This window comes from Steroidobacter agaridevorans, assembly GCF_009932555.1.
Lineage (GTDB): Bacteria > Pseudomonadota > Gammaproteobacteria > Steroidobacterales > Steroidobacteraceae > Steroidobacter > Steroidobacter agaridevorans.
In genome coordinates this window covers 57,672-115,342 of record NZ_BLJO01000001.1, presented here as the reverse complement: position 1 = coordinate 115,342, position 57,671 = coordinate 57,672, and the positions used below count along the sequence as shown (strand labels likewise).

49 protein-coding genes and 1 other RNA gene (2 of these 50 cut by a window edge) are annotated in these 57,671 nt (G+C 63.5%); 28 read left to right on the top strand and 22 right to left on the bottom strand.

Annotated features, from left to right (window positions below; genetic code table 11):
- The 6 genes from GYH35_RS00500 to recR all read left to right on the top strand — a co-directional run.
- Positions 1-355 carry the end of a PhoH family protein gene (locus GYH35_RS00500; protein ID WP_407700185.1) on the top strand. It extends 1,004 nt beyond the left edge of the window, so 355 of the gene's 1,359 nt are visible here — the last part of the coding sequence; its start codon lies off the left edge, out of view; the stop codon is at positions 353-355.
- Between the two features lie 11 nt (positions 356-366).
- The gene (queF, locus tag GYH35_RS00495; RefSeq protein WP_161827358.1) at positions 367-852 is read left to right on the top strand and encodes a preQ(1) synthase; all 486 of its coding nucleotides are present in this window, start codon (positions 367-369) and stop codon (positions 850-852) included.
- 135 nt (positions 853-987) lie between these two features.
- Positions 988-1,084, top strand: an RNA gene (ffs, locus tag GYH35_RS00490) — signal recognition particle sRNA small type.
- A gap of 23 nt (positions 1,085-1,107) precedes the next feature.
- Positions 1,108-2,775, top strand: a complete 1,668-nt coding sequence (gene dnaX / locus GYH35_RS00485) for a DNA polymerase III subunit gamma/tau (RefSeq protein WP_161814175.1) — start codon at positions 1,108-1,110, stop codon at positions 2,773-2,775.
- A 15-nt stretch (positions 2,776-2,790) separates the two neighbouring features.
- On the top strand, positions 2,791-3,117 hold the full coding sequence (locus tag GYH35_RS00480; RefSeq protein ID WP_161814176.1) for a YbaB/EbfC family nucleoid-associated protein: 327 nt from the start codon (positions 2,791-2,793) through the stop codon (positions 3,115-3,117).
- Between the two features lie 138 nt (positions 3,118-3,255).
- Positions 3,256-3,855: a recombination mediator RecR gene (recR, locus tag GYH35_RS00475; protein ID WP_161827357.1), complete on the top strand. Its 600-nt coding sequence runs from the start codon at positions 3,256-3,258 to the stop codon at positions 3,853-3,855.
- Between the two features lie 14 nt (positions 3,856-3,869).
- Here recR and GYH35_RS00470 read toward each other — a convergent pair whose 3' ends face one another.
- Together GYH35_RS00470 and GYH35_RS00465 are read right to left on the bottom strand one after the other, a co-directional pair.
- Positions 3,870-5,795 (bottom strand): alpha/beta hydrolase family protein, encoded by a 1,926-nt coding sequence (locus GYH35_RS00470; RefSeq protein WP_161827356.1) that lies wholly within the window; start codon positions 5,793-5,795, stop codon positions 3,870-3,872.
- 99 nt (positions 5,796-5,894) lie between these two features.
- On the bottom strand, positions 5,895-6,650 hold the full coding sequence (locus tag GYH35_RS00465; RefSeq protein ID WP_161814179.1) for a helix-turn-helix domain-containing protein: 756 nt from the start codon (positions 6,648-6,650) through the stop codon (positions 5,895-5,897).
- Positions 6,651-6,798: 148 nt separating this feature from the next.
- Here GYH35_RS00465 and GYH35_RS00460 point away from each other — a divergent pair, with 148 nt between their 5' ends.
- Genes GYH35_RS00460 through GYH35_RS00440 form a run of 5 tightly spaced genes read left to right on the top strand, consistent with a single transcriptional unit; the run spans position 6,799 to position 14,298 of the window.
- Positions 6,799-8,796 (top strand): serine hydrolase domain-containing protein, encoded by a 1,998-nt coding sequence (locus GYH35_RS00460; RefSeq protein ID WP_202624002.1) that lies wholly within the window; start codon positions 6,799-6,801, stop codon positions 8,794-8,796.
- A 7-nt stretch (positions 8,797-8,803) separates the two neighbouring features.
- Positions 8,804-9,835 carry a dipeptide epimerase gene (locus GYH35_RS00455; protein ID WP_202624001.1) on the top strand — a complete coding sequence of 344 codons (1,032 nt, stop codon included), beginning with the start codon at positions 8,804-8,806 and terminating at the stop codon, positions 9,833-9,835.
- 47 nt (positions 9,836-9,882) lie between these two features.
- On the top strand, positions 9,883-12,129 hold the full coding sequence (locus GYH35_RS00450; protein ID WP_161827355.1) for a TonB-dependent receptor: 2,247 nt from the start codon (positions 9,883-9,885) through the stop codon (positions 12,127-12,129).
- Between the two features lie 19 nt (positions 12,130-12,148).
- Complete coding sequence (locus tag GYH35_RS00445) at positions 12,149-13,186, top strand: DUF1611 domain-containing protein (RefSeq protein WP_202624000.1); 1,038 nt, start codon at positions 12,149-12,151, stop codon at positions 13,184-13,186.
- Positions 13,186-14,298 (top strand): YkvI family membrane protein, encoded by a 1,113-nt coding sequence (locus tag GYH35_RS00440; protein ID WP_161827354.1) that lies wholly within the window; start codon positions 13,186-13,188, stop codon positions 14,296-14,298. The genes GYH35_RS00445 and GYH35_RS00440 overlap by 1 nt, the downstream gene beginning before the upstream one ends.
- Here the strand turns inward: GYH35_RS00440 and GYH35_RS00435 are convergent, their stop codons facing one another.
- Positions 14,299-15,036, bottom strand: coding sequence for a DUF899 family protein (locus GYH35_RS00435; RefSeq protein ID WP_161827353.1), 738 nt, complete (start codon positions 15,034-15,036; stop codon positions 14,299-14,301).
- 150 nt (positions 15,037-15,186) lie between these two features.
- On the opposite strand from GYH35_RS00435, the gene GYH35_RS00430 reads away from it, so the two are divergent.
- Positions 15,187-16,101, top strand: a complete 915-nt coding sequence (locus GYH35_RS00430; RefSeq protein WP_161814182.1) for an alpha/beta fold hydrolase — start codon at positions 15,187-15,189, stop codon at positions 16,099-16,101.
- Positions 16,102-16,197: 96 nt separating this feature from the next.
- On the opposite strand, the gene rsgA is transcribed toward GYH35_RS00430, so the two are convergent.
- Positions 16,198-17,127, bottom strand: coding sequence for a ribosome small subunit-dependent GTPase A (gene rsgA, locus GYH35_RS00425; protein WP_161827352.1), 930 nt, complete (start codon positions 17,125-17,127; stop codon positions 16,198-16,200).
- Positions 17,124-18,377 (bottom strand): M48 family metallopeptidase, encoded by a 1,254-nt coding sequence (locus GYH35_RS00420; protein ID WP_161827351.1) that lies wholly within the window; start codon positions 18,375-18,377, stop codon positions 17,124-17,126. The genes rsgA and GYH35_RS00420 overlap by 4 nt, the downstream gene beginning before the upstream one ends.
- A 47-nt stretch (positions 18,378-18,424) precedes the next feature.
- Between GYH35_RS00420 and orn the strand changes: the two genes are divergently transcribed.
- Positions 18,425-19,009: an oligoribonuclease gene (orn, locus tag GYH35_RS00415; RefSeq protein ID WP_161814185.1), complete on the top strand. Its 585-nt coding sequence runs from the start codon at positions 18,425-18,427 to the stop codon at positions 19,007-19,009.
- A gap of 58 nt (positions 19,010-19,067) precedes the next feature.
- Here the strand turns inward: orn and ppsA are convergent, their stop codons facing one another.
- Entirely contained in the window at positions 19,068-21,437 is a 2,370-nt protein-coding gene (ppsA, locus tag GYH35_RS00410; RefSeq protein WP_161814186.1) for a phosphoenolpyruvate synthase, read from the bottom strand.
- Between the two features lie 91 nt (positions 21,438-21,528).
- On the opposite strand from ppsA, the gene ppsR reads away from it, so the two are divergent.
- From ppsR to GYH35_RS00395, 3 genes are all read left to right on the top strand, one after another.
- The gene (gene ppsR, locus GYH35_RS00405) at positions 21,529-22,353 is read left to right on the top strand and encodes a posphoenolpyruvate synthetase regulatory kinase/phosphorylase PpsR (RefSeq protein WP_161814187.1); all 825 of its coding nucleotides are present in this window, start codon (positions 21,529-21,531) and stop codon (positions 22,351-22,353) included.
- A gap of 157 nt (positions 22,354-22,510) precedes the next feature.
- Complete coding sequence (locus GYH35_RS00400) at positions 22,511-22,960, top strand: DUF1249 domain-containing protein (RefSeq protein WP_202623999.1); 450 nt, start codon at positions 22,511-22,513, stop codon at positions 22,958-22,960.
- A gap of 28 nt (positions 22,961-22,988) precedes the next feature.
- Positions 22,989-24,050: a hypothetical protein gene (locus tag GYH35_RS00395; RefSeq protein WP_161827349.1), complete on the top strand. Its 1,062-nt coding sequence runs from the start codon at positions 22,989-22,991 to the stop codon at positions 24,048-24,050.
- Between the two features lie 24 nt (positions 24,051-24,074).
- Here GYH35_RS00395 and GYH35_RS00390 read toward each other — a convergent pair whose 3' ends face one another.
- Positions 24,075-26,228 carry a carboxy terminal-processing peptidase gene (locus GYH35_RS00390; protein WP_161814190.1) on the bottom strand — a complete coding sequence of 718 codons (2,154 nt, stop codon included), beginning with the start codon at positions 26,226-26,228 and terminating at the stop codon, positions 24,075-24,077.
- A 240-nt stretch (positions 26,229-26,468) separates the two neighbouring features.
- Here GYH35_RS00390 and GYH35_RS00385 point away from each other — a divergent pair, with 240 nt between their 5' ends.
- Positions 26,469-26,756, top strand: coding sequence for a hypothetical protein (locus GYH35_RS00385; RefSeq protein WP_161814191.1), 288 nt, complete (start codon positions 26,469-26,471; stop codon positions 26,754-26,756).
- Positions 26,757-26,838: 82 nt separating this feature from the next.
- Here GYH35_RS00385 and GYH35_RS00380 read toward each other — a convergent pair whose 3' ends face one another.
- Complete coding sequence (locus GYH35_RS00380) at positions 26,839-27,069, bottom strand: hypothetical protein (RefSeq protein WP_161814192.1); 231 nt, start codon at positions 27,067-27,069, stop codon at positions 26,839-26,841.
- A gap of 178 nt (positions 27,070-27,247) precedes the next feature.
- Entirely contained in the window at positions 27,248-27,679 is a 432-nt protein-coding gene (locus GYH35_RS00375) for a hypothetical protein (RefSeq protein WP_161814193.1), read from the bottom strand.
- Positions 27,680-27,788: 109 nt separating this feature from the next.
- On the opposite strand from GYH35_RS00375, the gene GYH35_RS00370 reads away from it, so the two are divergent.
- Positions 27,789-28,751 (top strand): Gfo/Idh/MocA family protein, encoded by a 963-nt coding sequence (locus tag GYH35_RS00370; RefSeq protein WP_161814194.1) that lies wholly within the window; start codon positions 27,789-27,791, stop codon positions 28,749-28,751.
- Here GYH35_RS00370 and GYH35_RS00365 read toward each other — a convergent pair.
- Positions 28,720-29,985 (bottom strand): hypothetical protein, encoded by a 1,266-nt coding sequence (locus GYH35_RS00365; RefSeq protein WP_161814195.1) that lies wholly within the window; start codon positions 29,983-29,985, stop codon positions 28,720-28,722. The two genes, GYH35_RS00370 and GYH35_RS00365, sit on opposite strands and share 32 nt — an antisense overlap.
- Before the next feature lie 283 nt (positions 29,986-30,268).
- On the opposite strand from GYH35_RS00365, the gene GYH35_RS00360 reads away from it, so the two are divergent.
- Positions 30,269-31,405, top strand: a complete 1,137-nt coding sequence (locus GYH35_RS00360) for an adenylate/guanylate cyclase domain-containing protein (RefSeq protein WP_161814196.1) — start codon at positions 30,269-30,271, stop codon at positions 31,403-31,405.
- A gap of 76 nt (positions 31,406-31,481) precedes the next feature.
- Here GYH35_RS00360 and GYH35_RS00355 read toward each other — a convergent pair whose 3' ends face one another.
- The 6 genes from GYH35_RS00355 to gspC form a co-directional block, all read right to left on the bottom strand.
- Positions 31,482-32,186, bottom strand: coding sequence for a UdgX family uracil-DNA binding protein (locus GYH35_RS00355; RefSeq protein WP_202623998.1), 705 nt, complete (start codon positions 32,184-32,186; stop codon positions 31,482-31,484).
- 106 nt (positions 32,187-32,292) lie between these two features.
- A complete protein-coding gene (locus GYH35_RS00350) occupies positions 32,293-32,568 on the bottom strand; it encodes a hypothetical protein (RefSeq protein ID WP_129645829.1) in 276 nt (91 codons plus the stop codon).
- Positions 32,569-32,712: 144 nt separating this feature from the next.
- Positions 32,713-33,930, bottom strand: a complete 1,218-nt coding sequence (gspF, locus tag GYH35_RS00345) for a type II secretion system inner membrane protein GspF (protein ID WP_161814198.1) — start codon at positions 33,928-33,930, stop codon at positions 32,713-32,715.
- 39 nt (positions 33,931-33,969) lie between these two features.
- Positions 33,970-35,502, bottom strand: coding sequence for a type II secretion system ATPase GspE (gene gspE / locus GYH35_RS00340; RefSeq protein WP_161814199.1), 1,533 nt, complete (start codon positions 35,500-35,502; stop codon positions 33,970-33,972).
- 34 nt (positions 35,503-35,536) lie between these two features.
- Positions 35,537-37,693: a type II secretion system secretin GspD gene (gene gspD / locus GYH35_RS00335; RefSeq protein WP_161814200.1), complete on the bottom strand. Its 2,157-nt coding sequence runs from the start codon at positions 37,691-37,693 to the stop codon at positions 35,537-35,539.
- 53 nt (positions 37,694-37,746) lie between these two features.
- On the bottom strand, positions 37,747-38,694 hold the full coding sequence (gspC, locus tag GYH35_RS00330; RefSeq protein ID WP_161827348.1) for a type II secretion system protein GspC: 948 nt from the start codon (positions 38,692-38,694) through the stop codon (positions 37,747-37,749).
- 438 nt (positions 38,695-39,132) lie between these two features.
- Here gspC and clpS point away from each other — a divergent pair, with 438 nt between their 5' ends.
- Entirely contained in the window at positions 39,133-39,450 is a 318-nt protein-coding gene (clpS, locus tag GYH35_RS00325; RefSeq protein WP_129645834.1) for an ATP-dependent Clp protease adapter ClpS, read from the top strand.
- A 121-nt stretch (positions 39,451-39,571) separates the two neighbouring features.
- Positions 39,572-41,860, top strand: coding sequence for an ATP-dependent Clp protease ATP-binding subunit ClpA (gene clpA / locus GYH35_RS00320; RefSeq protein WP_161814202.1), 2,289 nt, complete (start codon positions 39,572-39,574; stop codon positions 41,858-41,860).
- 79 nt (positions 41,861-41,939) lie between these two features.
- Here the strand turns inward: clpA and infA are convergent, their stop codons facing one another.
- The 4 genes from infA to trxB all read right to left on the bottom strand — a co-directional run bounded on the left by infA (position 41,940) and on the right by trxB (position 45,316).
- A complete protein-coding gene (infA, locus tag GYH35_RS00315; protein WP_116810962.1) occupies positions 41,940-42,158 on the bottom strand; it encodes a translation initiation factor IF-1 in 219 nt (72 codons plus the stop codon).
- Positions 42,159-42,338: 180 nt separating this feature from the next.
- Positions 42,339-43,079, bottom strand: coding sequence for a leucyl/phenylalanyl-tRNA--protein transferase (gene aat, locus GYH35_RS00310; protein ID WP_161814203.1), 741 nt, complete (start codon positions 43,077-43,079; stop codon positions 42,339-42,341).
- A 3-nt stretch (positions 43,080-43,082) separates the two neighbouring features.
- A complete protein-coding gene (locus GYH35_RS00305) occupies positions 43,083-44,228 on the bottom strand; it encodes a GNAT family N-acetyltransferase (RefSeq protein WP_161814204.1) in 1,146 nt (381 codons plus the stop codon).
- A gap of 116 nt (positions 44,229-44,344) precedes the next feature.
- A complete protein-coding gene (gene trxB / locus GYH35_RS00300) occupies positions 44,345-45,316 on the bottom strand; it encodes a thioredoxin-disulfide reductase (protein ID WP_161814205.1) in 972 nt (323 codons plus the stop codon).
- A gap of 325 nt (positions 45,317-45,641) precedes the next feature.
- Between trxB and GYH35_RS00295 the strand changes: the two genes are divergently transcribed.
- The 6 genes from GYH35_RS00295 to GYH35_RS00270 all read left to right on the top strand — a co-directional run bounded on the left by GYH35_RS00295 (position 45,642) and on the right by GYH35_RS00270 (position 52,466).
- Positions 45,642-47,963, top strand: coding sequence for a DNA translocase FtsK (locus GYH35_RS00295; RefSeq protein ID WP_280178321.1), 2,322 nt, complete (start codon positions 45,642-45,644; stop codon positions 47,961-47,963).
- Positions 47,964-47,971: 8 nt separating this feature from the next.
- Positions 47,972-48,616: an outer membrane lipoprotein chaperone LolA gene (lolA, locus tag GYH35_RS00290; protein ID WP_161814206.1), complete on the top strand. Its 645-nt coding sequence runs from the start codon at positions 47,972-47,974 to the stop codon at positions 48,614-48,616.
- Positions 48,617-48,621: 5 nt separating this feature from the next.
- The gene (locus GYH35_RS00285) at positions 48,622-49,029 is read left to right on the top strand and encodes a VanZ family protein (protein ID WP_161814207.1); all 408 of its coding nucleotides are present in this window, start codon (positions 48,622-48,624) and stop codon (positions 49,027-49,029) included.
- 47 nt (positions 49,030-49,076) lie between these two features.
- Positions 49,077-50,309 carry a replication-associated recombination protein A gene (locus GYH35_RS00280; RefSeq protein ID WP_161814304.1) on the top strand — a complete coding sequence of 411 codons (1,233 nt, stop codon included), beginning with the start codon at positions 49,077-49,079 and terminating at the stop codon, positions 50,307-50,309.
- A gap of 62 nt (positions 50,310-50,371) precedes the next feature.
- A complete protein-coding gene (gene serS, locus GYH35_RS00275; protein WP_161814208.1) occupies positions 50,372-51,652 on the top strand; it encodes a serine--tRNA ligase in 1,281 nt (426 codons plus the stop codon).
- A gap of 40 nt (positions 51,653-51,692) precedes the next feature.
- Positions 51,693-52,466, top strand: coding sequence for a phytanoyl-CoA dioxygenase family protein (locus GYH35_RS00270; RefSeq protein WP_161827347.1), 774 nt, complete (start codon positions 51,693-51,695; stop codon positions 52,464-52,466).
- A 111-nt stretch (positions 52,467-52,577) separates the two neighbouring features.
- On the opposite strand, the gene GYH35_RS00265 is transcribed toward GYH35_RS00270, so the two are convergent.
- On the bottom strand, positions 52,578-53,249 hold the full coding sequence (locus GYH35_RS00265; protein WP_161814210.1) for a Bax inhibitor-1/YccA family protein: 672 nt from the start codon (positions 53,247-53,249) through the stop codon (positions 52,578-52,580).
- Positions 53,250-53,578: 329 nt separating this feature from the next.
- On the opposite strand from GYH35_RS00265, the gene GYH35_RS00260 reads away from it, so the two are divergent.
- Positions 53,579-56,233 (top strand): LuxR C-terminal-related transcriptional regulator, encoded by a 2,655-nt coding sequence (locus GYH35_RS00260; RefSeq protein WP_161827346.1) that lies wholly within the window; start codon positions 53,579-53,581, stop codon positions 56,231-56,233.
- A gap of 90 nt (positions 56,234-56,323) precedes the next feature.
- Here GYH35_RS00260 and GYH35_RS00255 read toward each other — a convergent pair whose 3' ends face one another.
- Positions 56,324-57,671 carry the end of a YncE family protein gene (locus GYH35_RS00255; protein WP_161827345.1) on the bottom strand. Its footprint extends 1,457 nt past the window's final position, so 1,348 of the gene's 2,805 nt are visible here — the last part of the coding sequence; the start codon falls outside the window, past its right edge; the stop codon is at positions 56,324-56,326.

The following is a 57,671-nucleotide window of genomic DNA, read 5'->3' as shown; positions in this document are numbered from 1 at the left end:
GGAGGGCGGCAACTGGGGGCGCGCGGCGACCAACGACCTGCTGCGCAATCGGATCAAGATCCGCTCGCTGAATTTCATGCGCGGCCGCACGTTCCTCAATCGGTTCCTGATCCTGGATGAGGCGCAGAACCTGACCGCGAAGCAGATGAAGGCGCTGGTGACGCGCTCCGGCCCGGGCACGAAAGTGGTCTGCCTCGGCAACATCGCGCAGATCGATACGCCGTACTTGACGGAGACCACCTCGGGCCTCACGTATGTGGTCAATCGATTCCGCGATTGGTCGCACGCCGGCCATATCACGCTGATGCGCGGCGAGCGCTCACGGTTGGCGGATTACGCGTCGGAAATACTTTAAGGTGGCCACGATTGGCGAAAGGTAAGAAGCAGAAGGCCGCGGAGGTCGCTCAGCACGTGAGCCAGCTCGGCTCGAGCGTCGCGCTGCCGACGTCGCCGGAGAAGGCGACGCTCGAGCGCGTGCCCAATCCGCATCCGGACAAGCAGTACCTCGCGCGCTTCACTGCGCCGGAGTTCACGTCGCTGTGTCCAGTGACCGGCCAGCCGGATTTCGCGCACCTCGTGATCGACTATGTGCCCAAGCAGTGGCTGGTCGAGAGCAAGTCGCTCAAGCTGTACCTCGGCTCGTTCCGCAACCACGGCGCGTTCCATGAGGATTGCACGGTCGCCATCGGCGCACGCCTGGTGAACTTCCTGAAACCGCGCTGGCTGCGCATCGGCGGGTACTGGTATCCGCGCGGCGGCATCCCCATAGACGTGTTCTGGCAGACGGGCGAGCCGCCGAAGGGGCTCTGGCTGCCGGACCAGGGCGTGCCGGGTTATCGCGGCCGGGGCTAAGACCAACGTTGTCGCTACGGAGCGCCGTAGGGTTTACGGGAAACCGTAGACGAGATCTACGGGAAACCGTTCTGCTCTGGTATATTCCGCCGCCTCAAACGACTGCCGATTTTCGTGGGCTTCTATGGCGGCTCGCGTCGGTTTCTCCGCGACGATCAGCCGCGAACCCCGCCAGGCCCGGAAGGGAGCAACGGTAACGGTGATATCGGGCGCCGGAGAAGCGCCGGCGCGGGCCGTCTCCATCAAGGTTCCCGCATGTCCTATCTAGCTCTCGCCCGCAAATGGCGGCCGCGCAGTTTCACCGAGCTGGCTGGCCAGGATCACGTCATGCGCGCGCTCGTCAATGCGTTGCAGACGGGGCGGGTGCATCACGCGTTCTTGTTCACCGGCACGCGAGGTGTAGGCAAAACCACCATCGCGCGCATCCTGGCGAAGTCGCTGAATTGCGAAACCGGCATGACGCCGACGCCGTGCGGTGTCTGCAGCGCGTGTCGCGAGATCGATGAGGGCCGCTTCGTCGACCTGATCGAAGTCGACGCCGCCTCGCGCACCAAAGTCGACGACACGCGCGAGTTGCTCGATAACGTGCAGTACGCGCCGGCTCGCGGCCGCTACAAGGTCTACCTGATCGACGAAGTGCACATGCTCTCGACGCATTCGTTCAATGCGTTGCTGAAGACGCTCGAAGAGCCGCCGCCGCATGTCAAATTCCTGCTCGCGACCACCGATCCGCAGAAGCTGCCGGTGACGGTGCTGTCGCGCTGCTTGCAGTTCAGTCTGAAGCGCTTCCCGCCGGCGATGATCTTGAACCGGCTCAAGTTCATCTGCGAGCAGGAGAACATCGCATTCGAAGCCGACGCGCTCCGCATGGTCGCGCGTGCCGCTGAAGGCAGCATGCGTGATGCGCTGAGCCTGCTCGATCAAGTCATCGCGTTCGGCGGTGGCAAGCTCACTGCCGATGACACGCGCACCATGCTCGGCACGTTGGATCGTGCGCAAGTATTCGGCATCGTCGAAGCGCTGATCGCGCGCGATGCACGCAAGGTCCTCGACGGCGTGAATGAATTGGACGAGCACGCGCCGGACTATCGCGAAGTGCTCGCCGAGCTCGCGGCGCTGTTGCAGAAGCTCGCGCTGTTGCAGGCGGTGCCCGATCTGCAGATCGACGAGTCGGATGACGTTGAGGCTTATAAAAAGCTTGCGGCGGCGATCTCGCCGGAAGATGCGCAGCTGTTTTATCAAATCGCCATCGTCGGTCGTCGCGACCTCGAGCTTGCACCCGATGCGCGTGGTGGATTCGAGATGGTGTTGCTGCGCATGTTGGCGTTCAGCGCGCAGGAAGTGGTGGCGTCCGCGGGTAGCGCGCCAACATCAGCGCCGGCGCCGGCCCGTTCTGGCGGTGTGCCGGCCTCGGTGCGTGCGGCTGCGGCCGCTCCCGTTCAAGCGCAGGCGCCTGCGCCCAGCGTTGCGACGACTTCAACCCCGGCGCCTGCGGCCGCTCCGGCACCGGCCGCTGCATCCGGCAGCAACGGCGATTGGAACGCGATGGTCGCGCAGATGGGGCTCGGCGGCATTACACGTCAGCTCGCAGTGAACTGCGCGTTCCTTGGCAAGCACGGAAACAAAGTGCGTCTGCAGCTCGATCCGGAGGGCGCGCACTATCGTACGGCGATGATGGAAGACAAGCTCCGGCAGGCGCTGAGCACGTATTACGGCGAGCCGGTCGTGCTGGAGTTCATCGAAGGCGCCGCCGCTGGCGGCGAGCCGATGAATACACCGGCGCGTCAGCTCAAGGCCGCGGCCGACGATCGCTTGCAGAACGCCCGATCTTCCATCGAGAACGATCCCAATATTCGCGCCATGAAAGAAATCTTCGGCGCGACGGTCACTCCCGAGTCCATCCGGCCGACCGACAATCAATGACGGAGTGTGTCAGTTATGAAAGGCAATATCGGCAACATGATGAAACAGGCGCAGCAGCTGCAAGCGAACATGCAGCGCGCGCAAGCCGAGATCGCGCAGCTCGAAGTCACGGGCGAGGCGGGCGGCGGCATGGCCAAAGTGGTGATGACCGGCAAGCATGAAGTGCGCCGCGTGACGCTCGATCCTTCGATCGTGAGCAGCGACGACAAAGACATGCTGGAAGACCTGGTCGCCGCGGCCATCAACGACGCCGTGCAGAAGGTCGAGCGTACGACGCAGGAACGGATGTCGGCGCTGATGGGTGGCTTGAACCTGCCGCCCGGGTTCAAGATGCCGTTCTGATTATCTGGTCGGGATCGGGCACCCTGCCACGACCCTCCCGGCGAGTCGGCAAAAGGCGTGACTTTTGCCTCTCGCCCGCCACCTGCGGCGGCGGGGTACGTCCCTGTACCCGAGGTGGTACTCAGCTAACATCAGCTTATGATCTATCCTCCGTCGCTGATTTGCCTGATCGAAGCATTGCGTTGCCTGCCCGGCGTCGGGCCGAAGTCGGCGCAGCGCATGGCGTTTCATTTGCTGGAGAAAGACCGCAACGCCGCCGGCCTGCTCGCCGACGCCTTGCAGAAGGCCGTCGTCGACGTCGGTCGCTGCCAGCGCTGCCGGATGTTTGCGGAGGCCGAGCTTTGCCCGATCTGCGCCAATGCCTCGCGGGATCGCGGGACGCTGTGTGTCGTCGAGTCTCCCGCCGACGTCGCGGCGATCGAGCAGTCGGGTAGCTATCGCGGCACGTACTTCGTGCTGATGGGGCATCTGTCGCCACTCGATGGCATCGGTCCCGACGAGCTTGGCTTTGCGCAATTGGAAACATTGCTGGCCGAGGGCTCGGTCGCCGAAGCCATTCTCGCGACCAGCACCACCGTCGAGGGCGACGCCACCGCGCATGTGATCGCCGAGATCGCGGCCCGTCACAATGTGAAATCCAGCCGCATCGCTCACGGCGTGCCGATCGGCGGCGAGCTCGAATATGTCGACGGCGGTACGCTCGCTCATGCGCTCGCCGGTCGGCGAACGCTCACCTGAGTTCCGCGCGACCGTTATTCACCGGCCGTGGCGCCACCGCCGAGGTGCTCCTTCAGGAACGCGTCGCTCTCCGTAAGCACGGTGTGGCGCGCTTTGTACGTCAGCAGGGCCGGATCCGCCGCTGTGTATTCGACCAGCCGCGCCGATCGTTGATAGAGATCCATTTCTTCCTTGAGATGGCGCGACTGAGACGCCTTCGCGAGCAATCTGTCAGTGTCATGCAACAGCAGCACGGGCACCCTGAGCGACTGCGCGCTGCGTGCAGGCGAGATCGCCGTTGCTGCGGCTTTGTCGTTGTAGCGCGTGCCGATGTAGGTTTCCCAATACTGGAATGCTTCGGATTGCTCATTTGTAAACTGCAGCACACGACCGAACATGGTGACAGGATCGGTGATGGCGTTCACTGCTACGGCGCATCTGATCAATCCAGGTTCGCGTAAACCCATCATGAGCGCCGCATAACCGCCATAGCCTCGTCCGGCGGCGCAAATTCGGTTCCGATCCGCAAGGCCCGAGCCAACGAGGAAGCGCGCGCCATCGATCAGGTCGTCGATCATGGCGCCGCCGAATTCGCCAAAGCCGGCGCTGAGAAACGCCTTGCCGCGATCCGATGCGCCTCGGACGTTTGGACGAAGAACGGCATATCCTCGTTGAGCCAGGAAGTTGGCCCACCAATCGAATCCGCCATCGTCGCGTCCCGCGAATTCGGCGCGCGCCATCACGATCAAAGGAAAAGGGCCATGCTCGGCGCGCTGGCCCGCTGGCAAGGTGACGGATGCTTCGATCTCGAGGCCATCGCGCGCTGTGTATTCAATGGTCGCAACGGACAGGGACGGCAAATCCGCGAGCTGCGGGCGCGCTGCGCCGAGCGGCGACAACGAACCTTGTTTGCGATCGAACAGGTAGTGTGTTTCGGAACCTCCTCCGGGCGGGCGCGCGCTTACGGTAAACGCGGACATGTCGTCCGACCACGATTCCAACCTCATGGTCAGGCCGCTCAGCGCTTTCGCGATGCCGAGTTGAGTCTTCTGCAGCGTTTCGTCAAAAAAGAAGTGGCGACCGATACCGGTGCCGTAAGTGAAACCGATGACGTCGTCGGATCTTGGCGCTTTGCTGAAGTAGAGCAAGTTCTCCGCAGGTATCCTCGGGTCGCGCGGTACGGGTTCGCCGGTCTCGACATCGAACTCCTGATAGCGCTGCACTTCACCCTCGAAATAGCCCACGGCCGCGACACGCCGGCCACCCTGGACCGGGCCGAGAAACAACGGAGCTAGGGGGGATTTTTCGGGTAGCGGACCTAGTTTCAATTGCACCGGCTTGCCGTCCTTGCCGCGGAGTGCGAAGACATTCTGTTTCCGATCCGTGCGCAGCTCGATCGACCTTTCGCCGAGCGCGTCGAACCACAGCTGTGTCGTGTCGGGATGGAGCGCCTCGCGGTATTTCACTTTACCCGTGTTCACATCGCCGCGAACGACCATCCCTGGCGTACGAGCGATGAACTCACCCGGCGCATTGGCGGGCCTGGAAGCCACGTCCGGAAGGCTCCAGGGCTTGGTGACGCCCGTGCGGACGTTGCTCGCCAGGGCGGCGGTCCAGCCTCGGTTCCCGTCCATTTCCATGGACCTGCTCAATTCCAGCAGCACCCAATCAGTGTCGAGCCACTCGGCGCTTCTGAGCCATCGATTCTCTCCAGGGGCGCTGAGGATGATGGGCGCCTTGCCCATTGCATCCAGTTCGTAGACGCACGCCGCCCGCAGTTGCTGGTGGGAGCAACCCAGCAACACAAATTTACCATCGGGAGAGGCGGCGGAGCTCCAGATCGTTTCAACGGCGGCGAAACGCTCGATCAGATCGTCGGCTTCGACATCGGCGGCCATGACAGGTAGCACGGGCACGATTGCCCATAGATAACAGGCGATCCGTTGCAAGACCCGGCGCACGTCCAAGTGTCCTCCCGCTGTTCTTATCGACCGACGGTCGTATTCGTCACCCGCGGGCGAATGGTGACACGGAGCGAAAATCGCTGAAAGGGCCGTGTGCTAGGCCGCGGTTTTCTTCTTCGCTGGACCTTTGCCTTTGGGGGCGGGGGGCGGCTCGGCGGGGGGCTCCAGACGCACCTGATCGTCGCCGTGCAGCTCCATCAAGGACTCCATCAGATCTTCTTCTTCCGCGCTCGAGCACACGCCCAGCACCGTCGCTTCATCGCAGCCTTCGGCCGCGACATAGGCGTGGCCCATGTTCGAATCGAGATAGATGGACTCGCCGGCCGACAACACGATGGGATCGTAGAACTCGGTGTGGATCTCGATCTCGCCTTCGAGCACGTAGATATATTCTTCGCCCGAGTGATGCACCAGCTCGCCGAATTCCTCGACGCTCTTCGCGCGGATGCGCGTCAGGATCGGAATCATCCGTTTGCGCCGCAGCTCCGCGCATAAATAGAAATAATCGTAGTTGGGCGTGTTGACGCGGATCGCGCGCTCCATTTTGCCGATGCTGCGTCGGGCGGTCACCGGCTGCGGCGAGGGCTCGCTCGACTCGGCGAACAGATCCGACATTCGAATCTTCAACCGCTCGCTCAACTGCAACAGCTTGTCGTAGGTGAGCGTGAGCCGGTCGTGCTCGACCTTCGCGAGCGTCGACAGCGGGATGCCGGTGCGATCGCTCATCTGCTTGAGCGTCCAGTCATTGCGGGTGCGCAGACCCCGCAGCACGCGGCCGAGCGTCGGCTTGTCGGCGGGACGCTCGGTGCGCTGCTGCACGGCTGACTTCTCGGCGGGTTTGGGTGTTTTCATCGCGGCTGATTGTAGCGGATGCCGGCTCAGGCTCGCGCCGGAACTGTTTTGCATGATCAGGTTGACGATTCTCTAAGCAGGACTATTATTGCCAATAGGAGAAAATACCGCCGCCCAAGAAGCGGCCCCCCATGCAGGTGAGGATGCGATGCGCGCACGCGTGCTGACGATGTTTCTGGCCGCCCTGTGTTCCTGGGCGAGTCCTGGGTGGGCACAGGAGGGGGCGCAGCTGCCGCCGCCGGGCCCGGCGGCCGAAACGACCGTGCCGCAGACAGAACCGCCCGGAGCGGCTCCACTGACGCGCGAGAACGTCGAGGCCTGGCTCGACGGTTACATGCCGTACGCCCTGCAGATCGGCGATATCGCCGGCGCGGTCGTGGTGGTCGTGAAGGACGGGCAGGTGCTCGCGCAGAAGGGTTACGGCTACGCCGACGTCAAAACCAAGAAGCCGGTCGACCCCGAGCTCACGCTGTTCCGGCCCGGCTCGATTTCCAAGCTGTTCACCTGGACGGCGGTGATGCAGCAGGTCGAGCAGGGCAAGCTCGATCTGGACGCCGACGTCAATCAATATCTCGATTTCGAGATTCCGCCGCGTGACGGCCAGCCCGTGACGCTACGGAACATCATGACCCACACCGCGGGCTTCGAAGAGCAGCTGAAGGGCTTGATGGGCGAGGAAGGCGGCGAGCCGGTGAAGCCGTACGACGAGCTGCTCAAGCACTGGGTGCCCGAGCGCATCTTCGCGCCTGGCACGACGCCGGCTTATTCCAACTATGCGACATCGCTGGCCGGTTACATCGTGCAGCGTGTGTCGGGCGTGCCGTTCGATGACTACATCGAACAGAACATCTTCGCGCCGTTGGGCATGCAGCACGCGAGCTTCCGTCAGCCGCTGCCGGAGAGCCTGAAGCCGCTGATGTCGAGCGGTTATAACCTCGCCTCCGAGGGCGAGGCGAAGCCGTATGAAATCGTCGGCCCGGCGCCCGCCGGCAGCCTCGCCGCAACCGGCGCGGACATGGCGAAGTTCATGATCGCCCATCTGCAAAACGGCGCGTTCGGATCGGCGCGCATCCTGCAGGAGGACACGGCCAAGCAGATGCATGGCACGCCGCTCACCATCCTGCCGCGCGTGCATCGCATGCTGCTCGGTTTCTATGAGCAGAACTACAACGGCCGTCGCGCGCTCGGCCATGGCGGCGACACCAACTGGTTCCACAGCGATCTGCATTTGTTCATCGACGACGGCGTCGGCATGTACATCTCCGTGAACAGTCCCGGCAAGGGCGGGGCGGCGCAAAACGTCCGTGCCACCTTGTTCGAGCAGTTCGCCGATCGTTATCTGCCGGGCCCGACGCTCGACGGCAAGGTCGATGACAAGACCGCGGCGGAGCACGCTCGGATGATGGCCGGCGTGTATGAGAATTCGCGTCGCATCGATTCGAGCTTCTTCAAGCTGCTGGGCCTCGCCGGTCCCGTCAAGGTCATTCCGAATCCGGATAACACTATCAGCGTGTCGATGGCGCTGAATCTCGCCGGCGTGCCGATCAAGTGGCGCGAAGTCGAGCCGTTCGTCTACCGCGACGCCGATGGCGAGAGCCTGCTCTCCGCCGAAGTGAAGGACGGGCAGGTGGTGCGCTTCAGCTTCGATGGTGTCTCGCCGTTCATGATGTTCGATCGCACGCCCGCCTCGCGCTCGCCGGGCTGGCTGTTGCCGACGGCGATCATCGGCTTGATCTCGCTGCTGCTGACCAGTCTCGCCTGGCCGGTCTCCGCGCTCGTGCGTCGGCACTATGGCGTCGCCTACGGGTTGTCGGGCGACGATGCCAAGGCGCATCGCTGGGTGCGAATCGCCGCGACGGCTGCGGTTGCGATCCTCATCGCCTGGGCCATCACGATAGCCAAGATGATGGGCAATCTGACGCTGCTCTCGACAGGCTCCGATGGCTGGGTCTGGCTGATGCAGCTGTTGTCGCTGGTCGTATTCGTCGGCGGCGCGATCTTCGGTGTCTGGAATGCGTGGGTCGTCGTGCGCAGCCCGCGCAAGTGGTATGCGAAGGCCTGGGCCGTCGTGCTCGCGTTGTCGCTGCTCCTGCTGCTGTACATCGCGCTCACGTTCCATCTCATCGCGTTCGATGTGAACTACTGAGGCCTTCATGAGCACTGCCGAGGCGATGACGATGAGCACCGCGGTTCCCATGCAGATGGAGGTTGGGATCGAGCGGCTGCGCTTGCGCAATCCGTTCCGGATCTCGGGCTATACGTTTACCGAAGTGCCCGTCGCCGTCGTCACCGTGGAAAGTGAGCGAGGTCGCGGCCGCGGTGAGGCGGCCGGTGTGTACTACTTGAAGGACACGCCGGAGGGCATCGTAGAAACATTGGAGCGGCATCGCTCCATCATCGAGAGCGGCATCACGCGACAGCAATTGCTCGAGCTGTTGCCGCCCGGCGGTGCGCGCAACGCGCTGGATTGCGCGCTGTGGGATCTCGAAGCGAAGCATGTCGGCGTGCCGGTGTGGCGCCTGGCCGGCGTGGACATCGTCGCGCCATGCGTGACGACCTTCACCTTGAGTGCGGATGGTCCGCCGGCCGTCGTGAGCGCGGCTGAAGCGCTGCCGCACGCCAAAGCACTCAAATTGAAACTCGATGGCGATCTGCAAATGGACAAAGAGCGCGTGCGCGCCGTGCGCAGGCTGCGTCCCGATGCGTGGATCGGGGTCGACGCCAACCAGGGTTATTCCCTCGAGAAGCTCAAAGCCATCATGCCGTCCTTTGTCGAAGCCGGCGTGAAGCTCGTCGAGCAGCCGCTGCCCCGCGGTCGCGAGGCGGACCTCGAAGGGTTCAAGAGCCCGATTCCGCTCGCGGCGGACGAAAGCGTGCAGGGGCTCGCCGACGTGCGCGGCCTGCGGGGCCGTTTCCAGGTCGTGAACATCAAGCTCGATAAATGCGGCGGGCTGACCGAAGCCCTCGCGATGGCGCGCGAGGCACGACGCCTCGGCATGCAAGTCATGGTCGGCAACATGGTGGGCACCAGCCTCGCCATGGCGCCGGCCTTCGTGGTCGCGCAGCTGTGCGACTACGTCGATCTCGACGGGCCGGTGTTTCTGGCCGAGGACCGTCACCCCAGCATCACGTACCAGGATGGCAGCGTGTATTGCGCGAGCAATGTCTGGGGCGATGTGATGTGAAGTAACCCGCAATGGCGCGGTCATCAACAACTATACGGGGAGCGACCATGAGTGACTTTTTGAATCTGTCGCGCGGGATGACGATCGGCGTCTCCACCAGCGCCTTGGCGCTGCTGATGAGCGCGACCAATGTGGGAGCGGCAGAGGGCGCGGCGGGCGTGATCGACGAGATCGTCGTGACCGCACAGAAGCGCAGCGAAAGCGTGCAGGACGTGCCGGTCTCGGTGAGTGCGTTCGCCGAGGAACAATTGACTCGCGTGCATGCGACGCAGCTGCAGGACTATGCGGCCTACATGCCCGGCATCAACATCGCCAATGGCGGCAGCCCCGGTCAGACGAGCATCACCTTGCGCGGTATTGCACCGGTCGGCCCGGGCTCGGTCGTGGGAACCTACATCGATGAAACGCCGCTCGGTGCGAGTAACAACTACGCACGCGCCACCACCTTCGCGCTCGATCTCATGCCCTATGACATCGAACGCGTCGAAGTGCTGCGTGGCCCGCAAGGCACGCTCTATGGCGCAGGCTCCATGGGCGGCTTGCTCAAATACGTTCTGAAGGAGCCGAGCACCGATGCACTGGAGTTCCGTGCCGGTGTCGAAGGCTCCGACGTGAGCGGTGCTGACGATCTGGGCTGGGCCGCGCGAGCCGGCGTCAACGTGCCGCTGGGGGACTCGGTCGCATTGCGCGCGAGCTACTTCCAGCAAAACACGCCGGGCTATATCGACAACGTTTATACCGGGGAAGAAGACGCGAACGAGCTGGAGCAGAGCGGTGGGCGCGTCTCGCTGCTGTGGCGGATCAACGATGCGGCCTCGCTCAAAGTGAACGCGCTGTGGCAGCAGCTGGACTCCGATAACAATGGAACGATGGCGCTGTCGCTGGTCGATACCGATCCGTTCCGCGGGACGGCCAGCTTCGGCGATCTCGGCACGTCGATCCCGAACGAGGAGCCGTTCAGCAAGGATGTGGATTACTACTCGGCAACCCTGAACTGGAATCTGGGCTGGGCCGACTTCGTGTCCGCGACCAGCTATTCCAAAACGCACACGTCGCAGACGCAGGACGCGAGCATCACGTACGGCTCGTTGTTTCCCATCTTGAGCCTGCTGTTCGAGCTGCCGGGCGCGCCCTTCGACGAAGGCCTGAGCAAGTTCAACATTAGCCTCGACCACGAGAAGTGGACGCAGGAGTTCCGGCTCGCGTCCACCGGCGAGGGGGCGATCCAGTGGCGCATCGGCGCGTTCTATACCGACGAGGAGAGCGAGAACACGCAGGTGGTCGATGCGACCGATATCAATGGTGTGCCGATCGAAGGGTTCCTGCCGTATTTCGCGTTCGCGCAGTTGCCTTCGCAGTACAAGGAGCTCGCCGTCTTCGGCGATGTGACGTTCAAGATCAACGACAGCTTCGATGTCATCACCGGTTTGCGTTATGCACAGAACGATCAGAAGTTCCGGCAGATCAGCAGTGGCGCCATCATCGTGACCGCGAACGATCCGGGTGAGTCCGACGAAGACGTGGTCACCTATGCGATCAGCCCGCGCTGGCATGTGACCGACGACACCATGCTCTACGCGCGCGTCGCGACGGGCTATCGACCGGGCGGTCCGAACACCATCGTCCCTGGGATGCCGCCGGCGGTGGAGGCCGATGAGCTGACCAACTATGAGCTCGGTTGGAAGAGCATCTTCATGGACGGTCGCGCGCTGCTGAATGCCGCCGTGTTTTACATCGATTGGAAGGACATCCAGCAAGCCCGGACGTTTGGCGGCGTGACCGGCCTGGACAACGCGGGCGATGCGGAGAGCCAGGGTATCGAGGTGGAATCGTTGTTCTCGGTCGCCGAGGGCTTGCAGCTCGGCTTCAATTTCTCCTATACGGATGCCACCTTGAAGTCGACCCCGCCGGACCTGCCGAACGCACTGGACGTGCAGCTGCCGGGCGTGCCGGAATGGAGTGGCGCGATCACCGCCAACTACGCATTCACGGCGTTCGGCGGTCGCGAAGCCAACGTCGGCGGCGGCTGGCGCTACGTGGACGAGCGTTATTCGCAAGTCGTCACGACGGTAGGCAACCTGGCGTACGCACTGCCTGCTTACGACGTGCTGGATCTCAATGCCGATGTGCAGTTCGATAGCGTGACGGTGCGATTGTTCGTGAAGAATCTGACCGATGAGCGCGCGTTCACCGGCGGCGGCGTGACGACGGACGGGCTGAACCAGCCCGTGCGCCTGGATGTCGCCGTGCTCCAGCCGCGCACCGTGGGTTTGAGCGTCGATTTCCAGTTTTAAGTGATAAGTTGATCGAATCGTGACAACAGCAAACCTCTCGACCTCCTTGGATCTGCCGCAACCGTATCTGCTGTTTCTCGGCGATACCACCGAGGCGGGCTTCGCGAAAACGGCCTTTGGCCTGCGGGATTGGGCGCCCGAGCTATGCGTCGGCGAGCTGGCCTGCTCGCCCGACGCCGTCACGCTCGGACTGCCCAAGCTCACGCCTGCGCAGGCCTACGCGAAGGGCGCCCGCTCCATGATCATTGGCGTGGCCAACATCGGCGGGCGCATTCTCGATAGCTGGATGCCCTCGCTCCTGGAAGCTTTGGAGGCGGGGCTGGATCTGGTGGGAGGCATGCATACACGACTCGTCGACACGCCGGCGTTGGTTGCAGCCGCCGAGCGTCATGGGCGTCGCCTGATCGACGTCCGTACGCCACCGCGAGGAATTCCGACCGCCAGCGGTCGCAAACGCAGTGGCAAGCGACTGCTGGCGGTCGGAACGGATTGCGCCCTGGGCAAGAAATACACCGCGCTTGCGATCGCGAAGGCGTTCCGACGGCGCGGCGTGAAGGCGGATTTTCGCGCCACCGGGCAGACGGGCATCATGATCGCCGGCAGTGGCATGCCGATGGACGCGGTGGTCTCGGACTTCGAGGCGGGCGCGGCGGAGGTGCTGTCGCCCGACGCGGCGGCCGATCATTGGGATGTGATCGAAGGGCAGGGCTCGTTGTTTCATCCCTCGTATGCCGCCGTGTCCCTCGGTTTGTTACATGGCAGTCAGCCGGATGTGATCGTCGTGTGTCACGAGGCGGGCCGCACGCACGTGCTCGGCATGCCGGACTATCCCTTGCCGAGTCTCGAAGAGACGATCGATCTGAATTTGAGATTGGGACGGCGGACCAACCCGGCGATTCGCTGCGGCGGCGTGAGTATCAACACCTCGAAGCTGTCGGAGAGCGAAGCGCGGCAGTTGATGGCGACGGAGAGCCAGCGGTTGGGCGTGCCGGTCGCCGATCCGATTCGCGGCGGCGATGAATTCGAGCGGCTGCTCGATCACTGCTTGCGCGGCTGATGCAAGCCTCCTGGTTCCAACGCTACCTGCTGCCGGGCTTCGCCTTCAAGGCCGTGGTCATCGGCGGCGGGTATGCGACCGGCCGCGAGCTGGTCGAGTTCTTCCTGCCGAGCGGTCCGCAAGGCGGGTTGTTCGGCATGCTGTTCGCGGCGGTGATCTGGAGCGTCGTGTGTATCGCGACGTTTCTGTTCGCGCGCGCCACGCACAGCGAGGATTACCGCACGTTCTTCCGTCACCTGCTCGGGCGGGGCTGGATGATCTTCGAGATCGCCTATTGTTTGTTCATCGTCTTGATTCTCGCCGTGTTCGGCGCGGCCGCGGGCGCCATTGGCGCGGCGTTGTTCGGCTGGCCGGCGCTCGCGGGCACGCTGTGTCTGATGCTGGGCATCTCGTTGTTCGTGGCGTTTGGCAACGCCTCGGTCGAGCAGCTGTTCAAGTGGGTTTCGTTTTTCCTGTACGGCGTGTATGCCTTGTTCGTCGTGCTGTCGCTGGGCAAGTTCGGCGATCGGATCTCGGCGAACCTGGCGTTGGATGTGCCGACCGACGGTTGGCTGCTCGCGGGCGTGACGTACGCGGGCTATAACATCGTCGGGGCGGTCATCATCCTGCCGGTGCTGCGGCATCTGACCAGCAATCGCGACGCCATCATCGCGGGCGCCTTGTGCGGGCCGCTCGCGATGATCCCGGCATTGCTGTTCTTCATCTGCATGGTTGCCTACTACCCGGACATCTCCGCCGAGGCCTTGCCTTCTGACTTTCTGCTGCAGCGTCTGGATGCGCCCGTGTTTCATGGCGTGTTCCAGCTGATGATCTTCGCGGCGCTGCTCGAGAGCGGCACGGGCAGCGTGCATGCGGTGAATCAGCGCATCGAGCAGGTGTGGCGCGCGAAGCGCGGGCGAGATCTCTCGGCGAGGGCCCGCTTCATCGCCGCCGGCGTGCTGCTCGTGATCGCGATGCTGCTCGCCGAGCGCTTCGGTCTCGTCACCCTGATCGCTCGCGGCTATCGCGGCCTTGCGTATGTGCTGATCGCGGTCTACGTGTTGCCGCTCTTGACCTACGGCGTATGGCAGCTCTGGCAGCGGCGTGGGCAGGTGGCGCTCTCTGCCCAGTGATCACTCGTATTGGAGCTCCTCGGCGAAGTCCGGACGGCCACCGGGCGTGAGATCGAACAGGTTCCAGAAGGGCTCCAACGTGCCTGCGGCGCGCTGATCCTGTCCGGAATCGGGCGGGGCAAACATCAACTCCGATGCCCAGAAGAATCGGATCGCGCCGTCGCGAGCGCGCTTGAACACCAGCACCAGCGGTACCTGCTGACCTTCTTCGTCTTCGCCGCGATAGTCGCGTCGAAAGTTCGGGCACCCCGCCGATGACAACAAACGAACGTGGCGCCAGCCTCGATCTCGCGCCACTCCCAGCAACTGATCGAGCGGCGCCTTCGCCACGACTGCGAAGTTTCCGCCACCGGCTTCGAAGTGCTGAGCGGCGGCGTCGAGTTGATCGATGAGGGCGGTGCACGAAGGGCAGGGTTGTGCCGTTTTGGGCAGCTGCGACGTGACGCCGCTCGCGGCGGCGGCGCGCGTATCACCCTGGTGGCGAGGAAACATGTAGTTGTAGATCACCAGGGAATCGGTGCCGTCGCGAAACAGCGCGGACAACTTGATCTTGGTGGCCTTGCCATCCGCACCGAGTCCGTCGAACTCATAGTCCTCTGGCACCTTGCCGCCGGCCGGGAGCGCGCGCCGCTGGACGGCGACCGCTTCCATCTGTCGACGTAACGCGATCTCCTGTTCGAGCAGCGCGTTGCGAGCGGTGCGATATTCGGTGGACTCGTTGGGAAAGCTGATGGCCATGACCCTGCACCTCGAGCGGTGAAGACGATGGAACATCAAGTCCTGATCGGGCATGCGGTTCCAGAATTTTTTCTCATCGGCGGTGTCGGCAGGCGTCGGGCGAGGGCGTCCTTAGGACAGATTGGCACTCAACGACACGGAGACTCAGCAATGAAGCGCATCCTGGCCCCAGCTCTGGCCGCAATGGCATTAATGACTTCCAGCCTGCCCGCGATGGCGGACAGTCAGCCCGCGGCCCCGACCGTTCAGGCGCCCGACAAGTCGGGTCGCATCGCCATGAACGGCATCAACTACTACTACGAGATCCGCGGCAAGGGCGAGCCGCTGCTGCTTCTACACGGCGGCTTGGGGTCGGGCGATATGTTCGCGCCGCTCCTGCCGACGCTCACGAAGCAGCGACAGGTCGTGCTGGTCGATCTGCAAGGCCATGGGCGCACCGAGCTCGGCACTCGCAAGTTCAGCCTCGAGGCGATGGGCAATGACATGAATGGCCTGCTGCAAAAGCTGGGCTATAAGCAGATCGATGTTCTCGGTTACTCGATGGGCGGCGGTGTTGGTTTTCGACTGGCCGTGCAGCATCCGGACATGGTGCGTCGTCTGGTGCTGGTGTCCGCGGGCTATGCATCGGATGGTTTCTATCCCGAGATCCTGGCTCAGCAGGGGCAGGTGAACGCCGAGGCGTTCCAGTACATGAAGGACACGCCGATGTACAAAGGGTACGTCGCCGTCGCGCCGAAGCCGGACGATTTCCCGCGCTTGCTGGACACCATCGGCGGTTTCATGAAGCAGGGCTATGACTACTCCGCGGATGTCGCGAAGTTGAAGATGCCGGTGATGCTGGTGTTCGGCGACTCGGACATGTATCGCCCCGAGCACGTCATCAAGTTCTATCAGCTGCTCGGCGGCGGCTTGAAGGACGCGGGTTGGATGCGCGAGAACCTCTCGCAGAATCGCCTCGCGATCCTGCCCAACCACACCCACTACGACATCTTCCTCGCACCGGAGCTGGTCAGCACGACGCTGCCGTTCTTGAATGGGGACACGAAAGCGAGTGCGTGGCAGTAGTTGGCCGGAAGACCCACCCCCTGGCCCCCTCCCGCGCACGGGAGGGGGAACTCAGCGGATACGGCAAATCGTAGCGGTTATCGATTGCGGCGTTGTTCAGCGCCGGCGTTCGTACTCCGGCGCGAGCCCCCGCATGATGTTGAGCAGACGTTTATAACTTTCATAACGGCGGGCCGAGAGCGTGTTCTCGGCCAGCGCGGCCAGCACCGCGCAGCCGGGCTCGCGAAGGTGCAGGCAGTTGTTGAACCGGCACTCGGGCGCGAGCTTCAAGATCTCCGGCCAGCCGACTTGCACCATCGCATCTTCGACCGGGGGCGGTGCGTAGTCGCGAACGCCCGGCGAGTCGATCAACTCTCCGCCGCTGGCCAAGCGAAACAACGCCGTCGAGACCGTCGTGTGCCGACCTTCGCCCGTCGAATCGGAGAGCGTACGCGTGGCTCGCTCCGACTCCGGCGCGAGGCGATTCGTGAGCGTGGATTTGCCGACGCCGGACTGGCCGACGAGCATGGCGCTCTGGTTGATGAGCAGCTCGCGCACCGGCGCTACGGTGGGCTCGTTCTTCGCGGAGAGTCGCAGCACCGGATAACCCGCGCGCTCGTAATCATTCACGCGTGCCTGGAAGTCGGGATCCTCGGCGCCCGGCAGCTCTGACTTGTTCACGATCAGCGCGCCAGAGATTCCCGCGAGCGCCGCGCCTGCGAGATATCGATCCGCGATATACAAATCGGGCTCGGGATTGGGCGCGATGATCACGATGATCAACGACAGATTCGCGGCCAGCGGCTCGGTGCGCCCGCGGCTGTCCGTGCGAGCAAACAACGATCGGCGCGGGGCGACGCTCACGACCTTCGCAACGTCGCCGCTACTTTGCGAGGGCCCGCGAATCATCACTTCATCGCCACACACGCACGTCAGGCGCTTGCCGAAGAGCTCGGCCGAGGTGCGCGAGCCCGCGCTGGTCTCGACGATGACGCGACGGCCAAAGGATTCCGTGACGCGCGCTGGCGTCTCGACCGCGTCGCTCATGAGCGCTGCGTCGCTAGCGACTGCAAGCGCGAGATGCGCACGAGTGCGGGCGGATGTGAATCGTAGAACGCCGAGTGCAGGCTGTCGGGCGTGAGCGTGCTCGCATTGTCGCGATGCAGTTTCACCAGCGCATTGGCGAGCTCGGTTGCATCCGCATGCTTCGCGGCGAATTCATCCGCCTCGAACTCATGCTTGCGCGACCACCAGGCGCCGATCGGCGTCAGGAAATACGTGAACACCGGCAGCACGAACATGAAGAGCAACAGCGCCGCGTGCGTGGAGGGCGTGCTCACGCCGAGCGCTGCGTAGAACGCGTCCCAGCGCATCAAGGCATCGAGCAGCAGGAAGCCGAGCAGCGCCATGACCACCGACAGGATCAGCCCCGAGCGAATGTGATGCAGCCGGAAATGACCGAGCTCATGCGCTAGCACGGCTTCGACTTCGGCGACCTGCAGGCGCTCGAGCAGCGTGTCAAAGAACACGATGCGCTTGTTGCGACCGATGCCGGTGAAGTACGCGTTGCCGTGCGAGGAGCGGCGCGAGCCGTCCATCTTGAAGACCCCTTTGGAGGCGAAGCCGCAGCGCTGCAGAACGGCTTCGGTGCGCTGTTTCAGCGCTTCATCGGTGACCGGCGTGAACTTGTTGAACAGCGGCGCGAAGATCGCAGGCCACGCCCAGGTCATCAGCACCGAGAAGCCGACCCACACGGCCCAGGCGAACAGCCACCACAAGGAGCCGGCCTGCTGCATCAGATACAGGATCACAAATATCAGCGGCGTGCCGAGCAGCAGGCTCAAGCCCAGGCTCTTGCACAAATCGGCGATATACAGCCCCGGCGTGGTGCGGTTGAAGCCGAAGCGCGCCTCGATGCCAAAAGTACGCCACAGTGACAGCGGCAGACCCAGGGCGCCGACTATCAAGAAAGTCGACAGTACGACGGCCGTGCCATGCCAGGCCGGCGACAGGCCCGCCGCCTGCCACCAGCGATCGATGGCGTCGATGCCGCCCCCCAGGGTCAGCAGCAGGGCAACGAGCGCATCCAGCAGCACGTCCCACCGATTCAGGCCGGCGCCCGCGACGGTATAGTCGGCGGCCTTCTGATGCGCCTGCAGGTCGATCTGCTGGGCGAACGCCTCGGGCACGCGGTCGCGGTGCCGGCGCACGGCCGCCGCCTGGCGCTGATTGAGCCAGCTGCGCGTGGCCGTGGAGGCGAGCAGCAGCAATAGAAACAAGCCGGTAAACCAATGCATTTATGTCGTCTCAAGCGATGCGGGGCACTGTAGCCTCAGCTGCTATGATGAGGCAACGAAACCCACTTCTGGCAGAACGCATCGTGACCGACCGCGACCCCACTCGACTCATCTGGATCGATCTGGAAATGACGGGCCTGAAGCCCGACACCGACCACATCATCGAAATCGCCACCGTCGTCACCGACAAGCACCTGAACACGCTGGCCGAAGGGCCGGTGCTGGCCATCCACCAGCCGGATGAGGTCCTGGAGGCGATGGACGACTGGAACCGCCGTCAGCACGGCGCGTCGGGGCTCGCGGCCCGCGTGCGCGCCAGCACCATCACCGTCGAGGAGGCCGAGCGCCAGACGGTGGAGTTCCTGAGCCGCTGGATCGAGCCCGGCGTCTCGCCGATGTGCGGCAACAGTATTTGCCAGGACCGCCGCTTCATGGCGCGCGAGATGCCCAACCTGGAGCGGTATTTTCACTACCGCAATCTGGATGTGAGCACGCTGAAGGAGCTGGCGCGGCGCTGGGCGCCGGAGGTGTACAGCAGCTTCCAGAAGAGCTCGACGCACCTGGCGCTGGACGATATTCGCGACTCGATCCGCGAGCTACAGCACTACCGGACGAATTTCCTGCGCGCCTGAGCGCGGCCCGGCTCGAGTCGCGGCGGCGGAATGTCCGCCGCCGCGAGATATCACAAGCTTACTTCGCGGCCGCCGCGCCGCCAGCCAGGAACAGCCAGGTCTCGACCACCGTATCCGGGTTGAGCGACATGCTCTCGATGCCCTGATCGACCAGCCAGCGCGCCAGGTCCGGATGATCCGAAGGACCCTGGCCGCAGATGCCCACGTACTTGCCATTGCGACGGCACGCGTCGATCGCCAGCTTCAAGAGCGCCTTCACCGCCTCATCCCGTTCGTCGAACAGCTTGGCGATAATCGCCGAGTCGCGATCCAGGCCGAGGGTGAGCTGCGTCATGTCGTTCGAGCCGATCGACATGCCGTCGAAGAACTTCAGATATTGGTCGGCGAGCAGCGCGTTGGTCGGCAGCTCGCACATCATGATGATCTTCAGCTCGTTCTCGCCGCGCTTCAGGCCGTTCTGCGCGAGCAGCTGAGTGACCTGCTCGGCTTCCTTCAGCGTACGCACGAAGGGCACCATCACCTGCACATTCTTCAGGCCCATCTCTTCGCGCACGCGCTTCAATGCGCGGCACTCGAGCTCGAAGCAGGGACGGAATGTTTCATCGACGTAACGCGAGGCGCCGCGGAAACCGATCATCGGATTCTCCTCATGCGGCTCGTACTGACGGCCGCCGATGAGATTCGCGTACTCGTTCGATTTGAAATCCGACATGCGCACGATCACCGGCTCCGGCGCGAACGCGGCGGCGATGGTGGCGATGCCTTCGCACAGCTTGTCGACGTAGAAGCTGACCGGATCTTTGTAACCATTCATCTGACGACGGATGGTCTGCTGCAGATCCTTCGACAGTGAATCGAACTCGAGCAGCGCGCGCGGGTGCACGCCGATCATGCGATTGATGATGAATTCCAGGCGCGCAAGTCCCACGCCCTTGTGCGGAATGCCGGCGAAGTCGAACGCGCGGTCGGGGTTGCCGACGTTCATCATGATCTTGGTCTTGATCGGGGGCAGCGCGTCCAGCTCGACGATCTTTTGTTCGAAGGGCAGGGCGCCTTCGTAGACGAAGCCCGTGTCGCCTTCGGCGCAGGAGACGGTGACTTCCACGCCTTCCTTGATGGTCTCGGTCGCATCGCCGCAGCCGACGACGGCGGGAATGCCGAGCTCGCGAGCGATGATCGCCGCGTGACAGGTGCGTCCACCGCGATTCGTCACGATCGCCGAGGCGCGCTTCATCACCGGCTCCCAATCGGGATCGGTCATGTCGGCGACCAGCACGTCACCGCTCTGCACGCGCGTCATTTCTTTTACGTCGCGAATGATGCGGGCGGGGCCGGCGCCGATGCGCTGACCGATGGAGCGGCCGCTCGAGAGCACCTTGGATTTCTTTTTCAGCGAGTAGCGCTGCACGGTGCGGCCGGCGCGGCTCTGCACGGTTTCCGGACGAGCTTGCAGGATATAGATCTTGCCGGTCTCGCCGTCCTTGCCCCACTCGATATCCATCGGGCAGCCGTAGTGCTGCTCGATGATGAGCGCCTGCTTGGCCAGCTCCAGAATGTCGGCATCGCCGATCGAGAATCTGTTGCGATCCTCCGTCGAGACATCGACGGTCTTGACGCGCTCGCCGCTGCCAGGCTCGCCGTAGACCATCTTGATGGCCTTGGCGCCGAGCGTACGACGCAGGATGGGCGCGTGGCCCGACTTCAGCGTCGGTTTATAAACATAGAACTCATCGGGATTCACTGCGCCTTGCACGACCGTTTCGCCGAGGCCATAGGAGGCGGTGATGAAGACGACGTTGCGGAAGCCGGAGTCGGTGTCGAGCGTGAACATCACGCCGCTTGCGCCGACGTCCGAACGGCACATGTACTGAATGCCGGCGGAGAGGGCGACCACGTCGTGCTTGAAACCCTGGTGCACGCGATAGGCGATGGCGCGATCGTTGTAGAGCGAGGCGAACACTTCGTGCACGCACTTGATCAGCGCTTGCTTGCCGCGCACGTTCAGGAATGTTTCCTGTTGGCCCGCGAACGAGGCGTCCGGCAAGTCTTCGGCGGTGGCGGAGGAGCGCACCGCGACCGCGACATCGCGGCCTTCACCCATGCGCTCGTAACCGGCGAGGATTTCTTTCTCGAGCTGCGGCGGAAACGGCGTCGAGAGGATCCACTGCCGGATCTTCGCACCGACCTCGGTGAGCTTCTCGACATCGTCCACGTCGAGCGTGGCAAGTTCCTTGGAGATGCGCTCGGCCAGTCCTTCGTGCTTCAAGAAGTCGCGATACGCCTGTGCGGTGGTGGCGTAACCGGTCGGCACGCTCACGCCCATTTTGGCCAGATGGCTGATCATCTCGCCGAGCGAGGAATTTTTGCCGCCGACGGTGTCGACGTCGTGGCGTCCGAGCTTTTCGAAGGGTACTGTGTAAGCGGTCAAGGGCGGTCCTCGTAGACACTCGAGCGAGTGAACTTAGCCCCAGGATTTTAACCGCAACCCGCGACCGCGCGTGAGCTTTGGCGACAGAAGAATGGAAAGACGAACGGTTTTTTTCGTGTCCGACCAGACCGGCGTGACCGCCGAGACGATGGGCCACAGCCTGCTGACGCAATTCGATGGGCAGGCATTTCGGCAGGTGACTCTGCCATTTATCTCCACTGTTGACAAGGCGCAGGAAGCGGTCCGTCGCATCAACGCGACGGGCGAGGCGGAGGGCGTCCGGCCCGTGATTTTCAGTACTTTGGTGCAGGAGGACCTGCGCGAGATCATCAAGCGCGCCAACGGCCTGTTCCTGGATTTCTTCGACGCGTTCCTGGGCCCGCTGGAGCTGGAGCTGAAGCTCAAATCCTCGCGAGCGCAGGGCAAGGCGCATGGCATGCAGGACGTGGGTGCGTACACCACGCGCATCAATGCCACGAACTTCGCGCTGGCGAACGATGACGGCGCTGTCACTCGCGATTACGAGCGCGCCGATCTGATCCTGGTCGGCGTCTCGCGCACCGGCAAGACGCCCACCTGTTTGTACCTGGCCTTGCAATACGGCGTGTTCGCCGCCAATTATCCATTCGCTGACGAGGAGCTGGAGACCGGGCGCCTGCCGGCGGCGCTGACCAAGCATCAGCGCAAGCTGTACGGTCTGACGATTGCGCCGGAACGTCTGCAACAGATCCGCAACGAGCGCCGGCCGAACAGCAATTATTCGTCACCCTCGCAAGTGGACTTCGAAGTGCGCACCGCCGAGGCGATCTTCCGTCGATACGATATTCCGTGCATCAACACCACGGAATGTTCCATCGAAGAGATCGCCAGCCGCATCCTGGACCGGACCGGCGTCGAGCGCCGGCTGCGTCCGTAAGCCGCGGCAAGCGAGCGGCGCAGGCACACATGGCACGCATGTCGCATGCGTGGAGGACACATGAAACGCCCCGTGACGCAAGTCACATACCACTGGCAGTAGTGCGAAACTGCTGTGCTATATTCGGACCATGTCGATAGACCTTACAGCAAGCGATGTGAATTGCCCCGTCAGCTGGCGCTCCCGTCCGGGCAGCTTCGTCAGTCTGATGTCGCTGTACGAGAGCAATTACATCCGCCTCGCCTGGCTGGTGCCGGACGTGGAAAAAGCCGCGGCCACGCAGGTTTCCGTGGTCGATGGCGATTGCCCGCTGCATCTGGCGATCGAGGAGCGCAGCCGATATACGACGACGCTGCGACTCACCTATGTGTTCGACGATGAAGCCGGCCCGCTCGCGGATCCCGATCTGTTGATTCGTGTGTATCGCGATGCGCGGTTGGCCGAAGTGCAGGCGTGCGCTCGCTGGCATCGTCATGCGCTGCTGGAATCGCTGCGCTCGCAGCTCGCGCGCGATCTCGGCGATCGCTGGCTGCGAAACGTCATGCTCAATAAATGGCTCGATTATTGCGTCGAGCGCGGTCATCACTTCCCCGCGTTAGCCACCTGACCTTTCCCACGCCCGCACCGGGCCCGCTATGGAATTCTCCGACCGGCTGAGCAATCTGCGGCAGCTCCTCGGCCAGAGCGCGCGCCAGCCCGTCGAAGACGAGCGGCTGTTGCAGCTCTATTGGAATCGGGCCGAGCTCAAGAAAGAGCTGTCGCGCTTGCAGGACGAGCGTCACAAGCTGATCGAGCAGCTGAACAAACACGAAGCCACGTTCGCACGCAACAGCGAACAGCTGCTGCAGCTCGAGGAGTTTCTCGGCAATCCAGAGACCGGTCCGCACGGGCTGGTTTATTTCCAATTGCGTGCGCTGTGGCGCGCCTCGTCGGCGAAAGTCGCACGCTTCGCGCAACAGCTTCAGCAGCAGCAAGCCGATCGCGAGCAGCGCCGACAAGTGCTGGAGTTCGATCGTGCGCGTCGCCAGCAACTGGCCGATTTCGATCGACGCATCGCGGCGGCACGCTCGCGTGCCGATATGTTGGAGGCGCAGCTCAAGCTCCAGGAGACGAAGCTCGAGAAGATGCGCGGCTTCTGGAACTACGCGCGTCGTCGGCGTCTTGCCGAAGAGATCGCGGCCGAGCGCGAGCAATGGGATCTTGCGGCCACGGAAGTCACCGATCTGAGCGATGACCGGATCGCGCTCGAAGAAAAGGCGCCGCCGGCGTTGCAGGGGATTTCCGTCGACGGCCGCCGCATCGTGAATACTGCCGTCATTGCGTACGCGCAGCAGTTGGTCGTGGCCATGTCGGCCGGCGGCCTCGCCGTGCTCGCCAAAGAAACGATCACCAAGCGCGTGTTCGATATGAAGTACGGCACGCGTGAGGACTGCTCGCGCCTGATGACGTTGCTACGCGAGGCGCTCGCCATCGTCAAAAACGAAAAAGACGATCTCAGCGGCTTGAAGGAGCGCACCGATGCGCTGCGCGCCGTGGCGGCTTATCGCAGCGATGCGGATACGGTGCCGCTGACGGATTCCATCGGCACGTTGCCCGTGCCGGTCGCGCCGGTCTCGGGGCTCGAGACGGGCAATAAAGCAGGCGTGAACGTGCTGGTCGACGACTACTGGGATCTGTATCAGGCGCTGCTGCAATGAGCAGCGCCTGAGATTGGTGAGAAGTTAAGGCGTCGTTTCCTTATCGCCCTGAGCCTTCAGACGCGACAGATACAGATTGCTCATGCCGCTCAAGTCCGCGGCGATCTGCACCGTTTCATCCAGCACGGCATCCGGCGGATCCTGACCGGTGAGGTCCGCGAGCTTCGCGACGGTGGGCAGGCCCCGCGACTTGCGACGCTCGTTCTCACGAGCGAGGCGCTCCTGCTCGAGCTGCTCGCGCTCGGCGACGCGGGCCTTCAGGTTCAACGACAGCTTCTTCTGCGTGCGCACTTTCTCGAACGCATCCAGATCGGCGAGCAGCGAACGGAAATCCGGATCCGAGGCGATGCGCTGCTCGTGCGACTGCTCGAGCGCGGCGATGGCCGGCGTCAGCTGACCTTCCTTCGCGAATTCAGCCGGACGGATGCGATCCCAGGGCAGGGCACTTTCGCGCGTGCTCTCACCGACTTCCTCGGGGCTGATGGCCGTCGGCATGGAGATATCCGGCTGCACGCCGCGATGCTGGGTGCTCTCGCCCGTCACGCGATAGTACTTGCCGATAGTGACGGTCAGCTGGCCGAAGCCCGGATCGGGGCCGAGCGCATAACGGTCCAGCGGATACAGGTTCTGCACCGAGCCTTTGCCGTAGGTCTGCTGGCCGACGATGATGCCGCGGCCGTAGTCCTGAATCGCGGCGGCGAAGATCTCCGAGGCCGACGCGCTGTAGCGGTCGACCAGCACGATCATCGGGCCGTCATACACGGTGTTGGGCTCCGGATCGTCGAGCACTTCGACGCGACCGCCGGTCTCGCGCAGCTGCACGATCGGACCTGCCGGAATGAACAGGCCGGAGAGGGCGGTCGCTTCGGTCAGATGACCGCCGCCATTGCCACGCAGATCCATGATCAGCGCGTCGACCTTTTCGGCCTTCAGTTCGTTGAGCAGCTTCTGCACGTCGCGCGTGGTGCTGCGATAGTCCTTGGCGCCGGACGACTTCGCTTCGAAGTCCTGATAGAAGCTCGGCACGTTGATCACGCCGACCTTCATCTCGCGATCGCCACGCTTGATGGTGTGGACTTCCTTCTGGGCCGCCTGCGCATCGAGCGACACCTTATTACGCTGCAGCTCCAGCACCTTCTCCGGCGAGCCGGGCGCGGCGCCGGCGGGGAGGATGTTCAGGCGCACGGTGGTGCCGACCTTGCCGCGGATGATCTGCACGACATCATCGAGACGCCAGCCGATCACATCGACCATCTTGCCGCTCTTGCCTTCGCCGACCGCGATGATGCGATCGTTCGCGCCGAGCGTGCCGTTGATCGCGGCGGGGCCGCCGGGCAGCACGTTGAGCACGGTCACGTAGTCATCGACGAGCTGCAGCGAGGCGCCGATGCCTTCATACGACAGGCTCATCTGAATGCGATATTCCTCGGAGTTGCGCGGCGAGAAGTAGCTCGAGTGCGGATCGAAGACATGCGCGAAGGAGTTCATGAACACTTCGAAGATGTCGTCGCTGGTGACCTGCTCGGTGCGCTTGACCACGCGCTCGTAGCGCTTCTGCAGGATGTCCTTGGTCTCCGGCCAGGTCTTCTCGGTGAGCATCAGGGAGACGGCGTCGTTCTTCACGCGACGGCGCCAGATATCGTTGAGCTCATCGTTGGTCTTGGCCCATGGCGCCTTGGCGCGGTCGAACTCGAACGACTCATCGACGTTGAAGTCGGGCTCGGTCTTGAGCAGATCCACCGCGTAATTCACGCGCTCTTTATTGCGCTGCTGGAAGCGGTTGAAGATCGCGAACACCGGCTCGAGCTGGCCGTTCACCACGGCGTCGTCGAGCTGATAGCGATAGCGCTCGAACTCGGCGATGTCGGAGGCGAGGAAGTAGCTGCGGCCGCCATCGAGCTGCTCGATGAAGCGGTCCAGCACCAGCGAGGACACCGGATCGTTGATCGGCGACTGGCGGTAGTGCGAGCGCTCGATCACGTTGCTGACCAGCTTGCTGACCCGGCGCTGACGCTCGGTGGGGGACAGGTCCTGGGAATTCGCGGTCGCGACCGCTTTGGCGACCGGCGCTTGCGCCGTGCCCGCCAGTAACGCACAGACCACCAGCAGCGCGGGCAAGCTGAAGATCAACGTATTGCGCCGCTGCTTGGCGGGTTCGTGCGAGGGCGACTGATACACTGTTTCACATCCTCATCAGGGGGAGGGGGCCGCGGCCATGGAGGCGGCGCCGGTCCCGATTTCGACCTAAACCTGAATCGTAAGCAAGGCAGGACAGATCCATTCTATGGGCAAGGCTAGAGAGACGCTGCACTCCGATCAAGTACGCGCCGCTCGCGGATTGCATGAATTGGATGGGGTCAGCCATCGATTCGTTCAGCATCCCCGCGCGCGGCCTGCGGCGCGGGACCGGAGCCACTAATGCGTCCCATCGCCGTCCTCAACGCCATCGTCTTCGGCTCGGCGGCCGCCATCACGTTCGGCCTGCTAGGTGTGGTGGTCATTTTCCTGGTCCTCAAGGGGAGCAACCCGGCAATGAGCAGCGAGTTCCCCGCGCTGCTCCGAAGCAGTGCGGTGTTCGCCGTGCTGGCGGCGGTCTCCGGAGCGAGCCTGCTGGCGCTGCTCAAGACGCTGAAGTGGCGCTGGCTGGCGCAGGCGGCAATGTGGGCGACGGTCGCCGGCATCGCCGCGCTCTACTGGCCGGACTGAGAATCTACAGTGGGCTCGCGCCGCCGTTTTTGCACCCGAATTTACCAGGGGGAAAACCCTCAAGGCGGCGTCGGGCCGACAGCTAACGGCGGCTGACGCGTTCCCAAGCGTTGGCGCGCTCGAAGGAACCGCTGTTGTAAGGGTCGAAGCCATGCTTGGTCGCCTTATCGGCGTGAATGCCGCGCTTGGCATCGCCTACTGAAAGCGGACGTTTCACGGGCGGAGCGGGGCTGTCGGAGATGCTGGGCGCGATCCGCGCCGGCCGCTTCGCCTCTTTGCCCTTCCGGCCGCCGAATAACCGAGCGAGCCACATGCGCGTACTTCCCCAGCGAAAAGTGTAAAGAAAACCAACAGAATCTTTTTAATATCAAACGCTTGCAGCCTACACGCCAGGCTTTGGCCGGGGGCTGTTTTTCATTGGGAAGTGTGACCCGCGTCACGCATCCCTGTGACGAATTTCGCGCACGCGCGCCGTGCGGATTCGGCCGCGCTCAATCGTTGCCCATGCGCGGCTCGACGCGGGCGGGGCGACCTGCCGGGCGCTTGGCTTCCTTTTTAACGGGCGCGCGGCGCGGAGGCGGCGGTTCATCCTCATCGAGCGGCTCGCGCTCGACCTCATCTGCCTTTACACCAATGAAGACCGCGCGCAGCAGATAGATGAGCAGCACCGGGCCGAGCGCGATGCTCCAGGCGCGGCCGGAGCCGTCGGCCAGGTCGCCGAAGAAGTCGACGTAGAAGGTGCTCAGGCCTGCATTCTCACCATACGGCCCCATCAGCGCGCCGCCGACCCAGAAGATCAGCGCGGGCAGCAGGAACAGTCCGAATGCAAGCCACAGGCTCGCGAAAATCAGCTCGAAGCGCAGTCGACGAGTACGGCGCTGCTCGTCGGAGACATCGTCATCGGTGTGGGCTGCGGCGTTCATGCGGGCCTGTATGGATGAAGTGGCGCGCATATTGGCGACTAGTCCGGACGCCCGCAACGGCTAATATCGCATTCTTTAGCCACTTTAATTTCTCCGGGGCTCGAGTCGAATGTCAGAAGCAACCCACGCCGCACCGCTGCGCACCGCCGTCATCGGCGTTGGCTATCTCGGCCGTTTCCACGCGCAGAAGTACGCGCAGATTGCGGGTTCGAAGCTGGTGGCCGTGGTGGATGCAAATGCCGAGGCCTGCGCCAAGGTCGCGGCCGAATTGGGCACGAAGGCGGTGCCCGACTATCGGGAACTGTTCGGCGCCGTCGACGCCGTGAGCCTCGCGGTGCCGACACCGCTGCATCATGCGATCGGCTGCGAGCTGCTGAAGAACGGCATCGATGTGCTGATCGAGAAACCCATCGCGACGAGCGTTGCCGAAGCACGTGAGCTCGTCGACCTCGCGCGCACTCACAAGCGCATCCTGCAGGTCGGACACCTCGAGCGTTTCAATCCGGCGGTGCTGGCCGCCGCCGAGCGATTGCAGACGCCTCGCTTCGTCGAATCGCATCGGCTCGCGCCGTTCAAACAGCGCGGCACGGACGTGAGCGTGGTGCTCGATCTGATGATCCATGACATCGACTTGATCCAGGAGCTGGTGGGCACGCCGATCGAGCACATCGACGCGGTCGGTGCGACGGTGTTCTCCGGCGAGATCGACATCGTCAACGCGCGCCTGCGCTTCCAGGGCGGCTGCGTCGTGAACACGACGGCGAGCCGCATCAGTCTCAAGCAGGAGCGCAAGATCCGCATCTTCCAGGACGACGCCTATCTGTCGGTCGACATGCAGCAGAAAATCCTGACCGTGATCCGCAAGAAGGACGCGGCGCCGGTGGAATCGCCCGCGCAGGTCTCGATCGAAGAGCAGAACTTCGATCAGGGCGATGCGCTGCTCGCCGAGATCGAGGCGTTCCTGAAAGCGGTGCGCGAGCGAAGCAAGCCGGTCGTCACCGGCGAAGATGGACTGCGTGCGCTCGAGACGGCCATGAAGATCACGGCCCTGGTTCAACCAAAGGTTTCATGAGCCGTTCCCGCTGCAGCGACTGCAGCGGCTTGCCGGCGACCTGCTGCGCGATCTCTTGCAGTTGAATGAGGCTGATCTCGCCGCGGTCGGCCGCAAGTTTCCGCGCCACGTCATCGAGGCTCGCCGCGCCGCCGGTCAGCGAGCGAATCTCCGCATCGACCTGTTGAAACACCAGCACGGCGCGCGCCGTCGTCGGGCCGCTCGAGCTCTTGGCGAAGAGCGTCGGCGCGCGACGCGCCCATTTCTTCAAATTATCCATCGCCTGCTCGTAGCGCTTCTGGCCGATGCCGCCGGAGCGGCGCAACGTTTGAATGGAGTAGAACTCGGCGAGGCCCTCGACGATCCAGTCGCTCTCGTTATCGCCACGAATGCCTAGCGCCACGTGCACCAGCTCATGCAGCAGCGGGCTCGTGCGGTTCTCGCTGATCAGCGGGCGGTCGGAGTGCAGAAAGATCGAGCCGGGACCGGACAAGCCGCCGCGCCACATCGGATCGCCCGCCGAAACGATCAACACGCGCTTCGGAAACTCCGGAAACACATCGAGCAGTTTCGGCAGGTTCCAATTGATGAAGGCGAGGGCGTCCTGCCGGCGCGCGCTTTCGCCTTCGGGCGCGGCGATCACGGTATTCACCTGCTGAATGCGCTCGCTGCGCACGCCGATCTTGCCGACCAGCATCCACCCTTCGGGCTCATCGAAACGCCGCTTCGGATCGTCGACGCGAAAGCTGTGCTCGCCGGCGGAAGGATAGGGGGTCTCGGCGGACCAGCCTTTCGGCAAGTCGAACGCAAGCGTGGTGCGCGAACGAAGATTGCGAGCTGCGGTGACGCGCGTGCTCGGTACCAGCTTGTCGCCGCGAAACAGCGCCCAGTCCTGGGTGATGTAGGAGTCGTAGCTGCCCGAGGAGCGCTGGTGCTTCACCTCGAACTCATAATGCAGGCTCGACTGCTTGCCCTGCGGGCGCCACACGATTTCCTCGGGCCCCACTTCCAAAGGATCCTTGGAGCGGAAGTTTCGATAGCGCCTGGGGTCCGCGCGCAGCACGACCTTGCTCGGCAGCTTCTCGCCTTTCAGCTCGAGCTCGACCTCGGCGTGCTCGACCCCCGCCTTGAAGTTCGCGCGATAGGTGGCGTCGTAGTAGGCGACCTTGGCGGCGGACGCGACGTTCGCCATTGCCAGCGACGCCAGGGCCAGCACCACCGTCGGCCAGCGCAGTCCCGTCAATGCAGAAATCAAGCGTGCATCCTGTCGAGAGCGATATATCCGGAAGTTTACGGTTTTTGACAGAACTCGGGGTTGGGCAGGCGGGTTTGGCGTTAGTTGCACAATGTCGGTAGGATGCGACGCTAAACCAATGTCATTACGCATTTTCCGTCGCGCGTAAGCTGCGGGCCGTGCCGTGTGACATGCCCTGATCGTCGGGCCGAAACAGATGGGCTATCCCTGGCTACCCCGGGAAGCCCTTGCCGAACGCCCGCAGACGATGGGGACGAGCAGTGACCACGAGGAACTACGGACGATGTCCGCGACCCTGTCCGCGACATATAGAACATTGTTGGTGAGCAGCTCCGAGGCCGCCCGGAGCCTGCTCGAACGGTTGCTCGATAGCTCGGACATCGTCATCGACGATGTGGTCGAGCCCGACCAGGTCATCGTCAGCGTGGCCAGACGCGCGCCCGATCTGATCGTCCTCGATGTGGAGGCCGCCGCTGCGACCACGCTCGCGCGCGTGTGCGGCGTGTTGAAAGCCAATCCGACGACGTTGCTGGTGCCGCTCGTGGGACTCGCGAAATCCTCCAAGCAGCGGCTGCTCGCGTTCGAGGCGGGCGTCGATGACTTTCTCACTCAGCAGGTCCGGCGGGAAGAGTTTCTGGTGCGCGTACGCTCGTTGCTGAAGGCGAGCGCGGCACGCCGGCAGCTCGCGGCCGAGCAGCTGGCGGAGGAGGTGAAGCGTCGCGAGCTCATTCGTGCCGCGTTCCGTCGTTACATCTCTCCCAAGCTCGCCGATCAGATCCTCGCGAGCCCCGAATTGCTCGATACGATGTTCGCCGGCACCCACAAGCGCACGCAGGTCGCGGTCATGTTCGCCGACATGCGTGGCTTCACCGCGCTCTCGGAGCGGCTGAATCCTGAAGCGGTAGTCGAGCTGCTGAATGAGTTCTTCAAGCTGCTGACCGACATCACGTTCGAATACGAAGGCACCGTGTTCAGCATGGCGGGCGACAGCTTGCTGGTCGGCTTCGGCGTGCCGGTCGCGCAGGAAGATGGCGCGGAGCGTTCGATCCTCGCCGCCAAGCTGATGCTGGAGAAGTTCGCGGAGCTCGCGCATCGCTGGACGGAACGTTACGGTGTGGAGACCGGGCTCGGCATCGGCATCAACGTGGGCGAGGTGATCGCCGGCAACGTCGGCTCGCCCGCGTACATGAACTACACCATCATCGGCGACACCGTGAACGTCGCCTCGCGCCTCGGTCAGCGCGCACGCGCCGGTGAAATGTTGTTCTCGGATGCGGTCAAGAATCTGCTCGACAAGCGCGGTGTCGATGTCGGCGCGATGCCGTTGCCGTCATTGGTCTTGCGGGGTCGCTCGAGCCCCATCGGCATCTTCTGCGTGCCGACCAGCACCAGCGAGCGGGTGGACTTCCGTCCGAACTGATGAGGCCGGCAAAAGTCGCGCCTTTTGCCGGGCGTGTCGAAAGGGCCTTGGCCGCTTTCGACCATAGAAAATCCTCTCAAGCGGGCGCGTACTTGCGCGCCAGCTTCAAATCCTCGACGAACGCCTGGAACGCGCTGTCCCGATCTTCATCCGGGACTCTCAACAAGAATGACGGGTGCACCGTCACGATCACATCGGCGCCGATCTCGCTCGCCAACGACTGACCTTTGATGATGTGACCGCGGCTCTTGCCGATCGCGGTCGCCCGCCCGAACACCGCACGCGCCGCGGTCGCGCCCATCGCGATCACCAGGTCCGGCTCGATCAGGCGCAGCTCGTTGTCCAGCCAGTGCTGCTGGCAGACGGAGATCTCGTGCTCGTTGGGCTTCTTGTGAATGCGGCGCTTGCCGCGCGGCTCGAACTTGAAATGTTTGACGGCGTTGGTGACGTACGTTTGTGTGCGCTCGACGCCGGCTTGCTCGAGCGCGCGATCGAGCAGCTTGCCCGCAGGACCTACGAAGGGTTTGCCGGCGAGATCTTCTCGGTCACCGGGTTGTTCACCGATCAGCACGATGCGCGCAGTTGCGCGACCTTCACCGAAGACGGTCTGCGTTGCGTTCTTCCACAGCGGGCAGGCGCGGCAATGCTCGGCCTCTTCACGCAGTGCTGTCAGAGAGCGCGCCGTTGGACGCGCGATCGGTGCCGGCGATCGCAATTCGCGTGCGCTTTTTTTCGCCGGCGCGCGACGCGTCGTTCGCGTCGATGGAGTGGGGTGGATCATGCCGTGCATCCGTCCATGCAGCTGTTCGAAAGCTGGAACGGGCGCGTGATCGCGCGGGTTCCGACACGATTGTCGGAACGTCAGACGATTGCGGGCAGCGGCGTGTCTATTCTTCTTCGTCGAGCGAGGGCGTGTCGTCGTCCGCGCCATCGCCGTCCATGCCGATCTCGTAGTCGTCGAAATCAGACAGCTGCGCGGCGGTCTCGCGCTCCTCGCGAATGCGTTCGAGACGCCGCCATGCCGGCTCTCCGGCCTTGGCGACGTTTTTCTTACGCTTGTCGATGTCGGCGATCAAATGATCGACATCGAGGTCCTCGGACTCGACGGCACCGCCGTCGTCCTCTTCTTCATCGAACTCTTCGGATTCCGGCTTCTCAGTCATCGACTGCGATCCCGCAACTTGCCGCAGCGCCCCAGGGTGTTACGGCGCGAGTATATAGAGGGAACGCGGGCCGCTAGCAATAGCGTCTTTGCGGATTCGGTGAACCAGGTCCGCCCGGGACTGCCGGACGGCGCGCGAACCGGCTCACTTGATCAGTGTGTTGAGCTGGAAAATCGGCAGCAACATGGCGAGCACGATCAGCAGCACCATGCCGCCCATGAACAGGATCATCAACGGGCCGAGCAGACCCACCGCGGTGGTCAGGATCGAGTCCATCTCGCGTTCCTGGTTGGTTGCCGCGCGATCCAGCATGGTCTCCAGCTCGCCGCTCGACTCGCCGCTGGAGATGAGGTGAATCATCATCGGCGGAAATATTTTCGAGGAGCCGAGCGACTTGCCGATCGGTGCGCCTTCGCGCACACGGGTCGCCGCATCCTGAACGGCATCGCGCATCGGCAGGTTGGTGACCACTTCGCCCGAAATGCGCATTGCTTCCAACACTGGCACCGCACTCGAGGTCAACGTGGAGAAAGTGCGTGCGAAGCGCGCGGTGTTCGAGCCACGCACCACTTTGCCGAACACCGGCAGGCGCAGCAGTACTGCGTGAAAGCGACGCCTTGCGTTTGGATCGCGCAACCAACGCTTAAAGAGATAGCCGACCGCGAACCCGACCAGGATCAGCAGCCAGCCCCAGTCGCGCAGGAAGTCGGAGATCCCGATCAGCACCTGCGTGAGCATGGGCAGCTCGGCCTTGGAGTTCTCGAACTGCTTGACGATCTTCGGCACGACGAAGGTCAACAACAGTGCGACGATCGAGATACACACGATGAACAGCAGCACCGGATAGAGCATGGCGTTGATGGTGCGGCTACGCATCTGCTCGCGGTTCTCGGTGTAATCGGCAAGCCGCTCGAGCACGGTGTCGAGATGGCCCGATTGCTCGCCGGCCGCGACGGTTGCGATGTACAGCTCGGGAAACACGGTGGGGAAGTCCGCCAAGCCATCGGCCAGCGTGTGACCTTCCATCACCTTGGCGCGAACGGCCATGACGATGCTGCGAACTCGCGGCTTCTCGGTCTGCTCGGAAACCGCGGCGAGCGCCTCTTCCAGGGGCAGTCCGGAGCGAACCAGCGTCGCGATCTGTCTCGTGAGCAGCGACAGATCGCTTGCGGACACGCCGCTGCCGAAGGAGAAGCGAGCGGTGCGCTGCTTCTGCTCGCGCTGTGTGACTTCATTGACCGTGAGCGGTAACAACGCCTGATCACGCAGCAGTTGGCGAACCTGCCGTGCGGTATCGCCTTCCAGCACGCCTTTGCGTTCGCGACCCGAAGCGTCGACCGCGGTGTATTCGAAAGCGCTCAAGGAAACTCCCGGCCCGAGTAATTAATCAAGCAAGCGCGCTCAATCCTCGCGCGTGACGCGCAGGACTTCCTCGACGGTGGTCACGCCCGAGAGCACTTTGGATCGGCCGTCGTCGCGGATGCTCGGCGTCAGCGTGCGCGCGTAGCGCTCGAGCTCCTGCTCGCTTGCGCCATCGTGGATCATGGTGCGCATGGTGTCATCGACCAGCACCAGCTCGTGGATGCCGGTTCGACCCTTGAAGCCCTGGGCCGCCTCATCTCCCGGCCGATACAGCGTGGGCGAGGGGGCGCCCTCGGGCACGTTGAGCAGACGGCGCTCGTACTCACCGGCCGGATATGCTTCGCGCGTGTCTGGATTCAGCACGCGCACCAGTCGCTGCGCGAGCACGCCAATCAAGCTCGATGACAAGAGGAAGGGCTCGACGCCCATGTCACGTAGACGCGTGACCGCGCCAACCGCGGTATTGGTGTGCAAGGTCGAGAGCACCAGGTGGCCCGTGAGTGAGGCTTGCACGGCGATGTGCGCCGTTTCCAGGTCACGAATTTCGCCGATCATCACCACGTCCGGGTCCTGACGCAGAATGGCGCGCAGGCCGCGCGCGAACGTCATTTCGACCTTCGTGTTCACCTGGGTCTGACCGATGCCGTCGATGTAATACTCGATCGGATCCTCGACGGTGAGAATGTTTCGGGTGTTGTCGTTGATGCGCTCGAGCGCCGAGTACAGCGTCGTGGTCTTACCGGAGCCGGTCGGACCGGTGACCAGAATGATGCCGTGAGGCTTGTGGATCAGCTCATCGAGCAGCTTCTGCGAGCGCGGATCCATGCCGAGCGCATTCAACTCGAGCCGACCCGCCTGCTTGTCGAGCAAACGAAGCACGACGCGCTCGCCGTGGCCGGCGGGAATCGTCGACACACGAACGTCGACCGCGCGACCTGCGACACGCAGCGAGATACGACCGTCTTGCGGCAAACGCTTCTCGGCGATGTCGAGCTTCGACATGACCTTGATGCGCGAGACGACGAGCTGCGCGACCGCGCGCTTGGATTGCAGTACTTCGCGCAACACGCCATCGACGCGGAAGCGCACGACCAGTCGGTTCTCGAACGGCTCGATGTGAATATCGGAGGCGTTCTCCTTGACCGCCTGCGTCAGGATGGCGTTGATCAGTTTGATGATCGGCGCCTGATCGTCGCTTTCCAGCAGGTCGGAGGGCTCGGGCAGGTCCTGCGCGAGGTGGGCGAGGTCGGTGTCTTCTTCCACACCCGCGCCCGCGACTTGCATCGCTGAGTTTCCCGCCTCGTATTGCTGTCTCAGCAGCTGATCGAACGCATCGGCATCCACGCGGCGCAATTGCAACGGCACCCCGAGCACGCGTCGCACTTCGGCGATGGCGGCGGGCTGCGCGCCGGCGCGGTACACGGCTTCGGCCGATGTTTCATTCACCTTCTGCACGAGCACGCCATGGCGCTTGCAGAACGCGAACGTCAATAGAGCGGCGGCCGATGCAGCCGCTGTGGGGGCGGGCGTCGCGCCACGCGCAACGACCGTAGTGTCAACTTGTGCGCTCATGACAATACCTTGTCCTCAAGAGAGAGCGAGCCGATCACGGCTTTGGCGGCGGCGTCTGCTCCGGCAGCGGTTGAGGCTGCGCCGGCGGCTGCTCCTCGGGATTCGTGCCCGGCGCCGGCGCTGCCGCGCCTGCGGTCGGGTCGGCGTATTTCGCGAGGTCCTCGATCGGCGGCAACAACGGTTGCCGCTCGCCGGGCAGCAGCGTCACCTTGCCGCCCTTCTTACGCTGCAGCTGTTGATCGCGCAGCACGTTGTACTTGGCGCTGGTCGTGATGGCCGCTTGCACGCCATCGCGCAGGATGGTCGGACGGATGAACACCATCAGATTGCGCTTTTCCTTCGAGCCGTTTCGAGTCTTGAACAACTCACCGATGATCGGAATATTGCCGAGGATGGGTACGCGCGCCTCGCCCTCGTTCACGGTATCGGTGATCAGGCCGCCGAGCACGATCATGCCGCCGTCCTCGACCAGCACCGTGGTGGAGATCGTGCGCTTGTTGGTGATCAAGTCGACCGCGCCCGCCACGCCCTGCGTCAGGTTCGAGTTCTCCTGTTCGATCTTCAACTGCACCGCCGTGCCTTCGTTGATCTGCGGCGTGATCTTCAGGATATTGCCGACCTCTTCGCGCTGAATGGTCTGGAACGGATTGACCGAGCCCTGATTGGTCGTGCCGGTGTTGGTGTACTGGCCGGTGATGAACGGCACTTCCTGCGCGACCTTGATCTCGGCCTCTTCGTTATCGAGCGTCGTGATCGAAGGCGTTTGCAGAATGTTGCTGCTGCCATCGTTACGCAGCGCGCGTAACAGCACGGCGAAGTTCAGTCCGCCGTCTTCGATCATGCCCGCGCCGAGCGTGAGGCCGCTGGGCAGTCCCACGTTGCCGGATTCCAGCACGTCCGGATTGATGATGGCGGAGGCGAGGCTGCCGAGGCTGGTGCCGCCGACATCCTGGTTGAAGGTGCCGATCGGAATCGTGCTGCCTTCCTCTTCGCTGAACACGGCCCAGTTGACACCGAGCTCGGCGGCGCGCGACTGGGTGATTTCGACCAGGATGGCCTCGAGGTGCACCTGCGCGCGACGGATGTCGAGCTTATCCACCACACCCAGGATCTGCCGCATCATCTTTGGCGCGGCGGTAATGACGAGGGCGTTGGTTTGTTTGTCCGCCCAGATCGTCGTGTTGCGATCCTGAGCCGCGGCCGGACCTGCCGCGCCGCCTGGCGCGCCCGGGGCGCCCGGCGCGGCTTGCGTGATGCCGGTGACCTGTTCCTTGAGCTTGCCGGCGAGCTGCTCGGCGTCGGCGTAATTCAAATAACGAACCTGCGTGTCGCCGCCGGATTCGAGCGGCGTGTCCAGGTGCATCACCAGGCCCTTCAGGCGCAGGCGCTGACCTTTCTCGCCGGAGATCAGCACGCTGTTGGTGCGATCATCGGCCACGAGCTTGGCCGCCATGCCCGGTGCCTCGCCTTGTTGTTGCGCGCCTTGTGAGAGCGTGTTCACGACGCGCACGATGTCCGCGGCGCTCGCATTCTCGAGACGGACGATTTCGATTTCTTCATCGCCGCCCTGATCCAGGCGCTGCACGATGCGCATGATGCGCGCGATGTTGTTGGCGCGGTCCGAGACGATCAGCATGTTGGAGGCGGGGTAGGCGACCAGGTGGCCGTTCTGCGGGATCAACGGACGCAGCACAGGCACCAGCTGCGCGGCATTGATGTTACGAACCGAGATGACCTGCGTGACGACCTCGTCCGAGTTCGGATTGACGCTCGCGGGCAGATCGTTGCCCGGGATCTGACGCGCATTCGCATCGGGAAGAATCTTGATGTTGTCGCCGCTCGGCACCGCGATGAAGCCATGCACCTGCAGGATCGACAGGAACGTCTGATAGAACGCATCGGGCGTCATCGGCGTCGAGGAGCGGATCGTCACCTGCGCGCGCACGCGCGGGTCGACGATGAACGTCTTGCCGGTGATGGTCGCGACCGCGTCGATGATTTCGGTCAGCTCGGCGTCGCGAAACGCCGGCGTGATCGTCGCCTGCTGCGAAGGCGGCTGCTGCTGTTGTTGAGCGGTCGCCGAAACGCAGGTCAGCAGACACGTCATGGTGAGTGCGAGCAGACCGGAGCGCTTGCCGCTGAGCACGCTCGCCGGCTTCCTTGCGGCTGGGTTGGTTGCAGAAATCGTCATGGACGGTCCTTGACTACGCAAAGTCAGACGTTCGTTCTTGGAAACGCGGCCGCTCATTCGACAGGCGGCTGCGGTGTATTCGGGCGTTGCGTCGGGCGCGGCGGCTGGCCGCCGTTGGCGTCGGGCAGATTGATCTGCGCCATGTTCAGCGACAGATCCTGCGTCTGGCCGTTGCGCTCGACCGTCACATTCACCTGGCCGGCGCTGCCGATGGTGTTGAAGATCTCCGCGCCGCGCTGGGGATCGTCCAACGGCGTGCCATTGATCGCCAGTATCAGATCGCCCGGCACCAGCCCCAGCTTGCTGAACTGGGCGCGGTTACGGCCGGGGTAGACCCGATAGCCCCGCTGCACGCCATTGGCGAACACCGGCTGCGGCCGGATGATTTCGGCAAAAGCGCTCGGATTGGTCTCGGCCATGCGCCGCAGGTTTTCCGCGACTGGATTCTGCTGGGGCGACGGCGGGCGATTGATGACCAGCGCGGCGGAGTTGCGCTTCGGCAATGCCAGGGCCTCGAGGTTGCCGCCGCGATCGAGGATCACCTTGTCGATATACACCGAGTGCAGCTTGAGGCCGGGCCGGACCATGCCGCCGACCGCGAAGACCTTCGCCCCTTGCGCCGACTCGCCGATGATCGCGAGACCCTTGGCGGGATCCTCGGAGGCGAAAACCGCCGACAGCACGAGGTTCGCCTGCGACGCCGGGGCATTGGCCGCATCGGGCGCGGCCGGGGCCTCCGGCACATCGAACAGGTGCGCGTTCACGATGGCCTGAATGTCGACGCCGCTGCGCACCGGGGCCACGTTCATCGGCGGCGGGGCGGTGACGGGTTGCGGTTGCGGGCCGCGATCCAATAACAGCCAGGTGAGCTGAACCAGTTGCCAGGCAATGGCGATCACCAGCACCACCATCACGACCTGCGGCGCGGTACGCGACAGCCGGTCGAGCCACTGCTGCGGCGTGAGGTCCTGAAATTCGTGCAATTTTGCGGACAGCGGCATCGTTCGAATACGCGACCAAGTTAGGCGACCGAGGTTCTCATCGACCCTATTCGCAGACCTATTCGCAGCCAGGAGCGGATCAGTGCTGGCCACGCGTCAGGTCCGGCGACGGCGGCCTGACATGACATGATACGGAGTGGCGTTAGTTTGTCACAAGAGATTGTTCCCATTGATGAAAACACTGTCGCAAATGCCCGAATCCGTAATCCGGGGGTGACAGCGCCCGCCGACGCTGAAAGCAGCATCGATCTTAGTCCGCGAGCTTGGGTGACGTCGTGACGCGACGCCGCGTCCGGCCTTGCGCCGTGAGGCCGGGACACCCGCTGCGAACCGCGTTTGGACCGCCATCTGGGGCCGAAGTGCGGTGCGTCGGATGCTGCCTTGTATTGTCTTGGGTTCCCCCATATAAAGAGTGCGAACTGGTAGCGCGCTAAGTTGATGACGGAAGAGAGCACACGGCATGAGCGGGAACTGGTCGCCGAGGAAGCCGAGCCAAAGCTCAAGCGGCCTCCGTTGTATCAGGTGGTCCTGCTGAACGACGACTACACGCCCATGGAATTCGTCGTGGACGTGCTGGAACGCATCTTCGGCATGGATCGCACGACCGCGACGCGCGTTATGCTTGAAGTGCATACCAAGGGCAAAGGGGTGTGCGGCGTCTTCACCTTCGAAATCGCCGAGACCAAGGTCGCACAGGTGACCACATATGCGCGTCAGCACCAGCATCCTCTGTTGTGCACGATGGAAGAAACGTGAAGAGCTTCACCGCATCCGCTCGTGCCCCTGTCACGCTGGAAACCGTCAGCAGCCCGGGCCCGAACCTCCGACCCAGGCGGCGGTCCACTCTTTAGTTGGTTAGGTATTTGAGAGTCAGTCCGTGTTAAGCAGCGAACTCGAAATCTGTCTCAACGAGGCTTTCCAGTCGGCGCGCGAAGCGCGGCACGAGTTCATGACCGTGGAGCATCTGCTGCTCGCGATCGTGGACACGCCGAAAGTCCGGGAAATCCTCCGTGCCTGCGGCGCCGATGTCGCTCGGCTGCGCAAGGACCTGAAGGATTTCATCGATCAAACCACACCGCGGTTAAAGGATGATGACGATCGCGAGGTGCAGCCGACGCTGGGCTTCCAGCGCGTCCTGCAGCGCGCGGTGTTCCACGTGCAATCGAGCGGCAAGAAGGAAGTGACCGCGGCCAATGTGCTCGTGGCGATTTTCAGCGAGAAGCACTCGCACGCGGCCTACCTGCTGTCCATGCAGGACGTGGCGCGTCTGGACGTGGTCAATTACATCTCCCATGGCCTCTCGAAGATCGCCGAGGACCGCCCGGACAAGGAGGAATCCGCACCGGGCACCGAGGCCGAGCGGGGCGAGCCCGATGGCGGCACCGCGCTCGAGAAGTTCACGACCAATCTGAACAAGCAGGCGATGGAAGGGCGCATCGATCCCTTGATCGGTCGCAAGACCGAGATCGAGCGCACCGTCGAAATCCTGTGCCGTCGTCGCAAGAACAATCCGCTGTACGTCGGTGAAGCCGGCGTCGGCAAGACCGCGATCGCCGAAGGCCTCGCGCGCATGATCATCGAGGACAAGGTGCCCGAGGTGCTCTCCGACAGCACCGTGTATTCGCTCGACATGGGCGCGTTGATCGCCGGCACCAAGTATCGCGGCGATTTCGAGAAGCGCTTGAAGAGCGTGCTCAGCGAGTTGAAGAAGAATCCCGGCTCGATCCTGTTCATCGACGAGATCCACACCGTGATCGGCGCGGGTGCGGCGTCCGGTGGCGTGATGGATGCGTCCAATCTGATCAAGCCGGCGCTCGCGAACGGCGAGCTGCGCTGCATTGGCTCGACGACCTATAGCGAATACCGCGGCATCTTCGAGAAGGATCACGCGCTCGCGCGTCGCTTCCAGAAGATCGACATCGTCGAGCCCACGGTGCCCGAGACGATCGAGATCCTGAAGGGCCTGCGTTCGCGCTTCGAAGAGCATCACAACGTGAAGTATGCCGATGACGCGCTGGCGTCGGCGGCCGAGCTCGCCGCTCGCCACATCAACGATCGGCAGCTGCCGGACAAGGCCATCGACGTGATCGATGAGGCGGGCGCGCGTCTGCGCCTGAAGCCCGAAGGCGAGCGCGAGACGATGGTGACGACGCAGATGATCGAGGACGTGGTGGCGCGCATCGCGCGCATCCCGCCGAAGAACGTCTCGACCTCGGACAAGGACGTGCTGAAGAACCTCGAGCGCAACCTGAAGCTCGTCATCTACGGCCAGGATCCGGCGATCGAGTCGCTGGCCTCGGCGATCAAGATGTCCCGCTCGGGCCTCGGCGATCAGCGCAAGCCCGTGGGCTCGTTCCTGTTCGCCGGTCCCACCGGCGTCGGCAAGACCGAAGTCACCCGCCAGCTCGCCATTGCCCTGGGCGTCGAGCTGATCCGCTTCGACATGTCCGAATACATGGAGCGCCACACGGTGTCGCGTCTGATCGGCGCGCCTCCGGGCTACGTGGGCTTCGATCAGGGCGGCCTGCTCACCGAGGCCATCAACAAACATCCGCACTCGGTGCTGCTGCTCGATGAAATCGAGAAGGCGCACCCGGACGTGTTCAACCTGCTGCTGCAGGTCATGGACCACGGCACGCTCACCGACAACAACGGCCGCAAGGCGGATTTCCGCCACGTGGTCATTGTGATGACGACCAACGCGGGCGCGTTCGAGATGAACCGGCCCTCGATCGGCTTCACGCAGCAGGATCACGCCACCGACGGCATGGAGGCGATCAAGCGCATGTTCACGCCGGAGTTCCGCAACCGCCTGGACGGCATCATCCAGTTCAACGGCCTGGATCCGCGCACCATTCAGCGCGTGGTCGACAAGTTGCTGGTGGAAGTGGAGGCCCAGCTCGAGCAGAAGGGCGTGCAGCTGCACATCGACGACTCTGCGCGCGAGTGGATGGCCAAGAAGGGCTACGACCCGAAGATGGGTGCGCGGCCGATGGCTCGCGTGATCCAGGAGGCGATCAAGCGGCCGTTGGCGGAGGAGCTACTGTTCGGCCGGCTGGTCGGCGGCGGTCACGCATTCGTGACGGTCGGCCCGGACGACAAGCTCAAAGTCGAAGCGCGCGCGGATACCGAGCAGGCGCTGCTCGAGGTGGATCGGCAGCCATAGTCGCTGCCGGTCATTTGCGGAGAGCGGAATATCGACAGCGCGCGGATGCGTCTGTCGAACAAGAACCTTTTGGGCCGCGTCAGCGGCCGCGGTACACGATGCGGCCCTTGGTCAGATCGTAGGGCGTGAGCTCTACGGTGACCGCGTCGCCGGTCAGGATGCGGATATAGTTCTTGCGCATCTTTCCCGAGATGTGCGCAATCACGGTGTGGCCGTTGTTCAGCTGCACCTTGAACGTGGTGTTCGGCAACGTGTCGATCACACGGCCTTCCATCTGAATCGCATCTTCTTTCGACATGCACTCTCGATCACTATCCGGCAGGGCCCGCCGGCAAGGCGCGCGAATTGTGCATAAAGGCCCTAGTCAATGCAATTGAGGGCAGCTCCCGCACGTCCATGTGCCCGCTGCATTCGGGCATCCTGCCCAGCACCGATCCCTATTTTCGGGATCCGGCCGCGATTCGCCGCCATCAGTTCGTCATACGTTCGCCGGCCCCGCTTCGTTCCCGGCCGGGGCCGGGACTTCGTTCCAGAGGGCGGGCTCGAAGGGGCCGCCGAGGTGCTCATCCAGGGCCTGGGTGAAGTCCGCTCGCGGGATCATCTGCGCGCCCAGGCTCATCAGGTGAGGGGTCGACATCTGGCAGTCGATCATGTGGAAGCCGCGCGAAATCAGCTCCTCGCAGAGCCGTTTGAGCGCAACTTTGGAGGCATCTCGCTCCGTGCTGAACATGGATTCGCCGAAGAACATGCGCCCGAGCGCGACGCCATAGAGGCCGCCGACCAGCCGGTCCTCGAGCCAGGTTTCCACCGAATGCGCAAAGCCCAGCTTGTGCAGCTTGATGTAGGCGGCGCGCATTTCCGGCGACAGCCAGGTGCCGCCGGGACGCAGTTCGCTGCTGCCACAGGCGCGCACCACGTCGCGAAATGCCGTGTCGATGCGGGTGACAAAGCCGCGATTCCGGCTTGATTTGGCGAGACTGCGCGAGACCTTGAGCTGCTCGGGCATCAGCACCGCGCGCGGGTCCGGACACCACCACAGGATGGGCTGACCGCGCGAGTACCAGGGAAAGATGCCGCGTCGATAGGCGGCGAGTAGTCGCATCGGCGACAAGTCGCCACCGGCCGCGAGCAGGCCATCCGGTTCGACCAATGCCCGGTCAACCGGCGGAAAGGCATCCGGGGAGTCGTGTTCCGAAAGCCAGACAATCGAGCCGCGCATGGGTCAAGGCCCTCGGTGGTACGGCGTATGTTCCTCGACCTGCAGGATATATTGATCGATCGCCGCGCGCTCATCATTTAGATAGTGGTCGATGGCGCGACGGAAGCGCGCATCGGCGATCCAGTGCGCCGACCACGTCGTCGTCGGCTCGAAGCCGCGCGGCACCTTGTGCTCGCCTTGCGTGCCGGGCTCGAAATGCTTGAGTCCCTGCTCGATGCAGTACTCGATGCCCTGGTAGTAGCAGGTCTCGAAATGCAGGCTGTGGAAGTTTGCGGCCGCGCCCCAATAGCGCCCGTACAGCACCTCATCGCCGCGAAAGAAAATCGCGGTCGCGATCGGGTGGCCCTGATACTCGGCGAGCTTGATCACGACGGACTGCGGCATCACGGCCGAGACGCTCTGGAAGAACTCGACGTTCAAATAATGCTCGTGGCCGTGCGATTCGAACGTTGCGGCTGAGAATCCAAACACGATATTCCAGAGTTTCGCGTCCATCTCGGCGCCGGTGAGCGTGCGAAACGTCACGCCGCCTTCGCTGACACGGCGACGCTCCCGCAATGCTTTCTTGCGCTTGTCGGAGCGGAACGTCGCGATGAAGTCATCGAATGTTTGGTAGTCGCGGTTGTGCCAGTGGAACTGGCAATCCTTGCGCCACAGGTAACCTTCATCACGCAGCGACGCGCGATCCGCATCGTTGAGGAACAACAGATGCGCCGATGACATGCGTTCGGACTTCGCATACGTCAGTAGCTCGGTGCTCAAGCGTGCGCGCACCTCGGGGGATGCGCCCGGCGCGAGCAACAAGCGAGGCCCGGTCGCTGGCGTGAATGGCGGCATGCTCACGAGTTTCGGGTAGTAGGAGAGGCCCGCCTGGTCGTAAGCGCGCGCCCAGCTCCAATCGAAGACGAACTCGCCCCACGAATGACTCTTGCGATACAGCGGCACGGCCGCGACGAGCTGGCCGTGGTCCTCGAGCAGCAGATGATTGGGCAGCCAGCCGGCCGCTTTACCGACGCAGCCGGCGCGCTCGAGCGCGAGCAGGAACTCGTGCCGCACGAACGGGTTGCCCCCGAGCGCCAGCGCATTCCATTGCGCGGCGGGGATGCGATCGATGCTGTTGACGATGCGCGTTTGCAGGGAGGCTGCCATTGCGCCGATCTTACCGATCAGCCGGGCGAGGGCGCGCGTCGGCGCTTACGCTCACGATCGAGCCACCGAACGCCTCATTGCGAACGAGGCGCTCGATGGCTTCAGCGCGTGCCACCTCAAGCCTTGAGTTTGGCTGCATCGATCTGGTCGAGATACTTGTCGGCGTCGAGCGCCGCCATGCAGCCGGTGCCGGCGGAGGTGATGGCCTGGCGATAGACATGATCGGCGACGTCGCCTGCGGCGAACACGCCGGGCACGCTCGTCTGGGTCGCGTTGCCGGTGATGCCGGACTTCACGATCAGATAGCCGCCCTTCATTTCGAGCTGCCCTTCGAAGAGCTGCGTGTTCGGTGCGTGGCCGACCGCGACGAACATGCCGGTGACTTCGAGGTCCCGCTTCGGGCCGCCCGCGACAGGCGCGATGCGCACGCCGGTGACGCCACTGTCGTCGCCGAGCACTTCATCGACATGGTGATTCCACACGATCGAAACCTTGCCGGCCTTCTCGCGTTCGAACAGATGATCCTGAAGAATTTTTTCCGAGCGCAGCTTGTCGCGTCGATGGACCAGCGTGACGTGCGAGGCGATGTTCGATAGATACAACGCTTCTTCGACCGCGGTATTGCCGCCGCCGATGACCGCGACTTTCTGGTTCTTGAAGAAGAAGCCGTCGCAGGTCGCGCACGCGGACACGCCGCGGCCCCGGAAATTCTGCTCGGACTCGAGTCCCAGGTACTTCGCGGTCGCGCCGGTCGCGATGATCAGGGCATCGCAGGTGTAGGCGCCACGATCGCCCTCGAGCCGGAACGGACGCTGCGAGAGATCGACGCTATTGATGTGGTCGTTCACGACTTCGGTGTTGAACCGCTCGGCGTGCTCGCGCATGCGCTCCATCAGCTTGGGTCCGGTGAGGCCGTGCGGATCGCCCGGCCAGTTGTCGACCTCCGTGGTGGTCATGAGCTGGCCGCCTTCCTCGAGGCCGGTCAGCAGCAGCGGCTTGCGATTGGCGCGCGCGGCATAGACGGCGGCTGCATAGCCTGCGGGGCCCGACCCCAGAATGATCAACCGGGAGTGGCGGGGAGTGCTCATGTATGATTCACCTTCACGATCCTTAAAGCGTCGACGCGAGAGTTCTGACAATCTGTGAGGGCGACGGCCGCGAATAGCAACGCCGCGCGGTTCATCCGCGAAGTCCGCCCGCCCCACAGGCCGGTCAAGGGGCGCAATGGTATGTAATGCACCCTGCGGCCGCCAAATAGACGGGCTCGATGCCGGTCATCGACGGACAACGCCCGCCGGTCCGCCCATGCTGTACGTTCAGGGTTTGGCTCAACCGGCCAGGCCCGAGTTAATGTATATTCGATATCAGTGGTTTACGAAGCTTTTCTTATGCAATTGGTTGGGGTGAATCGATTTGGCCAGTAGGGCTGAGGCTCGCAAGGGATTCGAGTTGGGGTCCACCGTCGTGCGCTCGTTGCGCGAGGGTGCGCTGTGGGTGTTCGGCGCGCTCGCACTGATCGTGCTGGCCGCGCTCGCGACCTACGACCGCCACGATCCATCGTTCGCGACGACCGGCGAGCCGGGGCCGATCGCGAACATCATCGGTCCGTTGGGCGCGCACCTGGCGGGCCTGCTGGTGCTGCTGTTCGGCGCGCCCGCGTTCCTGTTCCCGGTGATGATCGGGTTCGCCGGCTGGCTGCTGTATCGGGATCGCAGCCAAGACGACGCTCAATCGCGCGCGACGCTCGCGTTTCGCGGCTTGGGCTTTCTGCTGACGCTCGCGACCAGCTGCGGGCTTGCGAGCCTGCATTTCACCATTGCGAGCTATCCGGATTCGGCCGGCGGCGTGCTTGGCTCACTGGTCGGGCACGGGCTCGACTCGGGGCTGAGCTTCCTTGGCGCGACGCTCATGCTGCTCGCCTTGTGGCTCGCGGGCGTGTCGCTGTTCATCGGTCATTCGTGGATTCAGGTCATGGACGTGGTTGGCCGCGCGACGCTGCGGGCGTTCGAATGGCTCTCGGGCAGGCTCTCCACCGCGCGTGAGATCAAACAGGGCCGCGAGGTGAAGGAAGCGCGCAGCGAAGTCATTCGCGAAGAGAAGAAGCGCGTCGCCGCCCGTCCGCCGCCGAAGATCGAACCGGTCGCGCCCAAGGTCGAGAAGAGCGAGCGCGTCGAGAAGGAGCGCCAGGTGGCGCTGTTCGAGGCGCCGCAGTCGAAGGAACTGCCGCCGCTGTCTCTGCTCGACGATGCGCCGCCGCGCCAGCAGGGCTATTCGGCCGAAGCGCTCGAGGCCATGTCACGCCTGGTCGAGATCAAGCTGCGCGATTTCGGGGTGGAAGCCGAAGTGGTCGCGGTGAATCCGGGACCTGTGATCACGCGCTTCGAGCTGAATCTCGGCACCGGCGTGAAGGTCAGCCAGATCAGCAATCTCGCGAAGGACCTCGCGCGTGCGCTGTCTGCGATCAGCGTGCGCGTTGTCGAAGTCATCCCCGGCAAATCGACCGTGGGCTTGGAAATTCCCAACGAGAAGCGCGAGATCGTGACGTTGGGCGAGATCATCAAGTCCAAGGCTTACGATGACATGGCGTCGCCGCTCGCGCTGGTGCTGGGCAAGGACATCAGTGGCGGTCCGGTCTGCGCGGATCTCGCCCGCATGCCGCACTTGCTGGTCGGCGGTACGACGGGCTCCGGTAAATCGACCGCGGTCAACGCGATGGTGCTCTCGCTGCTCTACAAGGCCTCGGCCGAGCACGTGCGCCTGATCATGATCGATCCGAAGATGCTGGAATTGTCGGTGTACGAGGGCATTCCGCATCTGTTGGCGCCGGTCGTGACCGACATGAAGGAAGCGGCCAACGCGCTGCGCTGGTGCGTGGCCGAGATGGAGCGTCGCTATCAATTGATGGCCGCGCTCGGCGTGCGAAACCTCGCGGGCTTCAATCGCAAGATCAAGGAATCGCAGGAGGCGAAGGAGCCGATCCGCGATCCGCTCTTGATGAAGATGCTGGGTCCGGAAGGCGATCCGAAGGAAGTGCCATTCCTCGAGCCCTTGCCGTTCATCGTGGTCATCGTCGATGAGTTGGCCGACATGATGATGATCGTCGGCAAGAAGGTCGAAGAGCTGATCGCACGTCTGGCGCAGAAGGCGCGTGCCTCGGGCATCCACCTGATTCTCGCGACTCAACGGCCGTCGGTGGACGTGATCACGGGCCTCATCAAAGCAAACATTCCGACGCGTATCGCGTTCCAGGTGTCGGCGAAGGTGGACTCGCGCACCATTCTCGACCAGATGGGCGCCGAGGCGCTGCTCGGTCACGGCGACATGTTGTTCCTGCAGCCGGGTACGTCGGTGCCGGTGCGCGTGCATGGTGCGTTCGTGTCCGACTCCGAAGTCCATCGCGTCGTCGGCAGCCTGAAGGGCGCATCGCCGCCGTCGTATGTGGATGAGATCCTGAGGGGACCTTCCACGCCGATTCCTGGTCTGAAGGGAGAGGACGACGAAGGAGGCGAAGGTGGCGAGGGTTCCGATGGCGAGCAAGATCCTTTGTACGATCAGGCCGTGAAGATCGTGGTCGAATCGCGCAAGGCCTCGATCTCGGGCGTGCAGCGGCGTCTGAAGATCGGCTACAACCGCGCCGCGCGCATGATCGAGACCATGGAGGCGGCTGGCCTCGTCGGTCCGCTGCAATCCAATGGCTCGCGCGAAGTGCTGGCGCCGCCGCCGGCCGAAGAGTAGGGCGATCGATGCGCTTTTTGAACCTCGCCGCCGCATTGCTGCTCACGATGGTTGCTTGCCTGACGCACGCGGCCTCCGACGCCGCCGCCGGTCAGCAGAAGGTCGAGAGCTTTCTGCAAGGGCTGCAATCGTTACAAGCGCAGTTCAAGCAAACGCTCACGGATCGCAATGGGCTCACCGTCGAGGAAGCGAACGGCACGCTCGCGATTCGCCGTCCGGATCGGTTCCGCTGGGATTATCGCGAGCCGAACGAGCAGGTCATCGTCGCCGATGGCTCGCGCATCTGGCTGTACGACGCGGATCTGGAGCAGGTCACCGTGCGCAAGCTCGATGACACGCTGTCGGCGACGCCGGCCATGCTGCTCAGTGGTCAGGGCAATCTGCAGGACAACTTCAGCGTCACGCAGAGCTCGCAAGAGGGCGCAGTATTTTGGGTGCGCATGCAACCCAAGCGCGACGATACGGATTTCAAATGGGTACGCCTCGGCTTCGAGGGCAATGCGCTCAAGTTCATGCAGCTGGCCGACAAGCTCGGCCAGACCACGAACCTCGAGTTTTCACAATTGGAACGGAATCCTGCCCTCGATCCGTCACGATTCACCTTTACCGTACCGCCTGGCGCCGACGTGATCGGCGATACATCCAGGAACTGAGGTCCATGTTGACATTGCGATTTCCGAGGCTGTGGCTCGCCCTCGGCTGGCTGGCCGTTGGGCTGGCCATCCTGGTGTGCCTGATGCCCATCCAACAGCTGCCGCAGCCGCCGAACCTGAGCGACAAGAGCGAGCACTTCATCGCTTATCTGTTGCTCTCGACGTGGTTCGCGGGCATTTACCCGCGTGCGCGGTACTGGATCATTGCCCTCGGCCTGGGCGCTATGGGCGTGTTGATCGAATTCGCCCAGGGAGCCATGAGTTATGGGCGCCACGCCGACATACTCGATGTGTTCGCGAATTGCACCGGAGTGCTCGCGGGCCTGATGCTGTGCTGGTGGTGGCTCGGCGGCTGGGCGCAGCGCGTGGAGGCTCTGGTGGCATCGCTTGTGACCGGGACGCAGAAGTCGTGAACCTGCCATTCGAGGAAGCCGTCGATGCGCGACCGCTCGCGGATCGCATGCGTCCGGCATCGCTCGATGAATATATCGGACAGACGCATCTGTTCGGCCCCGGCAAGCCGCTGCGGCGCATGCTCGAAGGCGGCCATCTGCATTCGATGATTTTGTGGGGACCGCCCGGCACGGGCAAAACCACGCTCGCACGCCTCGTCGCTCAACAGTGCGATGCGCAGTTCATCGCGCTTTCGGCGGTGATGGCGGGCGTCAAAGACATTCGCGCCGCGGCCGAACAGGCGACGGAGGCGCGCCGCGCCGGCCGTCGCACGGTGCTGTTTCTGGATGAGGTGCATCGTTTCAACAAGGCCCAGCAGGATGCCTTTCTACCGTGGGTCGAAGATGGAACATTCGTGTTCGTCGGCGCGACCACCGAGAATCCTTCGTTTGAATTGAATAACGCGTTGCTGTCACGAGCGCGCGTTTATGTGCTGCGCTCGTTGACCGAGGCCGATATCCGGCAGGTGCTGGATCGGGCGCTCGCGAAGCAAGCGGGCACGGTCACGGCAGAAGATCGCGCGCTCGAACTGATGGCGAAGGCGGCCGACGGCGACGCGCGTCGCTCGCTCAACATGCTCGAGCTTGCGATCGATCTGGCCGCCGACGCGACACCGCCCGTCATCACGGAAGCCATCGCGAATGAAGTGGCCTCCGGTGGCTTGCGACGTTTCGACAAGCAGGGCGAGGCGTTCTACGACCAGATCTCGGCGTTGCATAAATCGGTGCGCGGCAGCGATCCGGACGCGGCGCTGTACTGGCTGTGCCGGATGCTCGATGGCGGCTGCGATCCTCGATACATCGCGCGCCGCGTGCTGCGGATGGCTTCGGAGGACATCGGGCTTGCCGATCCTCGTGGCCATACGCTGGCGCTGGAAGCCTGCGAGGTGTTCGAACGGCTCGGCTCGCCGGAAGGGGAGCTTGCGATCGCGCAGGCGGTCGTGTTTCTGGCCTGCGCGGCGAAGAGTAACGCCGTGTACAAGGCGTTCGGCGAGGCCATGCAGGATGCCAAAACCTTGGGCTCGCTCGATGTGCCGCTGCATCTACGCAATGCGCCGACCAAGCTGATGAAGTCGCTGGGCTACGGCAAGGACTATCGCTACGCGCACGACGAGCCGGATGCCTACGCGGCCGGGGAGAACTACTTTCCCGATGGGATCGAGCCGCGTCAGTACTACAACCCGGTTTCCCGCGGCATGGAAATCAAGATTGCCGAGGCGCTGGCCCGGCGCAAGAAATAGGCGGCGGCCCGGCGAATATCCAAGTGGTAGACTGCTACCCATTCAGTAGCACCCTACCTGTCATGCTAGACCCAAAACTCCTCCGCTCCGACCCCGACGCCGTTGCCGCGAACCTCGCGAAACGCGGTTTCAAGCTCGATGTGGCTCAGCTGAGCTCGCTCGAGGAGTCGCGCAAGAAATGGCAGGTGCGGGCGGATGAGCTGCGCAACGAGAAGAATGTCCACGCCAAGAGCGTCGGCAAGGCAAAAGCGCAGGGACAGGACATCGCGCCGCTGCTGAAGCAGGTCGCGACGCTTGGAGATGAGCTCACCGCGGCCGAAGCGGAGTTCGCCAAGGTGCAGGCGGAGCTCGAGAAGATCACGCTCGGCCTGCCGAACATGCTGCACGAGAGCGTGCCGGTCGGCGCCGATGAGACCGCCAACCTCGAAGTTCGTCGGTGGGGCGAGCCGCGCAAGTTTGCTTATAAGCCGCTCGATCACGTCGAGCTCGGCGAGAAGCTCGGCCAGATGGATTTCGCCGCCGCCGGCAAGATCTCCGGCGCGCGCTTCTCCGTGCTCACCGGCCCCCTGGCGCGCCTGCATCGTGCGCTGATTCAGTTCATGCTGGATCTGCACACCGGCGAGCATGGCTACCGCGAAACGTATGTTCCTTATCTGGTGAACGCGCAGTCGCTCACGGGCACCGGACAGCTGCCGAAGTTCGAAGCGGATCTGTTCGGCATCAAGGGCGAGTCCGGTCTGTATCTGATCCCGACCGCCGAAGTGCCGGTCACCAATCTGGCTCGTGACACCATCATCGAAGCGAACGAGCTGCCGATTCGTTACGTGGCGCACACGCCGTGCTTCCGGTCCGAAGCGGGTTCCTATGGCAAGGACACGCGCGGCATGATTCGTCAGCATCAGTTCGAGAAGGTGGAGCTGGTGCACCTGTCGAAGCCGCAGGATTCCTACGCCGAGCACGAGACGCTGACACGCAATGCCGAGGAAGTGCTGAAGCGGCTGAATCTTCCCTATCGCGTGATGGCGCTGTGCTCCGGCGACATCGGCTTCGGCTCGGCCAAGACCTACGATCTCGAAGTGTGGCTGCCCGGTCAGGATGCGTATCGCGAGATTTCTTCCTGCTCGAACTTCGAGGCCTTCCAGGCGCGGCGCATGCAGGCGCGCTGGCGCAATCCCGAGACCGGCAAGCCCGAGCCGCTGCACACGCTGAACGGCTCAGGCGTCGCCGCCGGCCGCGCGCTCGTCGCGGTGCTCGAGAACTATCAGGAGCCGGATGGCAGCATCAAGGTGCCCGAGGCGTTGAAGCCGTACATGGGCGGCGTGGATGTGATTCGGCGTCCATAACGAGCTGCAGAGATAGCCTGCTGTTGTAAGATGTTCCGCTATGCTGAACTCTCTGAAGTACTTGTCGAGATCCGCCTACTTCTTCCTGCGCCAGCGACGGTGGTTTAGCAAGTCAGACCTCGGTAAAGAGGAGCAGCAGTACAGCATCTACTCGACGATACGGCGGGAGGGCTTTACGGTCCTCGACGGATACAAATCCGCGGAGTGGTGCGAGCGCGCGCGCGCCGATGTCCTGAAGCACATGGCTGACCGCAGCGTCACGACGCCCCAGCTGGAAGACACTCGCATCGTCGGCGTTGAGAAACTTTCCCCGTATGCGCACGAATTCGCGAAAGACCCGCTTCTTCTGCGGCTTGCGGAGATGTACGCGGGCGGAGCGGAAACACTGTTCTACTGCATGGCTAACCACGTGACTTACCGTGGCGGTTATGGCAGCGGCGGTGAGTGGCACCGCGATAGCTTCCGGCGAGAATTGAAGGCCCTGATCTATCTGACCGATGTCACGGACGCGGATGGGCCGTTCGCCCTGGTCAAGCGCTCGAGCGGCAATGGGCGGATCTTCATCGACACCTTGCGCATGGCGCTGTGGGGCGTGAAAGACCCGACCCGCTTGAAAGATGCTGGCGAGCGCTTGGGCTATCACGCCATCCGCGCCAAGGCCGGCACGCTGGTCCTGTTCGACACCTCGGCGATCCACACCGGGATCCCGATCAAAGAGGGCCATGAGCGCCTCGCACTGACCAACTACTACGTAGCGACGAAGGACATCGAAATCCACCGCGCCTATTACCGTGACAAGGTGAAGATGCTTTAGAGACTACTTGCCGACGATCCGCGGCTCGTAACCGCGGATGTTCCATGGCTCAAACAAAAAGGGCGCTGCTTGTGGCAGCGCCCTTTGTCGTTTCAGACCTTGACGATGCGATCAGTCGTCGCTCGAGGCCGCGCCCAACAGGTGCAGCAGGCTCATGAACATGTTGTAGATGCTCACGTACAGCGTCAGCGTCGCGCGGATGTAGTTCGTCTCGCCGCCGTGGATGATGGCGCTGGTCTGATAGAGCATCAGGCCGGCCATCGCGACCACGAACACGCCGGAGACCACCAGCGACAGCGTCGAGAGCTGGAAGATCATCGCGACCAGGCCCAACAGGAAGGCGCCGATGATGCCCACCGTCAGGAAGCCACCCATGAAGCTGAAGTCCTTCTCGCTCTTGATCGCATAGGCTGAGAGGCCCACGAACGTCGCGGCCGTGATGCCGAGCGCCGTGGTCACGACTTGCGCGCCGTTCGGCAGGAACTTCAGATAGACGTTGACGATGGGGCCGAGCGTGAAGCCCAGGAAGCCGGTCAACAGGAAAATGAACAGCAGACCCATGGAGCTGTTCTCGGTCTTCGAGACGCCGAACAGCAGGCCGAAGTAGACGATCAGCGTGATCCACGGATTCAGCGGAGCCACATTGAGCATCATCGCGGCGCCTGCGGTCAGCGCGCTGAAGCCGAGCGTGGCCGCCAGCAACAGATAGGTGTTGCGCAGAACCTTGTTGGTCGCGAGCGCCGAGCCGCGGGTACTTGCGACTGTGCTTGGGTAAGAGGCCATGACTTTCGAACTCCTCCGGAATGTCGTCCAGTTGGACCGCGTTCCGTCCCGCGAGTTGCAGGCCGACGCGCCTTGCCCGGCATTCTACAGCGGCCGGGCGAACTGGCGTCTATGTGATTGCAAGATTTTGAATTGCAAGGGGATGAACCTTACCGCGCTGTCAGAAATGCTGTCATAAGCGGAGCTGCGGCGGTGCTGCATGCGCATTGACACCTTTGTCAGCAGACTCGTAGATTCCTCCGATCGATCGCCGCCGCATCGGTTGTTGTGGTGGCTCGTCCATCGCAACGATTGCATGGGGACCTATGCGCACGGCACGGAACCGCGACATGGCGCAGATCGTCGGCATGGCCACGCACTCGGCCAAGCTCAGCCCGCCACGCAGTACTCCAGCACTCATTCCCCGCATCGCCTTGCAAGCCCGCATCGAAAGAGGCGGCAAGCTCGTACTCCTGCTCGCGCCGCCCGGCGCCGGAAAGACATCGCTCCTCACTCAGTGGCACGGCCCGCTCGGGCCGGATCGACGCGTCGCCTGGCTGCTATGCGAACGACGCGATTGCGAGCCGGTGCATTTTTTTGCGTGTCTCGCGGCCAGCATCGATCGGGCGCTCGATACATCGATCGTGCGCTTCGTCGGCGCGAGCGCCTGCACGCAGTGCTCGGCCGAGCATATCGCCGATACCCTTCGCGATCAGCTCGCAGCGCTCGACGAATCGTTGGTCATCGTCATCGATGACCTGCAATGGTTCGATTGCCCCGAGGGCGAGCGGGTCCTGCTGTCCTTGATCTTGCAGTCATCCCCGAGCGTGCGCTGGATCCTCGCGACGCGGCGCGTGCCGCGATTCGATCTGCAGCGACTGAAGCTCGACGATGCGTTGACGGTGCTCGACGCCGCAGACCTCGCGTTTCGCCCCGAGCAGATCTGCGAGCTGTCGATGCTCCTTCGCGCCACCCCGCTATCGCTGCGGGATGCGACCGAATGCTGTCAGCGGACGGAAGGTTGGATCGCGGGCGTGAAGCTCACGCTGCTCGAGAGCGGCGAGCGGGTCGACGGACTCAATCACGACATCGGCGCCTATCTGAAGGCCGAGGCCTGGCAGGAGGTGCCGGATCGATTGCGTGAGCTCCTGCTCGCGACCTGCATTCCCGAGCAATTCTGCGGCGAGCTTGCGGTGGCGTTGCTCAAGGACGATGCAGCCACGCGATATCTGGATGAGCTCGAGCAGTTGCAGCTCTTCGTGCGCGCGCTCGACGGCTCGCATCAGTGGTTTCGCTATCACAGGTTGTATCGGGAGTTCCTGCTCGCGCAGCTGAAGAAGCTCGGATCGGCGCGCATCGCGCAGCTGCATCGAGTCTGCAGTGAATGGTTCATCGAGCACGAGCGACCGGGCGAAGCCTTACAGCATGCGTTCGCGACGGCGGATCGTCCGTGGTCGCTGCACGTGCTCACGCGCTGTGTGCCGGTGTGGTTGCGCACCGGTGAGTTCCCCGAAGTCCTGCAATGGTCCGGACGACTGACGCTGACGGAGATCATGAGCTGCCCGGTGATCCGCGATGCGCACCTGATGAGCCTGATCTTTCTGCGACATTTCGATCGGGCGCGTCAGGAGCTGCGCCTCGCGGGGCAACTGGCGCGTGATGAGTCGGAGCGACGCGCGTTGCCGCCGCTGCAATTGATGCTGGAGATCATGACCGACGCCGGGGTGCAGTTCGTCGTGCCGGACGTGGAGGCGCTGAGCGTGCCCGAGGATCCTTATCTCACCACCAATCTGTTCAACGTCGCGGCCTATCAATTGCTGGTCGATAAGCAGTTCGATGCCGCGCGTCGACTGGCGCTGCGAGGCAAGGAGCTGTTGCAGGGAACGCCGCACCTCTATGCGTTGGCGCAAGCCGCCGTCGTGCTGATATTGATCGATCGGGCCGAGGGGCACGCGAGAGAAGCCGCGGAGGGTTGCATGGATCTGTATGCGCGCACCCGAGGCGGGCGACGCAATCCGATCTGGGTGACGGCCACCACCGCCGCGGCATCGGTTCATTATCATCACAATCGACTGCAACAGGCCGAAGCGCTATGCAGTGAAGTCTTGCCGCTGCTCTCGATGGCGCCGTCCTTGGAGAACCTCACCGTGGCGCATGTGGTCGCCGCGAGGCTCAAGTGCGCATCGGGGAAGTACGGCGATGCGCTCAGGTTGCTGGACTATCTGCACAGCGTGCTCGAGGCCAGCAACTGCCAGCGGCTGTTGGCGCGGGTCTGCTTCGAGAAGGTCCGCCTGTGGCTGTTGCAGGAGCAGCCGCTGCGCGCGTTGCGGGTGCTTGCCGACTGCGGACAGTCATTCCATGTCGATGCAAGCAATACCGCCGAGCCGCAGTGGGAAGAGTTTGCTTTATCGCGAGTCGCGATCCTGATTCATCGCGGGCTGTTCGATACGGCGGCGAGTGAGCTGCAGCGGCTATGTGAGCGCGCGGAGGTGGCGGGCGATGTCTACGGCCGGGTGCGGCTCGAGGCGGCGCTTGCGACCTGCAGCTGGCAGGCGCACGAGGAAGACGCGGCGTTTCGCTGGATGAATCGTGCCCTGACGCTTACCGGGCACCGAGGCTTCAGCCGGGCGGTGTTCGACGATGTGTTCGGTCTGCCAAAGATGTTTGCGACCGCGATCAAGATGTCGCGCGTGCCGAACCTGCCCCCGGCCGAGTACTTCAAGCGCTTTCGCGATGTGCTGGCCTTCGATCCCTACGAGAGCCATCCGCCGGCCGAGCCGACGCCGCTACTGACCCAGCGCGAGCTCGATCTGCTGAAGCTCGTATCGCTGGGCCTGACCAACAAGGACATCAGCGAGCGAAGCAACATCACGCTGCTGACCACGAAGTGGCACCTGAAGAACGTGTTCGCGAAGCTCGGTGTGAGCACCCGCATGGAAGCGGTGTTTCGGGCGCAGGAGCTGCGGCTCGTCGATGGGCGGCCGCCCTCGCTGCCGGCGCGTTGACAGACCGAACAAGAAAAAGGTCGCCGTCAGAGTGGGATGACGGCGACCTGTCGAAACGTCTGCAGCACTTGGTTTTTGTGGGAACGGGCTTTAAGGAACGGCAGCGATGCGTGCACCCGAGCCCGGAGGCACGCAGGTGAATGTGATTTCCTGTCCGGAGATCAGCGCCAGCGCGCGGAACAACGCATCGGGTACGTCGATGCCGCTGCCCGAGTGCACGAAGGAATCGGAAGCCGCGTTGTAGAGGAAGCCACGCGGCGTGCCCGCGAGGGTGAGCTTCGCGACCAGGTCACATTCGGTGACGGCGCCGCCGAGCGTCTTCGAGGTAAACGGCGCGGCCGCTCGGGCCTGTAACAGATCGATGCGCGGTCCCACCGCCGCGGCGTTGGTCTTGGTCAAGGTGATCTGCTGCCCGACGATGGGCGCGATGTCGGAATCGAACGCGAGCATGAACTGCTCCATGTCACGTCGGGTTTGCTCGTAGGTCGCCGCCGGGAAGCCCACTTCCGGCGTCGGCGCGAACAGCACCGCCGAGAGGAAATGGAACACCGTGTCGATCGAGCCGTCGTGCAGATAGCCGAAGCCACGAATCTGATTGCCGGTGTTGCCGGTGTCGGGCGTCGTGAAGAACGGCATGCCCGGGAAGCCGAACATGCCGACCTTCGTATAGGCATTGCGCAGGTGAGGAATCTTCACGATCTGCGGCAATCCTTCGAAGCTCGCCTGACCGTCGGTGCCGAAGAAGCCCTGCGAGGCATCCAGGCGATGACAGCCCTCGCACGTGAAGCCTGTGCCGGGACCCGCGGCGGGCGGTGCGCCGTCGGATCGACGGGAGCCGAGATAGAAATCGCGACCGCGCTGTTGAGCCGCCGTGAATGAGTTATCCAGATTGCGCACCGGGTTCGGCGGCAACTGCACCTCGAGCTGGAAGTTGGTGAAGCGCTGCATGGTGTTGAGATCCGGCAGCGTCGAGCGGCCGATCAATCCATCGAAGGCCACCACGAAGTTGTTGAACGACAGCTCCGGATCGAACGCATCGGTGCCGAAGAAGCCGTGCGAGCGATCGCCGCGCCAGTGCATGGCGCCGTGATGACGCATGCCGCGCAGCGTCTGCGTCGTCATCGGTCCCTTCATCGGATGGAAGTCGGTCACGACGCCCGTGCCGTTGATGCGCGGTTGCGTGTTGAGCGCCGCGAAGCCCAGGCGGATCGGAATGGGATTGCTGGTCACGAGATCATCGGGATTGCCGAGGTCCCAGGCCAGCTCGTCGTTGTCGCCGAAGATGTGACAGCTCGCGCACGCCGCCTCGCCATTGGCGGACATATCGACGGCGTCGTACAGCAGCGGCCGGCCGGTCACGACCTGCACGGGCTCGGGGTTGAACAGCGGCAGGGCGGCGATTTCCGCCTTGGTCGACAGGTTGATGACCTTCACCGCG

Bases quoted from the DNA above. Each gene is read 5' to 3' on its own strand.
- GYH35_RS00435 (WP_161827353.1), bottom strand. From the start codon at position 15,036: ATGGCCATCAGCTTTCCCAACGAGTCCACCGAATATCGCACCGCTCGC.
- trxB (WP_161814205.1), bottom strand. From the start codon at position 45,316: ATGAGCACTCCCCGCCACTCCCGGTTGATCATTCTGGGGTCGGGCCCC.
- serS (WP_161814208.1), top strand. From the start codon at position 50,372: ATGCTAGACCCAAAACTCCTCCGCTCCGACCCCGACGCCGTTGCCGCG.
- GYH35_RS00370 (WP_161814194.1), top strand. From the start codon at position 27,789: ATGTCAGAAGCAACCCACGCCGCACCGCTGCGCACCGCCGTCATCGGC.
- clpS (WP_129645834.1), top strand. From the start codon at position 39,133: ATGACGGAAGAGAGCACACGGCATGAGCGGGAACTGGTCGCCGAGGAA.
- gspC (WP_161827348.1), bottom strand. From the start codon at position 38,694: ATGCCGCTGTCCGCAAAATTGCACGAATTTCAGGACCTCACGCCGCAG.
- GYH35_RS00375 (WP_161814193.1), bottom strand. From the start codon at position 27,679: ATGAACGCCGCAGCCCACACCGATGACGATGTCTCCGACGAGCAGCGC.
- GYH35_RS00395 (WP_161827349.1), top strand. From the start codon at position 22,989: ATGGAATTCTCCGACCGGCTGAGCAATCTGCGGCAGCTCCTCGGCCAG.
- aat (WP_161814203.1), bottom strand. From the start codon at position 43,079: ATGCGCGGCTCGATTGTCTGGCTTTCGGAACACGACTCCCCGGATGCC.
- GYH35_RS00355 (WP_202623998.1), bottom strand. From the start codon at position 32,186: ATGATCCACCCCACTCCATCGACGCGAACGACGCGTCGCGCGCCGGCG.
- rsgA (WP_161827352.1), bottom strand. From the start codon at position 17,127: ATGAGCGACGCGGTCGAGACGCCAGCGCGCGTCACGGAATCCTTTGGC.
- GYH35_RS00420 (WP_161827351.1), bottom strand. From the start codon at position 18,377: ATGCATTGGTTTACCGGCTTGTTTCTATTGCTGCTGCTCGCCTCCACG.
- GYH35_RS00260 (WP_161827346.1), top strand. From the start codon at position 53,579: ATGGCGCAGATCGTCGGCATGGCCACGCACTCGGCCAAGCTCAGCCCG.
- lolA (WP_161814206.1), top strand. From the start codon at position 47,972: ATGCGCTTTTTGAACCTCGCCGCCGCATTGCTGCTCACGATGGTTGCT.
- dnaX (WP_161814175.1), top strand. From the start codon at position 1,108: ATGTCCTATCTAGCTCTCGCCCGCAAATGGCGGCCGCGCAGTTTCACC.
- ppsR (WP_161814187.1), top strand. From the start codon at position 21,529: ATGGAAAGACGAACGGTTTTTTTCGTGTCCGACCAGACCGGCGTGACC.
- GYH35_RS00440 (WP_161827354.1), top strand. From the start codon at position 13,186: ATGCAAGCCTCCTGGTTCCAACGCTACCTGCTGCCGGGCTTCGCCTTC.
- GYH35_RS00480 (WP_161814176.1), top strand. From the start codon at position 2,791: ATGAAAGGCAATATCGGCAACATGATGAAACAGGCGCAGCAGCTGCAA.
- GYH35_RS00280 (WP_161814304.1), top strand. From the start codon at position 49,077: ATGCGTCCGGCATCGCTCGATGAATATATCGGACAGACGCATCTGTTC.
- GYH35_RS00265 (WP_161814210.1), bottom strand. From the start codon at position 53,249: ATGGCCTCTTACCCAAGCACAGTCGCAAGTACCCGCGGCTCGGCGCTC.
- recR (WP_161827357.1), top strand. From the start codon at position 3,256: ATGATCTATCCTCCGTCGCTGATTTGCCTGATCGAAGCATTGCGTTGC.
- GYH35_RS00385 (WP_161814191.1), top strand. From the start codon at position 26,469: ATGCGTCCCATCGCCGTCCTCAACGCCATCGTCTTCGGCTCGGCGGCC.
- GYH35_RS00460 (WP_202624002.1), top strand. From the start codon at position 6,799: ATGCGCGCACGCGTGCTGACGATGTTTCTGGCCGCCCTGTGTTCCTGG.
- GYH35_RS00360 (WP_161814196.1), top strand. From the start codon at position 30,269: ATGTCCGCGACCCTGTCCGCGACATATAGAACATTGTTGGTGAGCAGC.
- gspD (WP_161814200.1), bottom strand. From the start codon at position 37,693: ATGACGATTTCTGCAACCAACCCAGCCGCAAGGAAGCCGGCGAGCGTG.
- GYH35_RS00285 (WP_161814207.1), top strand. From the start codon at position 48,622: ATGTTGACATTGCGATTTCCGAGGCTGTGGCTCGCCCTCGGCTGGCTG.
- orn (WP_161814185.1), top strand. From the start codon at position 18,425: ATGAGGCAACGAAACCCACTTCTGGCAGAACGCATCGTGACCGACCGC.
- gspE (WP_161814199.1), bottom strand. From the start codon at position 35,502: ATGAGCGCACAAGTTGACACTACGGTCGTTGCGCGTGGCGCGACGCCC.
- GYH35_RS00270 (WP_161827347.1), top strand. From the start codon at position 51,693: ATGCTGAACTCTCTGAAGTACTTGTCGAGATCCGCCTACTTCTTCCTG.
- GYH35_RS00465 (WP_161814179.1), bottom strand. From the start codon at position 6,650: ATGAAAACACCCAAACCCGCCGAGAAGTCAGCCGTGCAGCAGCGCACC.
- GYH35_RS00430 (WP_161814182.1), top strand. From the start codon at position 15,187: ATGAAGCGCATCCTGGCCCCAGCTCTGGCCGCAATGGCATTAATGACT.
- GYH35_RS00455 (WP_202624001.1), top strand. From the start codon at position 8,804: ATGAGCACTGCCGAGGCGATGACGATGAGCACCGCGGTTCCCATGCAG.
- GYH35_RS00380 (WP_161814192.1), bottom strand. From the start codon at position 27,069: ATGTGGCTCGCTCGGTTATTCGGCGGCCGGAAGGGCAAAGAGGCGAAG.
- GYH35_RS00450 (WP_161827355.1), top strand. From the start codon at position 9,883: ATGAGTGACTTTTTGAATCTGTCGCGCGGGATGACGATCGGCGTCTCC.
- GYH35_RS00350 (WP_129645829.1), bottom strand. From the start codon at position 32,568: ATGACTGAGAAGCCGGAATCCGAAGAGTTCGATGAAGAAGAGGACGAC.
- GYH35_RS00305 (WP_161814204.1), bottom strand. From the start codon at position 44,228: ATGGCAGCCTCCCTGCAAACGCGCATCGTCAACAGCATCGATCGCATC.
- infA (WP_116810962.1), bottom strand. From the start codon at position 42,158: ATGTCGAAAGAAGATGCGATTCAGATGGAAGGCCGTGTGATCGACACG.